We start from the raw sequence: 51,032 nt of genomic DNA, 5'->3' as shown, positions 1-51,032 counted from the left end.
GTTCCGGGTCCCGGGTCCCCGTTGGCGCGGCCCGGGGTGTTCTGGGTCCGGGGGGGGGGGGGGGCCGGGGGGGGGGGGGGGGGGGGGGGGGTGCGGGGGGGCGGTGGCCCGGGCGCCGTTCGGGCGGCGTCCGGGCCACGGTCCGTTCAGAGGCCGGCGGTGTACAGCAGGCGGTTGGGGGACGACTTGCTGACGGTGAGGGCGTCCCTGGTCGCCTGGCTGATGATCCAGTTGCCGACGTCCTGCGCGGTCGCCGTCGGGTTCACGGCCTTGTAGAGCGCCGCGACGCCCGCGACGTGCGGGCTGGCCATCGAGGTCCCGTCGAGGGCGGTGCTGCCACCGCCCAGGCGGGCCGAGATGATCGCCCGGCCGGGTGCGTAGAGGGCCAGACAGGGGCCGAAGTTGCTGAAGTCGGTCTCGATGTCGTCATGGTCGGTGGCGCCGACGGTGAGGGCCCAGTTGGCGCTGGCCGGGGAGACGTCGCAGGCGTCCTTGCCGTCGTTGCCCGCCGCGACCACCGGCAGCACGTCGTGCGTGGTGAGGTTGTTGACCGCCTGGTTGACGGCCTCGTTGCGGTCGCCTCCGAGGGAACCGTTCAGCACGGCGGGCTGCCGGGCGTTGCGGGCGACCCAGTCGAAGCCCGCGATGATCCCGGACCACTCGCCCCGCCCCGCGCAGTTGAGGACCCGTACGCTCACCAACGAGGTCTGGCGGGCCACCCCGAAGGTGGCGCCGCCGACCGTGCCCGCGACATGGGTGCCGTGTCCGTTGCAGTCGGCCCCGTTGCGGCCGTCACCGATCGCGTCGAAGCCGGGCACGGCCCGCCCACCGAACTCGGCGTGCTGGTAGTCGATGCCCGTGTCGACCACGTAGGCCGTCACCCCGGAACCGGTGCCGTGGACGTTGAACTCCTGGTTCAGCGGCAGATAGGGCTGGTCGATCCGGTCCAGGCCCCAGCTCGGCGCCGCGGCCAGCGCGGCGCGGCCGGGGATGCGGGTCGCCGTGGCGGTGCCGTCCTCGTCCACGGCGTCGACCGCGGGCAGTGCGCGCACCGCGGTGAGTTGCGCGGGGGTCAGCTTCGCGGCGAACCCGTTGAGCGCCGAGGTGTAGGTGAAGAGGGCGGTCGCTGACGGTGCCACCTTCTTCAGCACGGACGCCGGTGAGACGCCCTTCGCGACGGTGACGATGTACTGGCCCGCGACGGGCACGGGCGTGGGGCGCAGCGGCGCGGGCTCGGCACGGGTCCCGGTGAGGGCGGCGGTCGGGTCGGGGGCGGCGGTCGACGTGGCGAGGGCGGGCGCCGTCGTGGAGAGCAGGGCGGTGACGGCTGCGGCGAGTGCGAACAGCCTCGGGTGCGTGGGCATCCCGTGACCCAACCAAATCACCTCCCGCAAATCCATCACCCTGAGTAGCCGTTCGCTACTTTTCGTACACATGGGGGAGGGTGCGCGGCCGGTCGGTCGCGGGACGCGCTCAGGGCAGGAGTTGACGGACCAAGGTGTCGGTGGCCCAGCGTTCCCAGCGGGCCGGGGACCAGCCGCGGACGGTGACCAGGAGACCGTACGTCTCGGGGCCGAGGACGGTGAACGCGATGTCGGCGGCGGATTCGGCGTCGTGGCCGTCCCGGAGCGTTCCGCCCGTCTTGGCCAGTAGGGCGCGGGCGAAGTGCAGCTGGACGGTGTGGCGTTGCTCCACGCTCGTCCGCCACAGCGTGGCGAGTTCGGGATCGGAGGCCGCGGCTGCACGGACCACTTCCAGGACGGGTGTCGCCCGCTGCAACACGCCGCGCGCCCCCGCGACCTGCCGGGCGAGTTGCCGGGCGGGGTCGGGAGCGGCGAGGACGGCGCGGGCCCAGGGGCGGTCGAGGGTGGCCGCCGAGTCGGTGTCGCCGGCGATCGCGGTGTCCAGGACCTCCTTCAGCAGGGCGCGCTTGGTGCCGAAGGTGAAGTAGACGGTCTGCACGCCGACCTCGGCGGCCCGGGCGATGTCCTCGACCGTGGTGCCCGTCCAACCGCGCTCGACGAACAGCCCCGCGGCGGCGGCGAGCATCCGGTGCCGGGTGCGACGGGTCTTCTCGGCACGGGTGAGGGGTGGGGTCACGGGCGGACTCCTCAACGGGCGCGGGCTGCGGGTCTGGGTGCCGCTGGCTCCACGACCTGCTCGGGTGAAGGCCACCGACCCTTTGACTGTAGTGAGACTACAGCGTGTTTCACTGGAGTATGACTACAGCGAATTCCCCTGTCGCCGACGGCCGCATCCTGGTTCCCGGTGGCTACGGGGCCGTCGGCACGGCGGTGGCCGCGATCCTCGGGCAGTGGTTCCCCGGTCGGGTGGTGCCCGGCGGCCGGAGCGCGGATCGGGCGCGACAGCACGGCGGGGTCCGGGTGGACGTGAACGATCCGCAGGACTTCCGTACGGTCCTCGACCGACTCGGCGACGTGGGCGCCGTGGTGCTGTGCGTGGAGCCGCCGGACGAGTCGGTGGCACGTGCATGTCTGGAGCGGGGCGTCCACCTGGTCGACATCGGGGCGGACGAGCGCCTGCTCGGCGCGGTCGCCGCGCTCCATGACACGGCGCTCGACTCGGGTGCCTCGGCGGTGCTCAGCGTCGGTGTCGCGCCGGGACTGAGCAACCTGCTCGCCCGGCGCGCCCACGAGGAGGTCGGGGGCGCACAGCGGATCGACCTGACGGTGCTGCTCGGATCGGGCGAACGGCACGGCGCCGACGCGGTGCGCTGGACCGTGGCGGGGCTCGCCGCCCCCACGACGGCCCGTCCCCTGCGCGTCGAACTGCCCGGCCACGGGCTCAGAACCGCGCACCCCTTCCCGTTCTCCGACCAGCACACGCTGACCGGCACCCTCGGCGTGCCCCGGGTGACCACCCGGCTGTGTCTGGACTCACGGGCGGCCACGGCGCTGCTGTTCGGGCTGCGCCGCACCGGACTGCTACGGGCCGCCGACCGCCCGTTGCCCCGGCGGCTGCTCACCGACGCCTTGGGTCGGGTGCACCTCGGCGGGGACGCCTTCGTGGTGCGCGCCGACGCGTACCGGGACGGACTGCACGTCGCCCGGGTCGCCCGGGGACTGCGGCAGAGCCGGTTCACCGCCCTGGTGGCCGCGCACGTCGCACGACACCTGCTGACCGGCGGGCCGGCGCCCGGGGTCCGACACATCGAGGAGGTGCCCGCGCTGGCGGACCTGCCCGAGCGGCTGGCCGGTGACGGACTGACCGTGCTGCGACTGACGGACGGACCGCGGTGAGGGACGACTGGTCGGGCGGCGGGCGGAACGGGTACACGGAGGCCGGGGACGCCTGGGCGCACGCGGCGGACGACGTGGTGGCGCTGGCCCTCGCCCGGGTCGACCGGGAACGCCACGGATCGGTCCCCGAGGTGCTGGACGTGGGCACCGGGTCGGGTCCCGCGCTGCTCGCCGCGGCCCGGGCGGGTGCCCACGGGGTGGGTGTGGACCGGGCGGCCGACCTGGTGCGGGTGGCGGCGGCCCGGGCCGCCGCGGCGGGGCTCGGCGGTCGGACCCGGTTGCTCGTGGGGGACGCGGGGGCGCTGCCGTTCCCCACGGGACGCTTCGACGTGGCCCTGTCCACGTTCGGGGTGATGTTCGCGCCCGATCCGTGGCGCTCGGCCGCCGAACTCGTCCGGGTCTGTCGCCCGGGCGGGTGGCTGGCCGTCGCGTCCTGGACCCCGGACGGAGTGTTCGGCCGGATCGCCCCGACCGTCGCCCGGGTGCTCCCCCGCCCGCCGAGTTCGGTCGACGCCCCCACCCGTTGGGGCGAACCCGGTCACGTACGGCGGTGGTTCGCCCCGCTGCCGGTGACCGTGGAGACCCTGGTGTGCCAGGTCCGCGTCACGTACCCGTCTCTCGACCGGGCGGTGCGGGCCTTCACCGACAAGCCCGGTCCGTTGCGGCAGTACCGGACGGCCCTGGAGGCGGCCGGGCGCTGGGAGGTCGCACGGGACGCCCTGGGCGAGCTGTTCACGGCACACGACCGGGGCACCGGCGGAAGGCTCCAGATGGACGTTCCCTACCTCGTGGCGCTCGGCCGGGTCGATCGGGGGATCGGATAGTCCCGCCCGCGAAGGAGTCGGGCCGTGGCCCCGGGGGCGTCGGACGCCCCGCAGGGTGCTGTGGTTCCACCGAACGGTGGGGGCGCGGATCAAGCATCACGGTCGGGCCTCGGCCTTGGCCGAGGGCTACCGCCGCCGTCTGCTCACGTGACGCCCCCGCTGCCGGCCGCCGCGCGGCAGGACCGTCGCGAGCGGCATCAGGACCGGAAGTGGACGACGACGTCCGCCAGGTCGCGGCGGTGCGGCTGTGCACCGCCGGGGCGTGGTGACCACGGACTGCGGTAGTACGCGGCGGCGGCCCGGGGGTCGTCCCCCGAACCGCCGTCCGTTTCCCGGCCCTTCCCTCGGCGCGGGCGCAGACCGTCACCTCAGTTCCTTCGTCCGCTCGCCGAGGATCCGCGCCGTGGGCAACACCCGCTGGAGCGCACGGCCCTCGTCGGCGCCGTCGAACTGGGTGCGGTGCAGTTCGGCGTACCGTCCGTCACGGGCGAGCAGGGTGTCGTGGGTGCCGCGCTCGACGATCCGGCCGTCCTCCACCACCAGGATCTGGTCGGCGGCCCGGACGGTGGACAGCCGGTGGGCGATCACGACGGCGGTCCGGTCCGCCAGTGCCTCGGTGAGCGCCTCCTGCACGGCGGCCTCGGAGGTGTTGTCGAGGTGGGCGGTGGCCTCGTCCAGGATCACCACGCGTTGTCGGGCGAGCAGCAGCCGGGCGATGGTCATCCGCTGGCGCTCCCCGCCGGACAGTCGGTAGCCGCGTTCACCGACGACCGTGTCCAGGTCGTCGGGCAGGGAGCGGACCAGGCCGTCGAGGCGGGCGCGGCGCAGGGCGTCCCACAGTTCCTCTTCGGTGGCGCCGGGGCGGGCGAGCAGCAGGTTGGCGCGGACCGACTCGTGGAAGAGGTGGCCGTCCTGGGTGACCATGCCGACGGTGGCGCGCAGCGAGTCGGTCGACAGGTCGCGCACGTCGACGCCGCCCACGCTCACCGTCCCGGAGTCGGTGTCGTACAGCCGGGGCAGCAGGGAGGCGATCGTGGACTTGCCCGCCCCGGAGGATCCGACGAGGGCGACCGTCTGGCCGGGTTCGGCGCGGAACGACAAGCCCTTGAGCACGTCGCCGCCCTCGCGGGTGTCGAGTGAGGCGACCTCCTCCAGCGAGGCGAGGGAGACCCGGTCGGCCGCGGGGTAGCCGAAGCGCACATCGGTGAACTCCACGGCCACCGGGCCCTCGGGGACCTCGCGGGCGTCCGGCCGCTCGGCGATCAGCGGCTCCAGGTCCAGCACCTCGAAGACGCGCTCGAAGCTGACCAGGGCGCTCATCACCTCGACGCGGGCCCCGGCGAGTGCGGTGAGCGGGGCGTACAGCCGGGTCAGCAGGAGGGCCAGGGCGACGACGGCACCGGGCTCCAGGGTGCCGCGCAGGGCGAACCAGCCGCCGAGTCCGTACACGAGGGCGAGGGCGAGGGCGGACACCAGGGTCAGTGCGGTCATGAACGTGTACTGGGACATCGCCGTGCGCACGCCGATGTCCCGGACCCGGGTGGCGCGGACGGCGAACTCGGCGGACTCCTCGGCGGGCCGCCCGAAGAGCTTGACGAGGGTCGCCCCGGGTGCGGAGAAGCGTTCGGTCATCCGGGTGCCCATGGCGGCGTTGAGTTGCGTCGCCTCGCGTTGGAGTCCGGCCATCCGGGTGCCCATCCGGCGGGCGGGCACGACGAAGACGGGCAGCAGGGCCAGCGCGAGGAGGGTGATCTGCCAGGACAGGGTGAGCATCACGGCGAGGGTGAGCAGCAGCGTGACCACATGGCCGACGACTCCGGACAGGGTGGTGCTGAAGGCGCGTTGGGCACCGATGACGTCATTGTTGAGGCGGCTGACCAGGGCGCCGGTGCGGGTGCGGGTGAAGAAGGCGACGGGCATCTGCTGGACGTGGTCGAAGACGGCGCGCCGCAGGTCCAGGATCAGGTTCTCGCCGAGCCTGGAGGACAGGCCGCGTTCGATCAGGCCGAGTCCGGCCTCGACCACGGCGATCACGGCGATCAGCAGGGCGATCCGCACCACCGTCCCCGGTGGGCCGCCGCTCACGATGGCGTCCACCACCCGTCCGGCGAGCAGGGGGGTGGCGACGGCGAGGAGCGAGGTGACGATGCTGAGCAGGAGGAAGCGGACGATCGGCTTGCGGTGGGGGCGGGCGAAGGCGGCGATGCGGCGCAGGGTCGCGCGACGGAAGGGGCGGCGGTCCTGTTGGGCGTGGATGAGGCCGTTGAGCTGCGTCCATGCGGTGGTCTCCATGTTCATGCCGCTGACGGTAGAACCTCAATCAACCTTGAGGTCAAGTGTGCCGCGCGGTGGGTTCGCAGGAGCCGTCACGGGCAGGGGCGGGGAGCCGCCGCCTCGGCTTCTTCCCGACCACGGGAGGTTCTCAGGAGGAGGGAGGTGTGCGAGAGTCCTCGGCATCCCCGGTCAGCCGGGGAGGTGGAGGGCCGGGCATCCGGGCGGGAGTCGGTGCCGGTCCGGGCGGCCGGGGACGGGAAGGGTGCGATGAAGGTGACGGGGAAGCCGCAGCCGGTGGGCGTTGCCGGGCCGGAGCCGCGGGGGCTCGCCGTGGGACTGATCGGGGCGGGCACCATGGCCCGCGCCCATCTACCGGCCTGGCTCGCCCTCGGCGCCCGGGTCGCCGTGTGGTCCGCCGGCGGCGGTGCCGCCCGGCTGGCCGAGGAGTTCCGGGCCGAGGGGGTCACGGCGGCGCCGGACCTGGACGATCTGATCGGCCGCAGCACGGTCGTCGACATCTGCACCCCGACCCCGAGTCACCCGGCCCTCGCGCTGGCCGCGATCGCCGAGGGCCGGTCCGTGGTGTGCGAGAAGCCGTTGGCACTCACCCCGCAGGACGCGACGGAGATCGTGGAGGCCGCGGAGGCGGCCCACGTGCGGCTCTTCCCGGCGCACGTCGTGCGCTACTTCCCCGCGTACGAGGCCGCCGCCGCATCGGTCGGCCGGGGCGAACTCGGAGAGCCCACGGAGCTGCGGTTCTCCCGGGGCGGGGCCTATCCGGTGTGGTCACCGTGGTTCGCCGACCCGGCGCTGTCGGGCGGCATCCTGATGGACCTGATGATCCACGACATGGACTACGCCCGGCTGTTGGCGGGCGAGGTGGTGAGCGTCCGGGCCGAGGCGCAGACCGCTTCGAGCACCGCGCCGGGCGGCGCGCGGGCCGAGGGCAGCGCCGTGCTCACCCATGCGTCGGGCGCGGTCAGCCGGTTGTCCGCCACCTGGGGCCGGGCCGACGTGCCGTTCCGCACGACCTTCCGGGTCACGGGGACCCGCGGGGTCGTGGCGCACGACTCCACGGCTCCCACGGGCCTGCGGGATCCCTCGGGTTCCGGGGACGCGCCGGACGCGGCGCCGCCCGCTGAACCGGCGACGGAGAGTCCCTACCTCACTCAACTACGCGAGTTCGCCGCCGCGTTCGAGGGTGGACCGTCACCCAGGGTGAGCGCCTGGGACGCAGTGGCCGCGGTCCGGATCGCGGCAGCCGCCGTGCTGTCCGCCCGTACGGGAGAGGCCGTGGACCTCACCGGTGACGCGGAGTTCTGAGAACCGCTTCGCGACCCGTCCGGCGGCACGATCAGCACCCCCGCGAACCCCCATGCAGTCACCCCAGGGAGAGGAGCCCCACATGGCCGGCACGACGGACGGATCAGCCATGCCGCAACACCCCGCACACGAGACCCGGTTAACGGGCGGGCGGCACACCGGCGCGACCACCGGCCTCACCGACGGCGCCTGCGCGAGGGCCGGTGGCGACGGAGTCGAGCACGGCGTCGAGGACGGCTGGGGGCGGGTCGCCGACGTGTTCCACGCGAACTTCGAGGCGGGCTCCGGCGAGGTCGGCGCGGCCTGTAGCGTCTACGTGGGCGGACGTCCCGTCGTCAACCTGTGGGACGGCCTCGCCCATCGCGAGACGAACCGCCCGTGGCGCGCGGACACCATCGTCCAGGTCGCGTCCACCACGAAGGGCGCCACCGCGATCTGTGCGCACCTGCTGGTGCAGCGCGGCGCGTTGGACCTGGACGCCCCGGTGGTCCAGTACTGGCCGGAGTTCGGCGCCGCCGGCAAGGAGCACATCCCGGTGCGCTGGTTGCTGTCCCACCAGGCCGGGCTGCCGATCGTCGACGGACCGCTGACGTTCGCGCAGGCGTGCGCCTGGGACCCGGTGATCCGTGCGCTCGAAGCGCAGGAACCGCTGTGGCGGCCGGGCACGGAGCACGTCTACCACAGCATCACCCACGGGTTCCTGATCGGGGAGCTCGTGCGACGGATCTCCGGCAGGTCGCTCGGGACGTTCTTCGCCGAGGAGGTGGCCGCTCCGCTGGGCCTGAGCGCCTGGATCGGGCTACCGGAGGAGCAGGAGGAACGGGTGGCCTCGATCGAGTACGCCGCTCCGTTCAGCCTGGAGGAGCTGATCGCCGGGATCATCGCGACGACCGGGCTGGACGCGGACACGGTCAACGCCTGGATCAACGCGGTGTGGGGTCCGGACTCCGTCCAAGCACGCGCCGGTGGGCTAGGCGGCGCGCTGGACAACACGTCCGCCTATCACACGACGCGGGCCTGGCGCGCGGCGGAGTTCCCGGCCGCGAACATGCTCGCCGACGCGCGGTCGGTGGCCCGGATGTACGCCGCCACGGTGAGCGAAGTCGACGGCGTACGGCTCCTCGACCCCTCAACGGTCCAGCGGGCAACGGCCGTTCAGACCACAGGGACGAGGATGCACGGGCTGCCGCCGGGGCTGAACATCCCGGCGATCAGCTCCTTCAACATGTCGCTCGGGTTCTGGCGGGCCTGTCCACCGCTGCCGATGGCCGGGCCGGCGTCGTTCGGCCACCCGGGCTCCGGCGGATCGATCGGCTTCGCGGACCCCGATGCCGGTGTCGGCTTCGGCTACGTCACCAACCTCTGGAACTTCCGGCCGGACGACCCGCGGGCGGCCGACCTGGCCGCGGCCGTCCGCCGCTGCCTCGAACGCTCCCCCGCCTAGGAGGGTTCGACGGGGACCACGACGTACTGTCCTTCGGGACGGCCGACGAACCGGATGCGTCGGCCGGTGTCCGGATGACCGTCGATCCTCAGGACCAGGACGTCCGGCACGTGTGGCCTGAACCGCGTCACGCACGGGCCGCCGTCTTCGCGGGCCCCGCCGCATCGCCGGCGGCCCTCACACGAACGGCCGGGGCGGACCGGGGTGGTCGCGCACGGCCCGGCGCAGGATCAGGACGGCCACGGCGACCGTGAGCGGCCAGCACACCACGAACGCCCAGATCGCGACCGGGCTGGCGGTGACACCGCCGAGTACCAGCAGGGCGAGCGAGAGGACGGCGCACAGCGCCAGTGCGCGACCGCGGACCAGCTGGGCCGCCAGCCGCTGCCGTACCGCGAGCAGCCCCACCCGGTGACGCAGCGCACGGTCGCCGTTCAGGCGGTCCTCGATGTCCTGAAGGGTCCGTCGCTCGCGTTCGGTCAGTCGGTCGCCGGCCATAGTGCGCGCTCCAGCGCTCTGGTGGGGTGCACCGCGCGGGTCTGCGGCCCGTGTGCGCCGGGGTGCGGACGGTCACCGCCCGGTGCTGCCTGTACTGACGAGTCTACGGACGGATGCGCCGTACCGCTCCCGGTGCCCCCGAGCGCGCGGGAGGGGCCCGCCCACGGGTGGGCGCACCCCTCCCGGTCGTGCGCGGTGCGCTAGGCCCGCTGTCGGGGGCTCGGGTGGATGGTCAGCTTCTCGTGCTCGTCCTTGGGTCGTTCTCCTCGTTCGTTGGCGAGGTGGACGGTGACGGTCTCGTCCTGCGGGGTGACGGCGTAGGGGCCGCTGACCGGTTGGTCGGGCAGCACGTAACCCTCGGGGACGTCGGTCTCCCGGAGGTAGTACGCGCCGACGGCCAGGTCGTCGAAGAGGCACACGCCCGCCTCGTCGGTCGAGCAGCCGGGGCCGCGCCGGGTGTCCGCCGCGACGGAGCCGGACGCGGTGGTCTGCAAGCCGGTGACCCCGTTGGTCTCCTCCCAGAGCTCGAACACGGCGCCGGTGAGGGCCCTGCCGTTCTTCTGGTCGGTCTTGAAGACCTTGATGCTGCCCCGGGCCGGGGTGATCGGGACCGTCACGGTCACGGGGTCGCTGGGGACGGTGTTCCCGGCGGGGTCCTCGCCCGCGGCCTGGGCGCGGTTGGTCACCTCACCGGCCTCGCCGTCCGCCTCGGTGACGACGTGGCTGCCGCGGCAGACCGTGCTCGCGCCGGCGGCCAGGGAGGTGTCCTCGCAGGTGATCGAGGTGACGTGGTCGTCGACCACCCGTACCCCGGTCAGGGGTTGGCTGCCGCTGTTGGTCACCGTGTACGCGTACTCGACGGTGTCCCCGACCTGGTAGGGGCCGGGGCTCGTCACCTCCTTGCTGACGGAGATCGCGGGGCCCCCGGTGATCGGCAGGGTCGCTCGGGCCGGCGGCGAGGTGACGGTCCGGTTGGGTGCGGTGCCCGTCGCGGTGGCGGTGTTGGTGACCGAGCCGGACTCGGCGTCGGCCTCCGTCACGGTGTAGGAACCCCGGCAGGTGGTGCTGTCCCCCACCTCGCCCTCCGGCTCCAAAGTGGTCGCTTCGCACGTGATGCCGGTGACGCGGTCGTCGGTGACCGTCACCCCGGTGAGCTGCTGGCCTCCGGTGTTGCGCACCGTGTAGACGTAGTCCACCTCGGTGCCGGCGGTGTACGGCCCCTCGGTGTCGACGCTCTTCTCGATGCTGATCCCGGGCGGCCGGACGAGGGGCACCGTCTCGCTGGACGGCGGGGAGGTGACCGGGGTCCCCCCTGAGGTGCCGCCGGCGGTCGCGGTGTTGGTGACGGAGCCCGCCGCCACGTCCTGGGCCGTGACCACGTAGGTCGCCGTGCAGGTGACCGTGTCTCCCGCGGCCAGGGTGGTGACCGGACAGGTCACCGGCCCGATCTTCGGGTCGGTCACGGCCAGTTCGGTGATCGACGCGTTGCCGGAGTTGGTGACGACGAAGTCGTAGGGGACCTCTGTGCCCTCCTCGATGACGCCGGGCAGCGGCTGGTGGACCTGCTTCACCAGGTTGAGCGCCGGCAGCGGCTGGTCCGAGTGGACCGAGACGTTGCGGATCAGATGGACGTCGGTGAACAGACCGGTGGAGGCCGCGAAACCGAACTTGTACGTGTCGGGCACCGCCGTCGGTGCCGGAGTCGCGATCACCTGCTGGAAGCCCGCGCCGTCGTTGAAGTCCACCGCCACCGTGAGCACCGGGTTCGGCGCGGGGGTGAGGTGGACGTTGACCCGACGCCTGGACGGCTCCAGCGCGGCCTGTGCCTGGGCGGGCGTGGCGTCCGGCGGCAGGGAGGTCAACGGCCCCTGGAACTCTCCGGGCAGGGTGGAGGGCCATGGACCCGTGGTGGAGAAGTTGCTGGTGGTCGCCGTGAGGAAGCAGTAGCCCTCGATGCCGTCGCCCGGGCCCCGCACGGTCACCATGTCGGCTCCCGGTGCCGGGATCCTGAACTCCGTACCGGCCGGGGAACGCTGCGCACAGCCGTTGCCGCGCTGCTCCCAGTCGCCGAAGTAGTTGCCCAGGACGTCCAGCCCGACCCCGAGGTAGCCCCGGTCGACACCGGGCAGGAAGGGGTTGACGGGGTTGTCGTCCGGCAGTTTCTGCGCATATCCCAGGCTGCCGCCGAACGCTCCCGGGTGGGTGAGCGAGGTGGCGCCGTCGACGAGGAAGAACGAGATCCCGTCGGCGGGGGTCGCCGGGGTCGTGCTGCCGTACTGCCACTGGTCGAAGGTGACGTCGAGCCCCTGGCCGGCGGGGATGGCCTGGTCGTACAGGACGGCCCCCGCCTGGTCGTTGGACGCGTCGGTGAGCTGGAGGTATCCGTTGGGGGCGCCGCCCGTCGGCGGCACCGGGCCGGTCTGCGTCGTGGGGCAGCCGCCGAGGGGGTGGTTCCCCGGTCCCGGTGGCGCAGTCGCGGGGGCACCGGTGAGGCAGGCCGATCCCACCGCGGTGAAACCGGGGTCGGCGGTGGCGCCGGTGAAGGTCTCCTCGACCAAGGGGGTGGAGACGGCTCGGGGCGCTCGCGGAGCCGACGGGGGTGACGCCTGGGCGCTGCTCCCGACGGTGCCCCCCAGGAGGCCGATCACGAGTGCGGCGGCCAGGCTCGGGGTTCTTCGGCGACGGGGGCGGGCGGTCCCGCTGTCTCTGCTCATGACCACGAGGGGTACCCGCCGTGCGGGACGTCCCGGCGGGACACCCTGCGCCGGCGACGAACATCAGTCGGGTGCCCCACCGTCCTTCGCCCGGACAGCCCCCTGACGGAGCCCGACGGTCGGACCGTGCCGGGCCCGCTGGTGGGGGCGCCGGCCCCGCGCCCCACCCTGATCAGCGATTTCTTTGACATCACCGGGAGTTGGGGCACGATGAACCCCTTCGGGTACGGGACGAGCAGGGGGACACATGGGGACGCGCAGGGGATTCCTCTCGGTGGGGGCAGGGGCCGCGGCAGCGGTGGGCACGGGGTGGACGGCCGGGTCGGCGAGCGCGGCCGGCTCCGCCGGTTCCCCCTCCGGTCGGCAGAACGAAGCACCGCACGCACCGCACGCACCGCACGCACCGAGTTACGACGTTCCGTTGGGCATCGCGATGGAGGGTTACCCGAGCGCGTTTCCGGTGCGCTTCCTGCGGCTGGTCAACCAGGGCGAGACGGTCGACATGGCCTACCTCGACCTCGCTCCCGCGGGCGCCGCGTCCGGGCGCACGGTGCTGCTGCTCCACGGGAAGAACTTCGACGGCGGTTCCTGGACGCCCACCGCCCGGGCCCTGGCGGCGGCGGGCCACCGGGTCGTCGTACCGGACCAGATCGGGTTCGGTCGCTCCTCGAAGCCCGCCCTGGACTACCGCTTCGCGCTGTTGGCGCAGAACACGGTGGCGCTCCTGGACCACCTCGGCATCGCGGAGGTCGACGTCATCGGCCACTCGATGGGCGGCATGCTGGGCGTGCGCTTCGCACTGGACCACCCGACCAGGGTCCGCAAGCTGGTCCTGGCCAACCCGGTGGGGTTGGAGGACTACCGCGAGCTCGTGCCCGCGCACAGCACCGAGCGCCTGTTCGCCGACGAGTTGGCGAACACCTCGCTCACCGGGATCCGCGCCTTCTACGCGTCCTACGTGGTGACCTGGCGGCGGGCCTACGAGCGCAACGTGGAGTTGCGCTACCGGATCACGCTCAGCGCGGAGTACCCGCGCTGGGCACAGGCCTCCGCCCGTACGTACCAGATGGCCTACCACCAGCCCGTGGTGCAGAAACTGCCGCGGCTGCGGCTCCCGGTGCAGTTCATCATCGGACAGGAGGACCGGGCCGCGGTCGGCAAGTCGTACGCGACGCCGGAGAACCGTGCGAAGCTGGGGAACTTCCCGGTGCTGGGCAGGCGGGCCGCCGCGGCCGTGCCCGGTGCCCGGTTGGTGGAGCTGCCCGGTGTCGGACACCTCCCGCACCTGGAGGCCGGCCGGCGGTTCACCCGTGAGGTGCTGGCCTTCCTCGCCGCCGACGGGAACTGACGCGTCCCCGTCGGCGCCGTGTCCTGCGGTTCAGCGCGGGCAAAGGGACGTCACCCGCCAGGAGCCCCCGGCGTTCTCGTCGTCCGTCCCGAGGACGGCTCGCGCGGCGGAGGCACAGGCCAGTGCCTCGATCTTGTGGCCGGGGAACACCGCGAGCCGCAGGGGACGCGCACGGGGGACGGGGCGGGGGCCGTCGGGCCCACCAGTGAGGACCCGGCCGACGACGTGGACGGCGGAGTCGAAGGGTCCGTCGTCGCCGGGGTCGGACGCCGAGGTCACGGTCACCCACCCCGACGGGGACACCGCCAGGTCGCTGATGTGCCGCACGTGCGTCGTGGGGAACGAGACCCGGATCTCGGCGGAGCGGCGGGTGCCGAAGGTGAGGGTGCGCCAGTCGAGCGCGGCGGTGTACAGCAACGCCGGGTCGTCGTCCTGGCCGCGGTGCGCCCACACCGCGGTCAGCCGGCCGGGTGTCCCGGTGAGGTGGAACGCTTCGTGGTTGTGGCCGGAGCCGGCTTCGACGCCGGGAACGGTGAACTCCCGCAGCACCCGGACCGCGTCATCCGCCAGGCGTAGGTGGTAGCCGCGGCCGGAGCTCTCCAGGGCGACCAACTCCCCCGGCACACCGGGGACGGCACTCAGCGCCTCCAGGTCGACGGGTTCCCGCTCGCCGTCCCAGCGCAACACGTCGACCTGCGGGGCCCCACCGGGGGTGGGTCGGATGCGCGAGACCCTGGGTTGCCCGGTGCGCTTGTTGTCGTGCACCACCACCGTCTCGGTGATGACGGCCCCGTCTTGACCGGTCACGGCGATGCCGCTGATGCCCGCGGTGATGCCGGTCCCGGTCTGTGCCCAGCCGTCCTCGGCGGGTGCGGCGGTGGCGAGGGTGACCACGAAGAGTCCGCTGAGCAGGGCGGCGGCGAGAGGGCGGCGTGCGCGAGGTCGGTTCACCCGGCGCACGCTAGGACGGTCGCCCGGTCCGCCCGGAACGCGCCACCGACGGCTGCTCCGTTCGGCCCCGTGCGTTCACTCCGGGCGAGGCGCCGCCCCGGAGCCCGACGGTCCTCCCGACACCAGGAAGACGCGCAGCACCGTGAGTTGCACGGCGGTCCGCCGGAACAGGGAAGCAGGAACGGCGTGGAGTGGCAGACGGGGGCCGCGGGTTTCGCGGTGGGACTGGTGATAGCGGTCGTCACCACACCGGTGGGGGTGTCCGGTGCGGTGTTCCTGCTGCCCGTGCAGTTGAGCCTGCTCGGGGTGCCCAGCCCCGCGGTCACCCCGACGAACCTCCTCTACAACGTGGTCGCCGGCCCCGGTGCGCTGGTGCGCTACCACCAGGACGGGCTGCTGTACGGCCCGCTCACCCGATGGCTGGTCGCGGGGACCCTGCCCGGGGTGGTTTGTGGCGCCGTCATCCGGGTCTTCGCCGTGCCCGGCCCCGCCGTGTTCCGACTCCTCGTGGCCGCGCTGCTGCTGCCCCTCGGCCTGTGGCTGACCGTCCGGACGCTGCGTCCGGCACCCGCGCGCACCGCGGTGGAACCGTCTCCGCGGACCATCCGCGTGTTGGCGCTGGTGGTGGGCACGCTCGGCGGGATCTACGGCATCGGGGGCGGCTCCCTCATCGGCCCGTTCCTCGTCGGCCGCGGGATGCCCGTCGCGAGGGTCGCACCGGCCGCGCTCGCCGCCACGTTCCTCACCTCCGTGGTGGGCGCCGGCACCTTCGGGTTGTTGGCCCTCGGGGGGAGCGACGACATCGCGCCGCTGTGGTTCCTCGGACTGGCCTGCGGACTGGGCGGGCTCGCCGGCGGCTACCTCGGCGCCCGGCTCCGCCCCCGACTGCCCGAACGGGCGCTGCGCGCCCTGCTCGGCGTCCTGGTCGCCGCGGTGGGCGCCCTGTACGCGGTCCAGTCCCTGCACTGACGGGAACCCCGGGGGCGGTCCGCCCGCCGGGGGCACGGGTCACAGGGCGACTTCGGGCCCGGTGCGGCGGGTGCCCCAGCCGGTGCGGCCGCAGGTGGCGACGGCGTACCAGCGGGTCGGCCGCAGGACCACCCAGGACCACAGGAGCGCGACGGGGGTGAGGGTCCAGGTGGCGAGTTGGGAGCGGAGCGTCTGGTCGCTGCGCCGGACCGTGAGGTAGCGCAGGGTCTGGCTGGCGGCGATGAGCAGGGGAACGGCCCACAGGTACGGGGAGGGCAACCGGCCGGCGTGCAGGTGGGCGAGCGCGAGCCAGCCGAGGGCGAGGGTGTACGCGGCCTGTTGGAGCCAGCGGGCGAGTTGCGCGGCGTACGCGGGGTGGCGCACGGGGAGGTGACGGGCACGCCACAGGGAACGGATGGTGGAGCCGCGCATCCAGCGCAGGTACTGCCGCAGGTGGTGGCCGACGCGTTCGGGCATGGCGGTGAAGACGACGGCGGAGGTCTGCTGCACCACGCGGCCCCGGGTGAGGGCGTACAGGGTGAGCAGGGAGTCGTCGGAGAAGGTGACGGGCCGGCCGAGGAACGTCTCGTGGAGGTAGGAGTCGGTGTGGTCCCACAGGACGTGGGCCCGGTACGCGGCCAGTGATCCGGAGGTCACCATGACGCCGCCGAGCGCCGACAGGGCGGAACGGTCCACGAGTTGGAGGGTGACGTACCAGAGGTCGGTGAAGCGGGCGAGCAGCCCGCCGCGGTTGTTGGCGGCCAGGACGAGCCCGGCGACGGCCTGCACGCGCGCGTCGGCGAACGGGAGGAGCAACTCGTCCAGGGCGTCCGGGGCGAGCCTGGCGTCCGAATCGACGGTGACGATGACGTCGGCGTCCCGGCAGTGCGCGGCTGCGGTGCACTGGGCCCGCCGCTTGCCGTGGTTGTCGGTGCGGGTCCAGGTGGTGGTGATGCCGTGCTCGGCGGCGGCGGCCAGCCACCAGGCCCGTACGGCGGTGTAGTCCACGGTCGAACCGTCGTCGACGACGTGGACGGAGTCCGGTCGACGGGTCTGGCCGAGGAAGGTCTCCAGGCCGACGCTCAGATAGCCGGGGTCCTCCTGGTAGACGGGCACGAGGACGGCGACGTCGAGCCGTCGGAGGGCGTCGCGGGCGGTGCCTTCGGCGCGGTGCGGTCGGGCTCCGAGGAAGAGGGCCGTCTGCCCGACGAACAACAGGGCGACCGGGAGCCAGAGCCAGGCGAGGGGGTCGACGCCGGTGCCGGTCAGCCGGCCGGTGGCCCGCAGGGCGTAGGCGGTGACGGCCACGGCGCAGACCAGGACTGCTCCGGAGGCGGCGAGGACCGAGAGCGGGGCGCGCTGGGCGGCTCGGATCACGAATCGGACACCTGGCGTCCCCGGCGGAAGGTGAAGCGCAGGAGGAACGCCCCGGTGCACACCAGGAGCACCGCCAGGGCCAGCAGGTGCCAGCCTCCCAGCGCCAGTCCACCGATCGTGACGATCGCTGCGCCCGTCTGCGCCAGTTGGTTCCCGTACATACCGCCACACCCTTCCAATGTTCATACGACAAGACGATCGTCATTAGAACCAGGGCCGAAGTGCCTCCGGTGCGACACGACCGGTGTGCCGTCGAGGGTCACCCGAGTGGCGGCCCGACCGCTGCTCCTCCGCCGGTGGGGGGGCAGGGGCGACCTCTCCGCGGGAGGCCCAAGGCGCTGTCGGTGCCGGGGAATAGGGTGACGGTCGGGTACCGGACCTGTACACGGGGAGTGTTGAGCAGTGCGGATAGAACGACACCAGGTGGGCGAGAGCAGGATCTCGGCGACGCTGGACGACGCGACCGACCGCATCACCGGCCTGGTGATTTCCAGTTCGAAGGCCGACCGCATGACGACCGGGGTGTGGTCGTTCATCGCCGAGGAGTTCCTCGACTACCTGGGCGCCCTGTCCGCGGTGGAACCTGAACTGAGTTCCCCGGAGGCGCGGGCCGTGCTGGAGGCCGCCGCCGAATCCGCCGCGGGTGCCGTCCAGTTCGCCGCCTACTGGCCGCACGTCTCCTTCAGCGTCTTCCTGGACTACGTGAACTTCGGGATGAGCTACGACCCGGACGAGGGCCCGTCGGAGAGCGTGAGCGTCGGACAGTGGCTGGACGGCTTCTGCCTGGCGGTCCTCGTCGACAAGGCCGAGCGCCACAGCGAGGCCTTCCACTTCGCGCGGGAGGTTCCGCAGCAGGGCCGGGAGGGGGAACCCTCGGTCGAGTTGATGCACGGTCTGATGGTGTACGTCCTGGGTGACCTAGGCGACGAGGACGCCCCCTACCCCCCGGGTGCGGAGCACAAGCTCGCCGCCCTGGACGACGCCCTGGCCCGGGTCCGCGCCCTGGCTCCGGCGGGGGCGGCGGAGCATCCGCACACCACTGCGCTCGTCGCCCTGCGTGCCCTGACCGCCGGTGACCGGGCGGGCTTCGACGCGTGTCTGACGTCGCTGCTGGTGGCGCGGAGCGCCCGGTCCGGGTTCCACGCCGGTCCCCACACCCTGCTGCCCCTGGAGCCGTTGACGCTGGCGGCGCTCGCCTACCGGCGTGAGGGGTGGTGGCCACCGCTGTCCACGGACTACCTGCCCCGCACCCTGGTGACCGGGTTCGAGGGCACCGGGCCCCGGGTCGGCGCCTACGGTGCGGACCGCCGCCCGGACGCCGTCGCGGAACTCGCCGTGCGCTCCCTGGTGGTGGACCGGCCCGACCCCGCGGGTGAAGCCGCGTCCCACGCGCAGTACCTGCTGGACGACGTGCGGCAGCGCACCGCACAGGGATGGGCGGGGGCCGGGGACTGGCAGAGCGCGGTGGCCATCGCCCTGATCAGCGGACGGCGCGAGGAACTGGCCCCCCTGGTGGTCGGCGGCGCCGAAGCCCTGGGCCAGGACACCTCCGCCTTCGCCGCGTACCGCAGGGCCCTGTTGGACTACCTGCACGCCGCGGACCCCCGCCCCGCGGCGGACGAGGCGTTGGAGACACAGGAACGGTCCCGGGACTGGGGGTTCCGGATGCCTCCGGCGGTGCTGTTGTCGCAGCTGGTCGACGGTGACGAGGAGAGCTTCAACCTGGCCCTGGCCGACGCCCTGGAGCAGCACCGGGACCACTACCGGGTCGCGGACCGTGCCCAGCACGTCGATTCCGCGCTCGACCTCGACGTGCTGGGCCTGGCCTGCCACGCCCGCAGGCGCGGCTGGGCCATCCGGGTGAGCTCCCCCTATCTGCCGTCCCACCTGCTCGACGGGGCGCAGCCGCTGGCCGGCTGAACGACCGACGGCACCGCCCGTTCGGCATCCGGCGGGTCGCACCGGCCGGATCAGCGGGACCGCGGGGTGAGGTCGTCCCAGATGGCCTGTTCCTGCTCGGTGGCGGGGAGCCAGGGACACAGCCGTTCCGGGTGGCCCGGGGCGGGAGCGTGCCCCGGGGCGAGTGGTGTATCCGGGATGTGGACCCAGAGGTGACCGTAGGCGATCAACGCCGCCCAGAAGCGTGCGAGACAGCGCCGGACCAGGAGTGACATCCCGTCACGGTCGTACACGACGCCAAAGTGCCGCCAAAGCCGTCAGGCCACTGACCTGCTCGCCCCCTCCCCCGTCCCCGTCAACAACCATGAGATCAAGCCAATACGTCTACGTACGTACTTTCCCCGATGCGCGGACTCGACGCCGGAGATGACAGTGATGCACCACGTGAGACTCACACATGTGTTCCCTGACTGGACGAGGATGCGATGCGCTACGAACTCCTTGGGCCCCTCCGCATTCGCCACGCGGAGCAGAGCTTCTCGCTGTCCGCCCCGAAGGTGGAGACGACGCTGGCCACGCTGCTGATCGGCAACGGCCGGGTCATCACCAAGGAACACCTCGTGACGGAGCTCTGGGGCGGCCGACCACCGCGCCGGGCCTCGGCCGCGGTGCACGTGTACGTCTCGCAGTCCCGCAAGTTCCTGGCCGCGGCGGGCGGTGATCCGGGGCGCGCGATCGTCACCCGGCCCCTCGGGTACGAGCTGTGCCTCAACGGTTCGAGCTGGGACGTGGACGACTTCAAGGCCGCGATGCGGGCGGGTCGCGACCTGCGGTCGGCTGGTCGGCACGAGGAGGCGTTGGCGAGGTTCGAGGACGCCCTGTCACTGATGCGCGGTCCCGTTCTGGAAGGGGTCACCGAGGGGCCCGTACTGACCTCGTTCGCGACCTGGGCGGAGGAGGAACGCTTGCAGTGCCTGGAGTTGTCGGTGGAGTCGCGCACGGCCCTCGGACGGCACCGCGAGGTGGTCGGCCTGCTCAGCACGCTCACGGCCCAGTACCCGTTGCGGGAGTCGTTCTACCGACAGTTGATGCTGGTGCTGTACCGCTCCGAGAGACAGGCCGAAGCGCTCCAGGTGTACCGCTCGGCGCAGCGGGTGCTGCGGGCCGAGCTCGGCCTCGAACCGCACCGGTCGCTGCGGCTGTTGCACCAGGCCATCCTCACCTCCGACCGGTTGCTCGACCTGCCCACGGCGGGTTGAGGGGACCCGCGGGCCGTCCCGTCGCCGCCGTCAGGCGGCCCGGGCCAGCAGCCGCACCAGGGCGGCCCGGCTGTGCACGCCGAGCTTGCTGTAGATGCGGGTGAGGTGCACGTCGACGGTGCGTGGACTGACCAGGAGGCGTTCGGCGATGTCACGGGTCTTCAGGCCCTGGCCCGCGAGGTCGGCCACCTGCCGTTCCCGGAGGGTCAGTTCGGCGAGGCCGTCCGCGGCGGCGGCGGTCTCGCCGTTGCCGCAGGCCAGGGTGGCGATGCGGGCCAGGTCACGGGCGCGCATGCCGGCGGTGGTCTCGCCCAGTAGGGCATGTGCCTCGTGGTAGCAGTGGGCCGCGTCCGCCGGCAGGGAGCGGGCGAGGAGGACGTGGCCACGGGCGAGGAGTGCGTATCCGCGTTGCTCGGTCACCTGGGCCTCGGCGGCTGCCGTTTCGGCGCGTTCCGCCCAGCAGGTCGCGTCGACGCCGGTGACCACGGACGCGGCGGCCAGGAGTTCGTACACCCGGGCGGCGAGGATGCGGGCCGGTTGGGGCACGCGCCGGGCGTCCCGGGCGGGCAGCAGCAGGGCGAGCGCGGTGTGGCCGTCGCCCGCGGCGAGGGCCGCCTCGGCGTGCAGCAGGGCGATGACCGAGGTGCGGGGAACCTCTCCGGTCACCGCCCCGTGGCTGTCCGGGCGGGTCGGGTGCGGCCCGGCGTCCCCGAGCCACGCCCAGGCCGCGGCGGTGACGGCGTCGGCGAGGGCCACGTGGTGGTCGCTGCCCGTCGCCCGGGCGAGCGACCGTGCTTCCTGGGCGGACTCCAGCGCCTCGGACATCCGCCCGTCCTGGTAGCCGACGTAGGCCAGGACGTTCAGGAGCATGGGCAGCAGATGGGCGTCGCCGCGCAGCCGGGCCGTGGCGAGGGCGCGCTCGGCGTGCGCCTGCGCGGGACCGTACCAGCCCATCGCCGATTCGGCGCAGGCCAGCACCGCGAGGTAGCCGGCGAAGACGTCGGCGCCGCCCAGTTCCGCCGGGGTGCCGGGGCCGTGGGGCTCCAGACCGTCGAGGATCTGGGCGCAGGTGTCCAGGTCGGTCTCGGCGGCGCTCAGGTCCCCGGCGAAGACGGTGCTCAGTCCGCGCAGGGCGAGCGCGCCGGCGGCGGTGATCGGTGGGGCGGCTTCGGTGTGCCGGGCGAGGACCTCCACATCGGCGCGGGAGGGCAGTTGCCCGGCGAGCACCAGGACCAGTTGGGACTGCACCTGGAGGGCCGCCTCCGGTCTGCCCGTGCCGCGCAGGGCCGCGAGGAGCGGGGCGAGCAGCGCCCCGGCCTCGTCGGGGAGGCCCAGGGTCGCTTGGACCAGGGCGATCGTGGCGACGGCGGGGATGCGGTCGGCGGGCGGCAGGTCGGCGAGCGTCGCGAGGATCTCGCGGGTCAGGGTCCGCAGATGGGTGACGTCGCCCTCGGCAGCCAGGGCCTGGACCACGGGGAGCCACAGCTCGCAGCCCGGTGAGCAGGTGGCGTCGGGGCCGGTGGGCGGATCCGCCGCGAGCGCCGGTTCGCGGGCGGCGCGGTGCAGGCGCAGGGCGGCGGCGGTCCACTGGGCTGCGAGGGCGGTGCGTCCCGCGGGCAGTGCCTCCTTCACGGCGGCGCCGAGCACCGCCCGGTCCCGGGGGGCTGCGAGGGAACCGGAGAGGACCACGTGCGGGGCCAGGTCGAACGGGAGGGCTCCCAGGGCCGTGAGGTGGGTCAGGGCCCTGCGGTGGGCGGCGAGCCGCCAGCAGGAGTCGGCCTCGCCGTAGAGGAAGTCGCGCAGCAGGGGGTCGCGGAACGCCAGGGCGCTGCTGCGGGGTGCGGCGCGGACGAGGTCGCGGGTGCGCAGCGAGCCCAGTGCCCGGCACGCCTGGTCCTGGGCCATCTGGGCGACGATCGCGACGGATTCGACGTCGAAGGACTCGCCGAGCACGGCCGCCGCGTGTGCGGCGAGCCGTTCGTCCGGGTCGAGGGGTGCGCACTCGGTGAGCAGTCGGGTCTCCAGGCCGCGGCGCACGGCCAGGTGTCCGGGGTCGTCGGGCGGGCCCTCCTCGGCGGCCAGTGCGGTGAGGTGCAGGGGGTTGCCGCCGCTGCGTTCGTGGAGTCGGTCGAGGTCGGGGGCGTCGATGCGGACGGCGAGCAGTTCCGCGCTCTGGGCGAGGGTCAGTGGTGCCAGGTTCACCTCTTCGACGGTGCCCAGTTCGACGCCGTGGCGGACCGCCAGGCGCAGACCGACCGGGGCCTGGCGCGGCCGGTGGGCGATGACGATCCCGAGGCCGCCGCCGATGGGCCGGCGCATCAGCGCTTCCACGAGTCGCACCGAGCAGGGGTCGGCCCAGTGGAAGTCGTCGAGGACGAGCAGCAGACCGTGGGGCACGGCGGCGACGCAGTCCGCGATCATGCGGCGCAGCTCGCCGAAGTAGTGGCAGCCGCGGGTGAGTCCGCCGCCGGACGGGACGAGTGCGGTGGGGTCCCGGGGCGGGCGGGCGAGGCTGTGCACCAGGGCGGCGGTGCCGAGGGTCAACGCGGGGCCGCCGGCTCCGGTGGTTTCGAGTCCGCCGAACGCCTGGGCGAAGGGGCGCAGCGGCACCGGTTCCCGTTCGGTTGCGGTGCACAGTCCGCGTAACACCACGACGCCCTGGGCCCGGGCTTCGGCGGCGAGTGCGGCGAGCAGCGCGGTCTTGCCGGACCCCGGGTCCCCGGTGAGTTCCACGGTCGCGTCCCGGCGGGCGGTCGCCGATCGGACGAGGTCGCGGAGCGCCTCCAGTTCCGTGCGGCGGACGGCGGTGCGCGTCTTCGTCCCTGCGAGAGCGGTGACCATGTCGGCCGGTCTCCTTCCGCGGTCTGCTGCAACGGCGGTCGGGACGCCTCTCGGGTCCCGGGCACCGCTGAGGGCTCCGCCAGCATAGGAGAGCACCGAGAGAGCGGTTTATCACGCAACATAACGTTCACGGAACCGCTCGTACGCTTCGGCGGGATCCGCCGGTGGAAGCGCGGATCCCGGTCCTGGTGGAGGGTCGTCCGTCGTCGGCCGTCGTGTCGTTCCGTGAGGCGTCCCGGCCGCCGGGCGGAAGTCAGTCCTGGGCGGCGGGCTCCGGTTTGCGGGCGCCGGGGCCGTACCAGAACAACACCGCGACGGCGATGGCGAGGGCGGTGAGCGCCGAGGCCCAGACGAACACGTCGGAGATCGTGTCGGCGACGGCTCCGCCGTCGGCGGTGAAGGGGATCAGGAGGACGGCGAGGCCCACGGAACCGCCGATGGTCAGGGCGGTCTGGAGCACTCCCGCGGTGACTCCGGCGTACTCGGGCGGGGCCGTCGACAGGATGATGATGTTGAAGGGGACGATGGCCACGCCCACGCCGACGCCGATGAGCACGATCTGCGGCAGCACCCCGGTGGCGTAGGAGCTGTTCCCGTCGAGCAGGGTCAGCCAGGCCACGCCGGCCAGCACGACGACCAGTCCGCCGATGGCGCGCAGCTTGAGGTCGATCGGTGCGAGGTGCTTGGTGAGGACCTGGGTGGTGACCAGCAGGGCGAGGCCGAAGGGCAGGATGGCGAGGCCGCTCTGGAGGGCGTTGAGGTCGAGCACTCCTTGGAGGTACTGGACGAGGTAGATAAGGAAGCTGGTGAGGACGGCGGCGAGGAGCAGCAGGTTCAGGAAGGACCCGGCGCGCACCCGGTCGGCGAAGATGCGTCCCGGTAGCAGTGGTTCCGCGCTGCGGGAGTCGACGACGAAGAGGGCGGTCCACAGCACGGCGGACGCGGTCAGCGCGGCGATGGTCCAGGGGTCGTCCCAGCCCTTCTCGGCGGCGTGCACGAGGCCGTAGACGCCGGAGGTGACGGCTCCGCTGACCAGGGCCGCGCTGGGCAGGCCGAGTGAACGGGGGCGGGTGGGGCCGTCCTTGAGGCCCAGGGTCTTGGCGGCGAGGAGCAGCAGGGCCAGGCCCACGGGAACGTTGACCAACAGGCTCCAGCGCCAGTCCCCGGCCCAGGTCAGCAGGCCGCCGAGGACCATGCCCCCGGAGGCGCCGAGGCCGGCGACGGTGGAGTAGAGGCCGAAGGCGCGCTGTTGGCGTTCCCCTTCGAAGACGAGGGCGAGCAGGGCGAGGCCGGTGGGGCCGGCGATGGCGGCACCGATGCCCTGGAGGGCCCGTCCGAAGAGCAGGACCTCCAGGTTGGGGGCGAGGCCGGCGATCAGGGAGGCCACGACGACCAGGGAGATGCCGCCGAGGAAGACCTTGCGGTGGCCGAGGGCGTCGCCGAGTCGGCCGGCGAAGAGCAGCAGCCCGCCGAAGGCGAGGAGGAAGGCGTTGGGCACCCAGGAGGCCGAGGCGACGGAGGCGCCGAGGTCTTCTTGGAGGGCCGGCAGGGCCACGTTCACGATGGTGCCGTCGAGTTGGAGCATGAACTCCGCGCCCACGATCGCGGTGAGCGCCAGGGCCCAGGAGGTCTGTGGCGGCGCGGCGCCCGTCGGGAGCTCGCCGGGGGCGGTGTCTGCGGTCATGGGTCCTCCACGGTCAGCGCGGGATACTATGGTGAGACAGCCTCAGGTTAGGCGGATGCAGTTAACCTGAGGCATCCTCAGGTAGTCAAGTGGAGGTTCCGTGACAGACGCCCCGCCCTACATCGCGCAGCGCCCGAAACGGGCCGACGGCGCCCGCAACTACGACGCGATCCTCGCCGCGGCCCGCAAGGCGTTCGAGGCCGAGGGCTCCGACGCGGCCCTGGAGGACATCGCCGCCCGCGCCGGGGTGGCGATCGGCACCCTCTACCGCCACTTCCCGACCCGGGCCGCGCTGGTCGAGGCGGCCACCCGGGACGGTCTCGCCCACCTCATCGCCCGCGCCGAGGGCCTGGCCGACGAGGACGACCCGCTGGCCGCACTGACGGAGTGGATGGACTGCGCCGTCCACCACATCAGCACGTTCCGGGGGCTCGTCGGCATCCTCACCCAGAGCATGTACGACGAGGGCACGCCCTCGCACGCCGCGTGCGCCGCGATGCACAGCAGCGGGGCGGACCTGCTGCGCGCCGCCCAGCGGGCCGACCGGATCCGCCCCGACCTCACCGCCGACGAACTGTTCGACCTGCTCAGCGGGGCGGCCTGGGTCCGCGAGAACGCACGGCCGGGGCAGGACGACGGCAGCGAACGGTTCCTGCGCCTGGTGTTGGAGGGGATCGTCGTGCACGCCCCGGCGGCCGGACCGCCCGGACCCTTCGGGCCGCCCGGTCGGTGAGTCCGCGTCCTTTAGAACCGGTTGAGCGGGGCCTCCTAGCGTCTACGGGAATCGGCGCATCCCGCATCAGGAGGGCTCATCGTGGTGTTGCAGGTCCTGTACGACCGGCTGCTGCCGCTGGTCGCCACGCCCCCGAAGACCGACTCGACGGAGGTGGGCGCCCTGCGTGACACCAGCCGGTCGCTCATCCTGCGCGACCTCACCGAGAAGGTGGTCGCCTACCGGTCGAACAACCCCGACCCCACGGGGACCAGCCCCACCGAGAACGACTTCGCGACCGTGTCCCTGGAGATCTTCGGCCCGGACGGCGCACCGCTCGGGCGGACCGAGGGCGCGGGCCGGATGCTCTACCGCCAGCCGGGCGACGGCCACTTCATCGCCTACTTCGGCGAAGAGATCACCCTCCACGACGGGAACGTCATCAGGGCGGGCGGACTGGTCGACGACGCCCGGCTCACGGCGGGCGAACACGCGACCTTCCCGGCCGTCGTGGTCGGCGGACCCCTGCGCGGCGCGATCGGCTTCCGGCAGTTCCGGCCGCTGGTCAAGGAATCGCACAGCACGTACGAGTCGTCGATCGTCGTCTACAAGAAGTGAGGGGACCGACCGATGACCCGTACCGCCCCGCTGCCCACCCGCACGATCGGCTCGCTCACCGTGGGGGCCCAGGGCCTGGGCTGTCTCGGGCTGTCCGAGTTCTACGGGTCTTACGGCCCCGTGGACCCGCAGCGGGCCATCGCCACCGTCCGGCACGCCCTCGACCTGGGCGTCACGCTCCTGGACACGGCGGACGTCTACGGCCACGGAGCCAATGAGGAACTGATCGGCAAGGCGATCGCCGGGCGACGCGAACAGGCGGTGATCTCCACCAAGTTCGGGGTCGTCCGGCCGGGCCCGGGGGTCGGTACGGGCATCCGCGGGGACGCGGCCCACGTCCGGGCGAGCTGCGAGGCCTCGCTCAGACGCCTCGGGGTCGACCACATCGACCTGTTCACCCTCACCCGGATCGACCGGAACGTGCCCGTGGAGGAGACCGTCGGGGCACTCGCGCAACTCCGGACGGCGGGGAAGATCCGCGAGTTCGGACTGAGCGAGGTCGGGCCGAAGACGCTGGCCCGGGCCCATGCGGTCGCCCCGGTGGCCGCCCTCCAGACCGAATGGTCCCTGTGGTCGCGGGACATCGAGCAGGAGCTGGTGGCGACGTGCCGACGCCTCGGCGTGGCGATCGTCCCGTACGCGCCGCTCGGCCGGGGGTTCCTCGCCGGCGCCGTCCGCTCGGTGGACCAGCTGGCCGAGGGCGACTTCCGCCGGTTCGGCCTCCCCCGCTTCGCCCCGGAGCACCTCGCCGCGAACCTGCCCCTGGTCGACCGTCTCGCCGCCGTCGCCGACCGCCTCGGCGCGTCACCGGCCCAACTGTCGCTGGCCTGGCTCCACCAGCGCGGTCCCGATGTCGTCCCCATCCCGGGCACCGGTGACGTGGCGCACCTGGAGGAGAACGCGGCGGCGGTGCGACTCGCCCTGGGCGCGGAGGACCTCGCCGCCGTCACCGCCGCGGTTCCTCCGGCGGAGGTCCGGGGCGCCCGCTGGAACGAGCAGAGCATGGCCTACATCGGCCTCTGAGCGCCCGGCGGGGCGCACCGATGGGGGCGGGGGACGGGGGCTCGGCCCGCGTCCCCCGCCCCCGCGTCACTCCGTGGCCAGCGACAACGCCCGGGACGGGCACAGGTCCACCGCCCGTTCGATCTCCTCGCGGACGTCCTCGTCGGGCTTGGGGTCGAGGACCACGACCAGCCCGTCGTCCCCGTGGTCGAAGACCGCGGGGACCGTGACCGCGCAGTGGCCCGCGGCCATGCACCGCTCCCGGTCGGCGTTCACCCTCATCGGCGTGCCTCCCCCGACCAGGTGACGGGCAGTCGGTGCACGCCCTGCATGGTGCCGCCGGTGCGTACCGGCAGTTCGTCGACGGGCACCGCGAGCCGCAGATCCGGAATCCGCTCGAAGAGCGTCGAGAACGCCACCTCCAGCTCCATCCGGGCCAGGTTCTGGCCGAGGCACTGGTGGATGCCGAAGCCGAAGGTGAGGTGCTGGCGACCGGACGGCACGCCCCCGCGGCCCGCACCGCGGTGGACGTCGAAGACGTACGGGTCGTCGTAGACCCCGGGGTCCCGGTTGGTCATCGAGGAGGAGACGAGCACGCCCTCCCCGGCCCGGATGACGACCCCCTCGACCGCGATGTCCGAGGTGGCGACCCGTACCCCCGACACATCGGTGACGGACACGATCCGCAGCAGTTCGTCGACGGCCGCGGGCAGCTCCTCGGGCGACGCCCCGCGCAGCGCGGCCAGCTGGTCCGGGTGTTCCAGCAGGGTGACCACACCGAGCGCGATCATCTGGGAGGTCGTGTCGTGGCCGCCGATCAGCAGGGCCAGGGCGATCCGCAACAGGTCGTCGCGGGTGAGGTCCCGGTCGTCCACCTGGCGGGCCAGCCGGGCCAACACCCCCTCCCCCGGGTCGGATTGGGCCTCCGTCGCGGTGATGAGGTCGTCCAGGTAGTCCCACAGGGCGCGGCCGGCCGCCTCGGCGCCCTCCGCGTCCTTCGCCTGGAGCAGGTTCATCGTCTTGGTCTCGAAGAACTCGTGGTCCTCGTAGGGGACGCCCAGCAGTTCGGAGATCACCATGGACGGGATCGGCAGCGCGAAGTCCTGCACCAGGTCGGCGGACGGCCCCGCGCGCAGCATGTCGTCGACGAGGCGACCCGCCAGTTCCTCGACCTCGCCCCGTAGGTCCCGCACCCGTTTGAGGCTGAAGTGCGGGGCCAACATCCTGCGGTGCACGTCGTGGACCGGCGGATCGAACCCGATGAGGGCGAGGGGTTTGAAGATGGGCGCCTCGAAACGGGGCAGCACCACCGGGAAGTCGTCCCGGGAACGGTCCGCGGAGAGCCGTGGATCAGCGAGGAGCCTGCGTGCGGTGGCGTGTCCGGTGACCATCCAGATCGCCCGGCCGTCCCACAACGCCACCTGGCGCAGCGGTCCGCTCCGCCCGATGTCCTGGTATCCGGGGGACGGTTGGTAGGGACAGGTCCGGTCCTGCGGGTAGGAGAACAAGGGGCACGTTCCTTTCCGTGGTTCGGGTCAGTCGGAGAGGGCGGGTGCCGACGGCGCCTCCCGTACGTCCGGGCGGTGTTCGGCGGGGGCGGGCGTGTCCCGGGACCGACCCAGGCGGCGCATCCCCGGGTCCTCGACGAACCGGTGCAGCGCCCAGGCCAGCAGCGTCGTCACGGCGAACAGCGCGGCGAGCAGCCCCGTCGCCGGCAGCACGTCCCAGGTGCGCCCCGCGCCGAGCAGCCGGTGCGCGGCGATCAGCACGAGGTAGTGCACCAGGTAGGAGGCGTAGGACACCGTGCCCAACCAGGTGGCGACCCGACCGCGCAGCGCCGAACGGCCTCCGGACACATCGGCCGCGGCGATCGCCGGGACGAGCAGGGCGATCGGCACCACGATCGGTGCCGTCAGGCTGTACACACCGGGGAACTGCCATATCTGTGCCGCGAAGCCGACGGAGAGGAGGGCGAACGCGGCCAACGGACCGAGACGGATCCACCGGCCCTCACGGACGATGCGCGCCATGATCATGCCGAGTACGAAGTCCAGCATCCGGACCGGGGGGAACGACACCAGGAACCAGTTCTGGACGAGCGACATGTCCTGGCCCGGCAGCCGCGGGGCACCGGTCAGCCAGGCGGAGGCCAGTGCGGGCAACACCATCACCGCTGCGGCGACCGCCCCGGCCGCCGCCCACAGACCGCGGGCGGGGATGCGCCGGACGACGGCGTACAGCAGGGGGAAGGCGAGGTAGAAGAACAGGTCGCAGGCGAGCGACCAGGTGACCACGTTGACCGAGAGGATGACGTCGAGCTGCGGGTACCAGGTGTGCACCAGGAACAGCCCCGGCAGCGCCTTCAGCACGTCCAGGTCCTGCCCCCACCAGAGCGCGACCCCCACCGCGGCGGCGAAGGCCACGAGGTGGTTCGGGTAGACCTTCGCCAACCGGCGGCGCCAGAACCGGCGCGCCGGCTGCCCCGCCCGCACCGACCAGGTGAGGACGAACCCGCTCAGGACGAAGAAGAACTCCACCCCGAGCCAGCCGATCGCGAAGGCGAAGGGCCGCAGCGCGCGCTCGGTCTCCGGGTGGAAGTAGCCGAGCACGAAGGCGTGGCAGAGGAAGACCAGGAACGCCGCGACGAACCGGGTTCCGGTGAGTGACGGGAGTCTGGACGGCTCGTCGGCGGGGCGGACGTCCGGCGTCCGGGGGTGGGGTGGCATGTTCGGTCTCGCTTCTCTCTTCCGCTCGCGACGCTCGCGTCCGGGCGGTGCTTCAGTTCGCGGACGGACCCTCGGTCACGTCGATGGCCCGCGCCGGGCACAGGTAGGCGGCCTTCCGGGTCCTGGCGTGGTGCTCCGGCGCGGGGCGGGAGGTGAGCACCACGACGAGGCCCTCCTCGTCCTGGTCGAACACCTCGGGGAGGGTGGCCATGCAACGGCCGCCGCTGATGCAGGACTCGCGGTCCGCGTACACCCGCACGGCGCCGTCACCACTCCACCGGGAGGGACAGCACCCGCTGCACCGTGCCCGCGCCGAGGATGGGCAGTTCGGCCACGTCGACGGCGAGCCGGATGCCCGGGATGCGGGTGAACAGTTCCCGGAACGCCACTTCGAGTTCGAGGCGGGCGAGGTTCTGTCCCAGGCACTGGTGGATGCCGAACCCGAACGTCACGTGGTGGGTGTCCGCGCGCAGCACGTCGAACTCGTCGGGGCGCTCGTGGGCCTCCTCGTCCCGGTTGGCGAGGGTGCCGGACACCAGGACGCCCTCGCCCGCCCGGATGAGGTGACCCCCGATCTCGATGTCGCCCTTGGCGATCCGGGTGGCGACCAGGTCGGTGGTGGCGATGAAGCGCAGCAGTTCCTCGACGGCTCCGGGCAGCCGGTCGCCGTCCTCCAGCACCTTGGCCAACTGCTCCGGGTGTTCGAGCAGGGTGATGACGCCGAGCGCCAGCGAGGAGGAGGTCGTCTCGTGCGCGGCGATGAGCAGGACGAGGGCGATGGAGACCAGTTCGTCGTGCCCGATGTCCCCGGTGAGGACGCGCTCGGTGACGAGTTGCCCGAGCAGGCCCTCCGTCGGCGACTTGATCTGTTCGGTCACCAGTGCGTCGATGTAGTCGACGAGGTTCTGGGCCGCGGTCGCCGACTCCTCCTCCGTGCCGAGCATCACCTTGCCGCTGGCGTCCTGGAAGAACTCGTGGTCCGCGTACGGCACCCCGAGGTGGCGGCAGATCACCAGGGACGGCAGCGGCACCGCGAGCAGCGGGATCAGGTCGGCCGGCGGGCCCTGGTCGACGATGCGGTCGACGAATCCGGAGACGATCTGCTCGATCTCCGGCTTCATGCGGCGCACCTGCTTGAGGCTGAAGTGCGGGTTCAGATAGCGCCGGTAGGTGTCGTGCACCGGCGGGTCCATCGCGATCAGCGCGAGACTGCGGGCGATCTGGGAGCGGAACCGCGGGGCGACGATGGGGAAGTCGGGGTGGGTGCGCAGCGAGGAGAGGTTCGGGTGGGTGAGGATGTCACGGGATTCCTTGTACCCGGTGATCATCCATGCCTCGCGGCCGTCGAAGAGGGTCACCTTGAGGACCGGTCCCGCCGCACCGATCTCGCGGTATCCGGCGGGCGGCTGGTAGGGGCAGGTGCGCGGCTGGGGGTACGGCGGGGATGCGGTCATGGGGCTACGTCCTTCACACAGGAGGCGAACATCGGAGAACGCAGGGAAGAAGGGCGGGGCGGGGAAGACGGCGAGCGCAGGGCACTCAGGGAACGCAGGTCGTTCGGGAATCGCGGAGAGCGCCCAAGCCTGCGGAGACTCGACGCTATGCAGCCCGGGCACCATGGGCAAGAGCGGTTAAGCGGGGCTTCAGAACCGCTTTCGTCCGGTCGCGCCCAGCCGGGGGACGGCCGCGAGCAGGGCTTTGGTGTAGGGGTCCCGCGGGCCGCCGAACACGTCCCGGGCGGAGCCGGTCTCCACGACCCGGCCGTCCTTCATCACCGCGACCCGGTGGCTGAGCCTGCGGACCACCCCCAGGTCGTGCGAGATGAACACGTAGGCCACGCCGAGGCGTTGCTGCACCCGTACCAGGACGTCGAGGACCTGGGCCTGGACGGAGGCGTCGAGGGCCGACACCGGTTCGTCGCAGACGACGACGTCGGGGTCCGGGGCGAGTGCCCGGGCGATGGCGACCCGTTGGCGCTGTCCTCCGGACAGGTCGCGGGCCCGGCGGTCGAGCACCGTCTCGGGCAGGTCGACGTACGTCAGGAGTTCCGCCACCCGCGCCGCGCGGGCACCGCGCGCGGTGCGCACCGCCTTCAGCGGTTCCTCCAGCAGCTGCCGGGTGGTGTAGCGCGGGTCGAAGGAGCCCAGTGGGTACTGGTGGATCATCTGGACGCGTCGGCGGTCCGTGCGGCGTTCGACGGCGGAGCGTTCGGTCCAGGAGCGGCCGTCGAGGGTGATCCGGCCGCTGTCGGGCGGCACGAGTCCCAGCAGCATCCGGCCCACGGTCGTCTTCCCGGAGCCCGATTCGCCCACGATGCCGAGGGTTTCGCCGGCCCGCACGGTCAGCGACACCCCGTCGACTGCGGTGAGCGCGGGCCCGTGCGGCGACCGGTACCGCTTGACGACGTCCTCGGCGCGCAGCAGCACCGGGCCGGGCTCGGCGGGAGCGGCCTGGGTGTCGCCCCCCGGGACCGCGGCCAGCAGGGCGCGGGTGTAGGGGTGGCGGGGGTCGGTGAGGACCTGCCGGGCGGGCCCCTCCTCGACGAAGACGCCGTCCTTCATGACGTGGATGTGGTCGGCGAGTTCCCCGACGACGCCGAGGTCGTGGCTGATGAGCAGGACGGCCGTGCCGGCGCGGGCGTGCTCGCGCAGCAGGTGCAGGATCTGTTGCTGCACCGTGGCGTCCAGGGCCGTGGTGGGTTCGTCGGCGATCAGCAGATCGGGGCGGGCGGCGAGTGCGGAGGCGATCAGGGCGCGCTGGCGCAGCCCGCCGGAGAGTTGGTGCGGGTACTGGGCGGCTCTGATCCGGGGTCGGGGCACTCCGGCGGCGGCGAGCAGCCGTTCGACCTCGGCGGGGATCTTGGCGGTGGGCACGGTGTGGTGTTCCCGCAGGGGTTCGGCCACCTCGGCGCCGACGCGGCGCAGCGGGTCGAGGGAACCCAGCGCGTCCTGGAGGACGAAGCCGACCCGGCGGCCCCGTAGGGCGCGCCAGCGGCGGGGGTCGAGGCGGCGCAGGTCGATGCCGTCGAAGGTGAGGGCCCGGGCGTCGACGGCGGCACCGTCGCCGGCCAGGCCGACCAGGCTGCGGGCGGTGACGCTCTTGCCCGAGCCGGACTCGCCGACCACGGCGACGACCTGTCCGCGCCGGATGCTCAGCGACACCCCGCGGACGGCGTCCACCCGACGGCGACCGCGGCCGAAGCTCACCTTGAGGTCCTCCACCCGGACGAGTTCGGCGCCGCCCGCGGTGTGCACGGGGGATTCCGTGGTGGTCGCCTCGGTCATCGGTGTCTCCCGTCGAGGGTGTGTTGGAGGTGCCGGCCGAGCACGGTGACGGCGAGGACGGCGAGGGTGATGGCCGCGCCGGGGAAGGCGGCGGGCCACCAGGCGACAGCGAGGAACTCCCGGCTGTCGGCGAGCATCGCCCCCCATTCGGCGGTGGGGGGTCGTGGGCCGAGGCCGACGAAGCTGAGGCTGGAGCTGGCGACGACCATGGCGCCCAGGGAGACGGTGGCCAGGGCCAGGACGGGTCCGGCGGCGTTGGGCAGGACGTGCCGGAGGACCACCTGGGTGCGGGTCCAGCCGAAGCCGTGGGCGGCTTCGACGTACGCCTTCGAGCGGAGTCCGATCACCTCGGCGCGGGCGACCCGGGCGAAGCCGGGCAGGGACACCACGGCGAGCCCCACGGTGGCCGTGGTGGCGCCCGGCCCGAGCACCGCGACCACCAGGAAGACCAGGAGCAGCCCGGGCACGGACAGGACGACGTCCAGCAGTCGGCTGATGACCTGGTCGGCGATCCGGCCGAGTTGCGCGGCGGCGACCCCGACGAGCGTGCCGCCGACGAGGGCGAGACCGACCGCGCCGGCACCGATGAGCAGGGAGGGCCGGGCTCCGTACACGATCCGCGCGTACAGGTCGCGCCCGCTCTGGTCGGTGCCGAGCAGATGACCGTTGCCGGGGGGTTGCAGGAGGGCGTTCACGTCGGTGGCGTTGGGATCGGTGCCGGTGAAGAGCGCGGGGGCGGCGGCCATGGCGGCCAGGGCGAGGAGTACCGCCACGCCCAGCCAGAGCCCGATGCGGGGGCGGTTCACGTCGGCCTCCCCGTGTCGCGGGTGCGCGGGTCGATCAGCCATTGCAGGGCGTCGACGGCGATGTTGACGAGGACGAAGACGGTGGCGGCCAGCAGGACCACGGCGATGACGACGGGCAGGTCCTTGTTCTGCACGGCGGAGAGCATCAGCCGTCCCACCCCCTGCCGGGAGAACACGATCTCGATGATGACGGCACCACCGATGAGGGAGCCGGCGATCCAGCCCATCAGGGTGGTGGCGGGCAGCAGGGCGTGGCGCAGCACGTGCCGGAACCGCAGGGCCAGTTCGCCGATGCCACGGGCCCGGGCGGTCACCGCGAAGGGTTCCTCCAGGGCCCGTAGCAGTCCTTCCCGCAGGACCTGGGCGACCACGGCGGTGGGCGCGGCGGCGAGGGCGACAGTGGGCAGGACCAGTCCGCTGACCCCGGTCGTGCCGACGGTGGGGAACCAGGGGAGGGTGAACGAGAAGACGGTGAGCAGGAGCAGCCCGAGGAAGAACGGGGGCAGGGCCACCACCAGGGATTCCACGGCGGCGAACAGGGCCGGGACCCAGCCGCGGCGGTGGGCTCCGAGCACGGCGAGCAGGACGGAGCCCACCGCGGTGACGAGCAGGGTGGACAGGATCAGCAGCAGGGTGTCGGGCAGTTGGGAGCCGATGGCGTCCCAGACGGGTTGGCGCAGTACGTACGAGTCGCCGAAGTCGCCGCGGACGATCCGGCCGAGGTAGGTGGCGTACTGGATCAGCAGCGGGTCGTCGAGACGGTACTGGGCGATGATCTCGGCACGGATCTGCGGGCTGACGCTGGAGCGGGCGAGCAGCACGTCGGCGGTGCTGCCGGGCATGATCTGGATGAGGAGGAAGGTCAGGGTCACGGCGCCCCACAGGACGCCGACGGAGCCGGCGGCGCGGACCAGGACGAGCCGGAGGAGGCGGGCCCGGCGGGCCCGCTCCGGGGCGGTGTCTCCCGGAGCGGGCCCGACGGTCAGGAGGTCAGCCATGCGGCGTAGAGGTCGGCGGAGCCGTCGGCGGTGAAGCCGGTGCCGCGTACGGCGTCGCGGGCGGCGAGGGTGGAGACGGGCGAGTAGATCGGGAGCACGGCCGCGTCCTCGGTGATCTTCCGCTGCACCTCGCCGTAGATCCGGAACTGTTCCGCCTGGTCCTCGGCGCGTTGGGCGGCGAGGAAGAGCCGTTCCACCTCCGGGTCGTCGTAGCGGGCCATGTTGTTGCTGATGCCGCGCTCGGGGGTGGGGATGTTCTCCTTGCCGAACAGGACGCGCAGGACGTCGGGGCCCGGTGAGGAGAAGCTGGTGTCGATGATGTCGTAGTCGGCGGCGAGCAGTCGTTTGACGAAGGTGCCGCCGTCGACGTTCTCCTCGACGAACTGGACGCCCAGCTTCTTGGCCGCGGCCTGCACCTGTACGGCGAGGTTGGTGATCGACGGGTCGGACCACAGGTGGCGGACCTTCAGGCGCTTGCCGTTCTTGGTGCGGTAGCCGTCCTTGTCGCGGCCGGTCCAGCCGGCGCGGTCCAGGAGGCGGCCGGCCTCGGCCGGGTCGTGGGCGTGGGCGGCGCCCTGGGCGGCGCGGCCGGGGGTGCTGGCGGACAGCGGGCCGTCCGCGGCGGGGTACTGGCCGAAGTACACCTTCCGCGCGAGGGTGGCCCAGTCGATGCCGGCGCGCAGGGCCTTGCGGACGGCGACGTCGGCGAGCGGGCCGTTCGCGGTGTTGGGCCAGTAGCTGTAGTTGGCGCCGGGGAAGTCCTTGGTGTGGAGGGTGAAGCCGGGCGTCTTGCGCAGGCTCCGGGTGCTGGTGGGGTCGAGCCCGGTGGCCGCGTCGATCTGTCCGCTGGTGAGCGCGCCGTTGCGGGAGGCGTTGTCGGGCACGACCTGGATGGCGATGCCGTCGAGGTGGGCGGGCCCGGAGTGTTCCGCGGACTTCGGGGCCCACCGGTAGTCGGGGTTCTTGACGAGGTCGATGCCCTTCTGGGCGACGAGTCCGGTCTTGGTGCGGAAGGGGCCGGTGCCGACGATCTTCTTGCAGAGGGTGGCGGGCGAGCCCTTGAGGGTGGCCGGGGACTCGATGCCGAGGTTGGGCAGGGCGAGGGCGCCGAGCAGGCCGGAGTCGGGCCGCTTGAGGGTGATCTCCGCCGTGTGGGCATTGACAGCGCGGGAGGACTTGTACGCCGAGATCAGGCTGGAGGCGAGCAGGGACTTGGTGTCCGGGTCGGCCACGTGGTCCAGGTTGGCGACCACGGCGGCGGCGTCGAACGCGGCGCCGTCGGTGAAGGTGACGTCGTCGCGCAGGACGAAGGTGTAGGTCAGCCCGTCGGGCGAGACCTTCCAGCTCTTGGCGAGCCAGGGCTCGAAGGTGCCCTTGGCGGTCTGGTGCACCAGTGAGTCGACGATCGGGCGGGTCAGCAGTCGGGCCGCCTCGGTGGGGCTCTGGTGCGGGTCCAGGCACTCGGGTTCCTTGGCGATGGCCAGGCGCAGGGTGCCGCCCTCGCGAGGCGGGCCGCCGGCCTTGCCGCCCCCTCCCCCGGTGTCCGCCGAGCACGCGGTCACCAGCGCCAGCAACAGCGCGGTGGCGCCCGCCCCGGTGGCGGGTCTGTGTGTACGTATCCGTGTGCCCGAGTGCATCGGTGTCCTCATCGCTTGGTTCATGACGATTGGTCGCCACGGTGCACGGCCGGGCTAAAGCCGCTCTGAAAGCGTGAGGCGCGGGGGCGGGAGGGGCGGCCGGGGTGCTCAGAGGGAGCTGGCGATCTTCGCGAGGTGTTCGTACGAGCGGATGCGGGCCTCGTGGTCGGGCACCTGGGTCAGGACGAACAGTTCGTCGGCGCGGGTGCGGGCGACCAGGTCGGCCAGGCGGGGGGCGATCCGATCGGGGGAACCGACGAACTGCGGGTCGATGCGGGAGCGCAGGAACTGGCGCTCGGTGGGGGTGAAGCGGTGGGCGGCGGTCTCCTCCTCGGTCGGCAGGACGCCTTCGGGGTCGACGGTGCGCATCAGGATCTGGCCGTACACGAAGGCTTCGGCGAGCCGCGCGGCGCGGTCGTCGCTGTCCGCGGCGACCGCTATCACGGCGACGCTGGCGTGCGGCTCCGGTTGTGCGGGGGTGCTGCGGAACGCCTGGCGGTAGGCGTGCAGCGCCTCGGGGGCGCCGCCGCCGACGATGGCGTGGGCGTACACGTAGGGCAGTGAGGCCCGGCCCGCGTGGACGGCGCTGTTGACGCTGGACCCGACGAGCCAGAAGCGGGGCGGGGTCTCGGGCTCCGGCACGGCCCGCACCCCCGACTGCCCCTCACTGAAGTACCCCTGGAGTTCCTGGAGTTGGGCGTCGAAGCCAAGGCCACGGGGGTCGCCGAGCCGGGCCGTGGAGGCCGGTGAGCCGCCGGTCGCCCGGCCGAGCCCGAGATCGACCCGCCCGGGGTAGAGGCTGGCGAGCACCCCGAACTGCTCGGCGACGGCGAGGGCGGAGTGGTTGGGCAGCAGGACCGCCCCGGAGCCGACGGTGAGGGTGCGGGTGGCCGCGAGGAGCGGGCCGGCCAGGACCGCGGGGCTGGAGGTGGCCAGGGCGGGGGTGCCGTGGTGCTCGGCCACCCAGTAGCGCCGGTAGCCGAAGCCCTCGACCGCTCGGGCGAGGTCGACGGTGCGGCGCAGCGCGTCACCGGGCGTGTCGCCCCGCCAGACGGGCACCGTGTCGTGCACCGAGATCGCGATTCCTTCGGCCAACGGGCTCTCCTCCTACCGTTCGGGTCGCCGCCGCACACCGTGCGAAGTGATCCTGAGGCGACCTCATGTTGTCTGCGCCCCAGTTAAGTTGAGGGCTCCTCAGGTTGTCAATGCGGAGACCCGTCGCGCCCGGGCGACCGGTCCGGGACGGGGAGCAGGCCCTCGGCGGCGTCGAGGGTGAGGTGCCCGGGCACCTCGACGGGCTTGACCAGCGCGTGCCGGAACTCCCGGCGCTCGGGCCCGTCCCGCACGACCTCGAACCCGTAGTGCACGTAGAAGTCCGCGACCTTCGCGTTCTTCGCGGTCGGCCGGTAGCTGCCGCACACGGCCGTGAAACCGGCCGCGCGGGCCCGGTCGAGCAGTACGGCCAGACCCGCCTGTTCGATGCCGCGGGCGAAGACCCGGCAGCTCAGCAGGATGTTCTCGATGTGCAGGACGTCGTCGTCGGAGCGCAGGAACACCGCCCCCACCAGGCCGTTGCCACCGAACCGGTCACCGGAGGCGAGCGTCAGGACCCGGGTGCCGGGACCGGCCGCGGCCTGCCGCACCTCATCGACCGTGAGGCGACGGGTGGTGAGGTTGAACTGATTCGTGCGCAGGGTGAGTTGGCTGACGCGTGCGAGCTCCGACGGGAGCACGGGCGCCAACGCGACCCGTACGTCGAGCCCGGCGAGGAAGTCCGCCGCGCCGCCCGCCGCCGCGAGGAAGTCCGAGCGGGCCGCCTCCTGCCGGTAGCGGTGGGTGCGGACCCGGTCCTCGGACGTGACCGCCGTCGTCGTGAACCAGCCGTCGGCCAGCAACCGCCGCACGTGCAGCGCCGGGTCACCGTCCAGGGCGACCACCACCGTCTCCGGCAGCTCCGCCGTGACCGCCGCGCACTCGCGGACGTTGTCGTCCGCGAACACCACGCTGTCGCCGCCGAGGTTCAGTCCCGCGGTGAGCTCGCGCAGGGACACCGGCTTGGGCTGCCAGCCGGCCAACACCCGCACGAAGTCCTCCTCCCGCACCCGCAGGTCCGGGTGGTCACGCAGCGCCGACCGCACCGTGTCCGGATCGTTCTTGCTGACGGCGGCCAACAGCACCCCCTGGGACTGGAGTTGCTTGACGACGCCCTGGAACCGGTGGAACGCGTCCCCCCGACGGCCGTGGGCCACCTCGATGCCCTCCACCCCGTCGTCGCCCAGGACGCCGCCCCACAGCGTCTCGTCCAGGTCCACGGCGAGCACCTTCTTCGACCGGCCGGTCAGTGCGCGGACGAGATGGCCCAGTTCACGGGCGTACGCGCCGAGCAGGTGGTCGGAGAATCGGGCTCCCGCGTACACCTCGAAGCGCGGGTCGGCCAAGGGGATCGGATCGCCCAGGAGCGGGTCGACGTCGACCACGAGGGTCCGTCCGGTCGCCGCACCGAGACCGAGGAGTTCCGCATTGGCCGCCCGCCAGGCCGCGCCCAGCCGGGCCCGGGCCGGGTAGTCGAGCAGCTGGGCCTGCCAGTTCCCGGGCAACGGGAGGGTGTTGAGGACGAGGGTGCCCGGGGTCCGTGCGGTGTATCCGGTGGCCAGGTCGCGCCAGAGCGCGACCTTGGCCGCCAGGGTCGCGGTGACGTCCTCGGCCGTGAACGGTACGGACACCTCGTCGAACACCGTGGCGTGGTCGAGTACGCACACGGTCACGTCCACCGGCTGGGCGTGCAGGGAACTCGTGGGGTCACCGAGCTCCCTGACGTACGAGCCGAAGTCGGTGAGCCGTACCGACGGGACGAACCCGTGGCGGGCGAGTTCACCGACGAGCGCCGTGCGCAGGCCGTCCAGGGTGCCGCCGCCGGTGAGGCCCACCGTCACGGACGGCAGGTCGGGGTGATGGGCCGGGACGGGCGTCAGATCGGCCCGGGCGAGCAGCCGGGCCGCCCGGTCGAGGTCTGCGCGCTCCATCGCCCGCAGCAGCGGGGCGACCCGGTCGAAGCGCCGCCCGAGTTCGCCGTCGCGGTGCAGGGCGCGCAGCTGGTCGAGCGGGGTCGTGCCGTCGGTGGGCGTGGTCATCGGACGGTCTCCTGGGGGCGGGGGGCGAGCGAGTCGACCAGGTGCACGGCCAGGGTGTGCGCGGTGCGGTGCTCCAGCACCACGCCGGGACGCACCTCCACCCCGGTGTCCCGGGTCAGCCGGGTGGCGATCTCCAGCGAACCGAAGGACGTGATGCCGAGGTCGGTGAGGTCATCGTCGGGGTCCACCTCCCCGGGAGCGTGACCGAGGGCCGCGGCGACCGCGGCGAGCACCCGCTCGACCACCACGGCGAACCGTTCCTCCTCGGGGACCTCCCCGAGCGGTGGCACGCCCGGCACCTCCTCGTCGGGTGCCGGCGGGGGGACGGAGGGCAGCCGGAGGTCCGGCGCGCCGCCCGGGTGCGGTGCCGGGCGGGCGAGCCAGAACGCCCGGTGCTGGAACGGGTAGACGGGGACCGCGGCGGGGTCGGCGAGGGGCCCCGCACCGAGCAGCCCGGTCCAGTCGACCGGCACGCCGTGGCAGTGGGCCTCGGCGACGGCCCCCACCACGGAACGGGCCTCCGCGGACGGCCGCCGGACCAACGGGATCGTCGCCACCACGTCCCGCCGGTCGGCGAGGCAGTCCGCGAGCAGCCCGGTGACCGTCGGATCGGGACCGATCTCGACGAAGGTGTCGATGCCCAGGGCGTACAGGGATTCCACCCCGTCGTGGAAGCGGACCGTCCCGCGCGCCTGCGCCGACCAGTGGTCGGGCGCGGCCAGCCCGGCCCGGTCGACGGGGGCCCCGGTGCGGTCGGTGATGAGCGGCACCCGCGGCTCGGACACCGTGATCCGGGCGGCCACCGCGTCGATCTCGGGCAGCGCCGGGTCCATGTGCGCCGAGTGGAACGCATGGCTCACCCGCAGGGCCTTGGTGCGCACCCCACGGGCGCGCCAGGCCGCGGCGAGGGCCCGCACCGCACCGGCGTCCCCGGAGACCACCGTGGAGCGGGGCCCGTTGACGGCGGCCACGGACACCGCTTCCCCGAACTCGGCGAGTGAGGCGAGGACGTCCGCTTCGGGAGCCCGGATCGCCACCATGCTCCCGCCGCCGGGCGCGGCCTGCATCGCCCGGGCCCGGGCCACGACCAGCGCTGCCGCGTCCGTCAGCTCCAGGGCGCCGCCGACGTACGCCGCCGTGAGCTCGCCGATGGAGTGGCCGAACAGCGCCGCCGGGAGGATGCCGAAGGACTCGGCGAGCCGGGCGAGCGCGGCCTGGGTGGCGAACAGCGCGGGTTGGGTGAACTCGGTGCGCTCCAGCAGCGCCGCCCGCGGCCCGCCGGGGGCGGCGAGGACGAGATCGCGCAGGGCGGGCCCGTCGGCCGACGGGTCGCGCGCCGCGTCCAGGGCGGCGCACACGGTGTCGAAGGTCCGCGCGTACACCGGGAAGCGGGCGTGGAGTTCGGCGCCCATGCCAGGCCGCTGGGTGCCCTGGCCGCTGAACACGAAGCCGACCCGCCGACCGGGCTTGGCGGTGGTGACCGTGCTCGACGGGCCTGCCAGGGCGTCGAGTTGACGTTCCAGTTCGCTCGCGTCGGCCCCGGTGACGGCGGCCCGGTGGCGGAACGTGGTGCGCCGGGTGGCCAGGGTGCGCGCGACGGCGGCCAGGTCGTGGTCCGGCCGCTGCCGCAGCAGTTCCCGTAGCCGTTCCGCTTGGGCGCGCACCGCCCCGGGCGCCTTGCCGGACAGGACCCAGACGACCTCGGTGTCGGGTGCTCCGGGGAGTTCGTCGGGCGGGGCGGCCGGTGCCGCGCCGGCCCCTGGGGGCGCGGTGACGTCCGGCTGGTGTTCCGCCACGATCAGATGGGCGTTGGTGCCGCTGATGCCGAAGGACGAGACGCCGGCCCGACGCGGTCGGCCGGGCTCGGCGGGCCAGGGACGGGGGGTGCTGAGGACCCGTACGCGGTCGGCGGGCCAGTCGACGAACTCCGACCACTCGTCGGCGTGCAGGGTCGCCGGCAGCACCCCGTGCCGCAGTGCCTGCACCGTCTTGATCACTCCGGCCACGCCCGCGGCGGCCTGGGTGTGGCCCAGGTTGGACTTCACCGAACCCAGGTGCAGCGGCCGGTCCCGCCCCGGTGCCCCGCCGTAGGCGGCGATCAACGCACCCGCCTCGATCGGATCGCCGAGGGCCGTGCCGGTTCCGTGGGCCTCCACCGCGTCGACGGCGTCGGCCGGGATGCCGGCGGCCCGCAGGGCGGCTTCGATCACCTTGCGCTGGGCGGCTCCGCTGGGCGCGGTCAGTCCGTTGCTGGCGCCGTCGGAGTTGATCGCGGAGCCGGGCAGCAGCGCCAGCACGGGGTGAGCGGCGCGGACGGCGTCCGAGAGTCGTTCCAGGACGAGCAGGCCCGCGCCCTCCCCGAAGCCGGTGCCGTCGGCCCCCTTGCCGAACGCCTTGCACCGGCCGTCGGCGGCGAGGCCGCCCTGGGCCGCGAAGTCCGTGAAGACCCGGGGCGTCGCCATCACCGTCACCCCGCCGGCGAGCGCCAGATCGCATTCGGACCTGCGCAGGGACTCCACGGCCAGGTGCACCGCGACCAGGGACGAGGAGCAGGCGGTGTCCACGGTCAGGGCGGGGCCCTCGAAGCCGAAGGTGTGGGCGAGCCGGCCGGACACGATGCTGGCGGCGTTGCCGGTCATCAGGTGCCCCTCGATGTCGGCGGGGACGGTGCCGGCGGGCGGTGCGTACTCCTGCTGGATGGCACCGGCGAAGACCCCGGTGCGGCTGCCCCGCAGCTCGGCGGGGAGCAGCCCGGCGCGTTCCAGGGCCTCCCAGGACAGTTCGAGGAGCTGACGGTGTTGCGGGTCCATGGCCAGGGCCTCCTTCGGCCCGATGCCGAAGAAGGCGGGGTCGAAGCCGGCCGCGTCGTCGAGGAAGCCGCCGGTGTGGGCGTGGCGCAGCGCGTCGGGCGCCCAGCCGCGGTCCCCCGGTGGTCCGCCGACGGTGTCGACGCCCTGGTCGACCACCCTCCACAGGTCCTCCGGCGAACGCACTCCTCCGGGATAGCGGCAGGCCATGGCGACGATGGCCACCGGTTCGGCACGCGCCTGCGCCAGGGCTTCATGGCGCGCCAACTCCTCTTTGGTGCGGGCGAGTTCTGAGGTCGTCCACTGGAGGTACTCGACCAGTTTCGCTTCGTCGGCCATGGGGCGGCCACCTCTCGGGCTCGGATCAGGAACGGAATTCTGCGTCGATGAACCGGAAGAGTTCCTCGGCGGTGGAGGGCGCCGGCACCGGTCCCGCCCCGGAGCCGCTGCCGTTCCCGGAGTCCGCCGGCTGCCCGTCCGGGTGTGCGTCAGGCCGTGCGGACGGGTGGGCGGACGGTTCGGGAGCCAGCCGGTCCAGCAGGTGGTCGGCGAGCGCGGTGGGGGTCGGGTGGTCGAAGACGAGGGTCGCGGGGAGCCGGAGCCCGGTCGCCCGGCCCAGTCGGTTGCGCAGTTCGACCGCGGTCAACGAGTCGAAGCCGAGCTCCTTGAAGCTCCGGCCGTCGGTACCGGCCTCGTCGCCCGGCGGGCGCCCCAGCACGGCGGTGATGTACTGGAACACGGTGTCCGCCACGAGTTCCCGTCGCCGCGGCGGATCGACCGCGGCGATCCGCTCGGCGAGGCCGCCCTGAGCGGGGACGGGCCCCTGCGCGCCGGCCCCGGGCCGCCCTCGTACCAGGGACCGCAGGACGGGGGCGAGGTCCGGGGTGTCGGCGAGGCGACCGGCGTCGATCCGTACGGCGACCGGTGCCGGGTCGCCCGCGGACAGGGCCGCGTCCAACAGGGCCAGAGCGCGATCCGGGGTCAGGGGGAGGAGTCCCCCGCGGACCAGGCGTGCCCGGTCCGTGCCGGACAGCGAGCCCGTCATGGCGCTGTCGGAGTGCCACAGCCCCCAGGCCACCGAGGTCGCCGGCAGACCGGCCCGGACCCGGGCGACGGCCAGGGCGTCCAACTGGACGTTCGCCGCGGCGTACGCGCCCTGACCGGCGCTGCCGACCAGGCCGGCGGCGGAGGAGAACAGGACGAACGCGGCGAGGTCGGCACCTCGGGTCAGCCGGTGCAGGTTCCGGGCGCCGTCGGTCTTGGGGCGGAGCACCGCATCGAGCCGCTGCGGGGTGAGGTTGGCGAGCGTGGCGTCGTCGAGGACGCCGGCAGCGTGCACCACGGCGGTGAGGGGGTGGCGCGGGGACACCGCGGCGAGGAGCCCGGCGACCGCGTCCGCGTCCGCGACGTCCACGGCGGCGGAGGTCACCTCGGCGCCCAGGGCTGCGAGCTCCCGGTGCAGTTGCCGGTCGGCTTCGGTGTGGGCGCCCCGGCGTCCGACGAGCAGCAGGTGGCGCGCGCCATGCCGGTCGACGAGGTGGCGGGCGACGAGGCGCCCGAGGCCGCCGTACGCCCCGGTGACGAGGACGGTGCCGTCCGGGTCCGGCGCCCGGGGGACGGTCAGGGCGACCTTGCCGGTGTGCCGGGCGAGGCTGAGGTGTCGGAGGGCCTCGGGGGCCCGGGCGACGTCCCAGGCGGTGACCGGCAGCGGGGTGAGGACACCGGTCCGCAGGAGCTCGACGATCTCCGTGAGCATCTCCTGGATCCGGTCGGGACCGGCGTCCAGCAGGTCGAAGGACTGGTAGCCGACGCCGTGTTCGGCCCGGACCCGGAAGGCGCTGCGCAGGTCCGTCTTGCCCATCTCGACGAACTGCCCGTCGGGGACGAGCAGGGCGAGTGAGGCGTCCACGAACTCGCCGGCGAGGGAGTTCAGCACGATGTCCACGCCCCGGCCGTCGGTGGCCGCGCGGACCGCGGGGACGAACGACAGGTCACGGGAGTTCGCGAGGCGTTCCGGCGGGAGGCCCGCCTCGGCCACGGCGCCCCATTTGCCGGGGCTCGCGGTGCCGAACACGTGCAGCCCCCAGTGGTGGGCGAGTTGGATCGCGGCGCCGCCGACGCCGCCGGCGGCCGAGTGCACCAGCAGCCATTGGCCGGGCCGGGCGTCGGCGAGGTCGCGCAGGGCGTAGTAGGCGGTGAGGAAGACGGCGGGCACGGTGGCGGCCTGCGCGAAGTCCAGCCCCTCGGGGACGGGCGCGAGCAGCCGCCGGTCGGTGACGGCGACCGGTCCGATGCCGCCGGGGACGAGCCCCGTCACCCGGTCGCCGGGGCGTAGGTCGGCCACCGATTCGCCGGTGGCGAGCACGACGCCGGCCGCCTCGGTGCCGAGCTCGGCCTCGCCCGGGTACATGCCGAGGGCGAGCATGGCGTCACGGAAGTTGAGTCCGGCCGCCCGAACGGCGATCCGCACCTCGCCGGGCCCGAGGGGTTGCGGTGCCAGCGGACGGTGGACGAGGTCGTCGGCGACGCCGCTGCCGCCGGGGGCCAGCCGCCAGGGCCCGGCGGGGGCGGCGCCGAGTTCCGGACGGTAGGGGCGCAGCCGGGGCACCAGGACCTCGCCCTCGCGCAGGGCCAGCTGGGTTTCACCGGTGGCCAGGGCCGCGGAGAGTTCGCTGGTGGAGGGATCGCCGTCGAGCAGCACGACCCGTCCGGGTTCCTCCGCCTGCACGCTGCGGACCAGGCCCCACACCGCACCGCCGGCCGTGGCGGCCACCCCTTCCCCGGGGACCGCCTCGACGGCGTGTCGGGTCCGCACCACCAGGCGGGTGCCGTCCAGGCGGGGTTCGGCGAGGAGGGCGCGCAGGGTCTCGATCACTTCGCCGAGCGTGGCGCGCAGGCCCGCCGGGTCGTCGTCGGTGCCAGCCACGGGCACCACCAGCGCCGGCGGGGACGGGTGCCCGTCGTCGAGTGCCGTGCGGACGGCGGTCAGGTCCGGGTGGGCCGCGGAGCCCAGCTCCCAGTGGACCGCTGGGTCCGTGGGGCGGGCGTCGGGGTGCCCTTCCGGGGCCGGGCGCTCCCAGCGGACGGTGTGCAGCGGGTCCGCCCGCAAGGGCTCGGCGGTGCGGAACACCACCGCGTCGACGTCCGCGACGGGCCTGCCGTCGACGGTCCGCAGGGACACCGACACGGTGTCGTCGCCCCCGTGCCGCAGGAGGGCCCGTACCGTTTCCCCGTCTCCCACCGGGTGGTGGCGTCGGAAGCCGCGCCAGGTGAACGGGAGCCGCACCGCACCGTCGTCGGGGAACAGTCCGGCGACGGAGGCCGTGTGGAGGGCGGCGTCCAGCAGGGTCGGCGGGGTCCGGAAGCCGGGGCGCCCACCGGTGGGCAGCGGATCGAGGGAGAGTTCGGCGTGCACCTCGGTGCCGGACCGCCGGGCGGCCCGCACCCCGCGGAACGCCGGCCCGTACTGGTAGCCGCGCAGGGCGAGGCCGTCGTACAACTCCGTGACGTCGACGGGGGAGCCGTCGGCCACCGCCGGCCAGGGGGCGCCGGCCGGCTGCGGCTGCCCTAGGGCGGTGGTCAGGGTGCCGGCGGCGTGCGGGGTCCAGGCGGCGCCGAGCGGGTCGTCGTCCGCGGGGACCGGGCGGGCGTGGACGGTGAGGGCGCGTGCTCCGTCGCGCTCCGGAGGTCCGACGCCCACCTGGATCTCCACGGCGCCGTCGTCGCCGGCCCGGGTGTCCGGGGACAGCGTCAGGGGCTGTTGCAGGACCAGCTCCTCCAGCGTGGTCGCGCCGACCAATTCCCCCGCGAAGAGCGCGAGTTCCGCGAGCACCGCACCGGGCACGAGGACGGTGCCGTCCACGGTGTGGTCGGCGAGCCAGTGCTGTTCGTCCGTGGCGAGCCGGCCGAGCAGCAGCACGGTGTCGGTGTCCGCGGCCCGGACGGCGCCGGTCAGCAGGGGGTGCCCCACCGGGCGGGCGCCGTCGCCGGGCACCGCCGGGGCCGCGGGCACGACCGGGTCGAGCCAGTGCCGTTGGCGGTCGAAGGCGTAGGTGGGCAGCGGTGCCAGGCCCAGGCTGCGGGGGCCGGTGTGCGCGGTCCAGTCGACCGGGACGCCGTGCACCCACGCCTCGGCGACGGAGTGCAGCACCCGGTCGGGGCCGCCCTCGTCACGGCGCAGGGTGCCGAGCACCGCCGGGGTGCCGCCGCTCCCGGGCGCGGCGTCGAGCACGTCCTGGACGCCGACGCCGACCACCGGGTGCGGGCTGATCTCGATGAACACCTCGTGTCCGGCCTCCACGGCGCTCTCGACGGCGGTGCGCAGCCGCACGGTCTCTCGGAGGTTGCGGTACCAGTACGCGGGCTGCCCGAAGTCCGGTGCGCCCGGCGGCACGGCGGCACCGGTGACCGTCGAGTAGATGTCCGCGGCGAAGCCGTCGGGTGGTGTCACCTCGGGGAGCACGGAGAGGAGTTCGGCCTCCAGGCGCTCCACCTGCGCGGAGTGCGAGGCGTAGTCCACGTCGATCACTCGTACGCGTACGTCCAGGTCCACGAAGGCCCGCCGCACCTGTTCGACGGCCGCGACCTCGCCGGCCACGACGGTGGACCGGGGTCCGTTGACGGCGGCGACGCCCGCTGCCGCGCCGGACGCGACGAGCACGTCCCGTACGGTCGTTTCGTCGGCGGCGACCGACAGCATGGCTCCGCCGCCCGCCAGGGCGCGCAGGGACCGGCTCCGCAGTGCGGCGACCGCGGCCGATTCGGCCAGCGAGAGGGCGCCGGCGGCGCAGGCCGCCGCGATCTCGCCCTGGGAGTGTCCGATGACGCCGGCCGGTCGCACGCCGAAGGACTCCCACACCGCGGTGAGTCCGGTCATGGTGGCCCACAGCAGGGGTTGGACGACGTCCACCCGGCCGAGGTCGGCGTCGCCGGAGAGTGCCGTCACGAGGGACCAGCCGGTCAACGGGTCGAGGACTTCGGCGGCTTCGGCGATCCGGGCGGCGAACGCCGGTGACCGGTGCAGCAGTTCCCGGGCCATGCCCGGCCACTGGGCGCCCTGACCCGGATAGAGGAAGACGGGTGCCCTGGTCACGGGTGCGTGGCCGGACACCACGGACGGTGCCGGGGCGTCCTCGGCGACGGCGGTGAGTCCCACCAGGGCCTGTGCGTGGTCCTCGGCGATGACGACCGCGCGGTGGGGGAACACGGATCGGGTGTGGGCGAGTTCGGCGGCCACGTCCGGGAGTGCGGCGGCCGGCAGCCCCTCCAGGTGGGCCCGCAACCGGCGGGCCCCACCCCGGAGGGCAGCCGCCGACTTCGCGGACAGGACCAGGACGACCGGGTCGTGCCCGGTCGGGGTGACGGGCGTCCGCCGGGGCTCGGGGGCCGGCTCCGGCTCGGTGGTTTCCTCGGGCCGGTGGGTCGCCGGGGGTTCCTCGATGATGACGTGGGCGTTGGTGCCGCTCATGCCGAACGCCGACACCCCGAAGCGGCGCGGGCGTTCGCCGGGCGGCCAGGGGGTGTTCTCGGTGAGCAGGGCGAGCCCTCCGCGCTCCCAGTCCACGTGTCGGGTGGGTGCGTCGAGGTGCAGGGTGCGGGGCAGGGTGTGCCGCTCCAGTGCCTGGACCATCTTGATGATGCCGCCGACACCGGCCGCGGCCTGGGTGTGCCCGATGTTCGACTTCAAGGAGCCGAGCCACAGGGGCGGCCGGTCGGAGCGGCCCGCGCCGTAGGTGTCGAGGAGGGCCCCGGCCTCCACCGGATCGCCGAGGGTGGTGCCCGTGCCGTGGGCCTCCACCGCGTCGACGTCGGCGGGCGCCAACCGGGCGTTGTCCAAGGCCGCCTCGATCACCCGCTGCTGGGCGAGGCCGTTGGGGGCGGTCAGTCCGTTGCTGGCGCCGTCCTGGTTGGTCGCCGAGCCCCGCACCACGGCGAGCACGGGGTGGCCGTGGCGGCGCGCGTCGGACAGGCGCTCCACCAGGAGCAGCCCCACGCCCTCGCTGAATCCGGTGCCGTCCGCCGCGTCGGCGAAGGCACGGCAGCGACCGTCCGGGGAGAGTCCGCGCTGTCGGCTGAACTCGACGAAGGTGGCGGGCGTGGCCATCAGGGTGGCACCGCCCACCAGCGCGAGGTCGCACTCCCCGGCGCGCAGTGCGCCGGCCGCGAGGTGCAGCGCGACCAGGGAGGAGGAGCAGGCGGTGTCCACGGTGACGGCCGGGCCCTCCAGGCCGTAGGTGTAGGCGATCCGGCCGGAGGCGACACTGCCGGCGCTGCCGGTGCCGAGGTAGCCGCCGTGCTCCCGGGGGTCGGCCTGGACCCGTCCGCCGTACTCGGTGTAGATCAGGCCCACGTAGACGCCGGTGCGGGAGCCGCGCAGCGAGGTGGGGTCGATGCCGGCCCGTTGGAACGCCTCCCAGGAGGTTTCCAGGAGCAGCCGTTGTTGCGGGTCGGTGGCCCGGGCCTCCCGGGGGCTCAGCTCGAAGAAGTCGGCGTCGAAGTCGGCCGCGTCGTGGAGGAAGCCGCCGTGTCGGGCGTACGAGGTGCCGGGGTGGTCGGGGTCGTCGTGGAAGAGGCCGTCGAGGGCCCAGCCCCGGTCGTCGGGGAAGGTGCCGATGGCGTCGCCGCCGTCCTCCAGCAGCTGCCACAGCTGCTCGGGCGTGCTGACTCCGCCGGGGTAGCGGCAGCTCATCGAGACGATGACGACCGGGTCGTCCTCGGTGCCGCCGGCGGTGGTCGCCGGGGACGCGGTGCGGCGCCCGGTGGTCGGGCTGTCGGCGGCGAGGTGGCGGGCGACGGCACGCGGCGTGGGGTGGTCGAAGACCAGGGTGGTGGGGAGCCGGCGTCCCGTCACCTTGGCGAGGTGGTCGCGCAGTTGCACGGCCGTCATCGAGTCGAGGCCGAGGTCGCGGAAGGGCCGGTCGGGGTCGACGTCCCGGGGCGAGTCGTACGCCAGGATGCCGGCGACGGCCCGGGTGACCGTCTTCAGCAGGTCCTCGGGGTCGAGGGCCGTCGCGGGCGCCGCCTCGGCGGGTGGGGCGACGATCAGCCGCCGGGCCGAGGTGGCGGGGGTGGTCGCGGGCTCCGGGAGGGGGCCGTCCAGGGTACGGAGGCGGATCTCGCCCACGGTGAGCACGACACGTCCTTCGGCGTCGGTGGCGGTGACCGACAGGGCGGCGGGTCCGTGCCGGGTGACGCGCACCTCGGTCACCGGCACGCCCGGCAGATGGGCCCGGACGTCCGTCCAGACGAAGGGCAGGGTGACGGTGTCCGGCTCGGTGGTGGGGCCGGCCAGGAACGCCGCTTGGAGCGCCGCGTCCAGCTCCGCCGGGTGGACGGCGTACCCCGGTTCGCCGTCCGCGGTGGTCCCCGCCGTGGACGCGCGGGGTCGCGGTCCGGGGGCGACCTCGGCGAGGACGGTGGTGCCGTCGCTGCGGACCGTGCGCACGGAGCGCAGTACGGGTGCGTAGTGCACGCCCCGGGCCTCCAGGGCGTCGTATCCCGCGGCCGCGTCGAGGAGTGCGCCGTCGTCGGGTCCGTCCCCTTCGGGCTCGGGGGCGGGGGGTCCGTCCGCGGTCAACCGTCCGGTGGCGTGCAGCAGCCAGGGGTCCCCGTCGTCCCGCCGGGAGTGCACGGTGACGGTCGCCTCGTCGTCGTCCTGCGCCTGGACCGCCACCTGGAGCCGGACGGGCCCGTCGGTGGGGACGTCGACGGGGGCGAGCAGGGTCAGCTCCCGTACGTGGGGCAGGCCGACCCGCTGTCCGGCCGCGAGCGCGAGTTCGGCGAGTGCGCTGGCCACCAGGAGGGTGCGGTCGCCGAGTCGATGGGCGCGGGCCCAGTGCGCGGCGCCGGCGGGAACCTCCCCGGAGAACAACACCCCCTGTCCGTCGGCTCGTTCGACGGCGACGCCGAGCAGCGGATGCCTGCCGACCACGGGGGCGGTCGGGGTGCCTCCCACGGTTCGGGTGTCGAGCCAGTAGCGCCGCTCCTGGAACGCATACGTCGGCAGGGCCACGGTGCGGGCACCGGGGGGTTCCGGCCACCGGACGGCGACCCCGCTCGCGTACGCCTGGGCCGCGGCGGTGAGGAGTTGGTCCGCTCCCCCCTGGTCACGGCGGAGGGTCGCGGTGGCGTGCGCCTCGACGTCCGCGTCCTCGAAGGTGTCCTGGAGGGCGGTGACCAACACCGGGTGGGCGCTGACCTCCAGGAAGTGACGGTGTCCCGCGTCCAGCAGGCCGCGCACGGTGTCGGCGAGCAGGACCGGTTCGCGCAGGTTCGCGTACCAGTAGGCGGCGTCCAGGGTCGTGGTGTCGCTCGCCGAGGTCGCGGCGGTCACCGTGGAGTGGAAGGGCACCGTGGCGGGGCGGGGGCGCAGCGCGGCGAACTCGGTGAGCAGCGCGGGCCGCAGGGACTCGACCGCGGGCGAGTGGGAGGCGTAGTCGACGGGAATGCGGCGCGCCCGCAGCCCTTGGGCCCGCACGGCGGAGACGAACGCGGCGACGGCCTCGTCAGCGCCGGAGACGACGGTGCTGCGGGGGCCGTTGACGGCGGCGACCTTGAGGTCCGGGCGGCCACCGAGGCGCTGCTCCACCTCGTCGGCGGGCAGCTCGACGGAGGCCATCGTCCCGGTCCCGGCGAGGGCCAGCAGCG

Annotated in this window: 34 protein-coding genes and 1 pseudogene (1 of these 35 only partly in view); 11 read left to right on the top strand and 24 right to left on the bottom strand. The window is 73.7% G+C overall.

Features of this window, described 5'->3' with window-relative positions; all coding sequences use genetic code 11:
* Positions 1–146: 146 nt before the first annotated feature.
* Both ACFV88_RS18735 and ACFV88_RS18730 read right to left on the bottom strand, forming a co-directional pair.
* A complete protein-coding gene (locus ACFV88_RS18735) occupies positions 147–1,364 on the bottom strand; it encodes a S8 family peptidase (RefSeq protein WP_385492525.1) in 1,218 nt (405 codons plus the stop codon).
* 109 nt (positions 1,365–1,473) lie between these two features.
* Entirely contained in the window at positions 1,474–2,100 is a 627-nt protein-coding gene (locus ACFV88_RS18730; RefSeq protein WP_385492522.1) for a TetR/AcrR family transcriptional regulator, read from the bottom strand.
* Between the two features lie 119 nt (positions 2,101–2,219).
* Here ACFV88_RS18730 and ACFV88_RS18725 point away from each other — a divergent pair, with 119 nt between their 5' ends.
* Both ACFV88_RS18725 and ACFV88_RS18720 read left to right on the top strand, forming a co-directional pair.
* The gene (locus ACFV88_RS18725) at positions 2,220–3,260 is read left to right on the top strand and encodes a saccharopine dehydrogenase family protein (RefSeq protein WP_385492520.1); all 1,041 of its coding nucleotides are present in this window, start codon (positions 2,220–2,222) and stop codon (positions 3,258–3,260) included.
* Positions 3,257–4,084, top strand: coding sequence for a class I SAM-dependent methyltransferase (locus tag ACFV88_RS18720; RefSeq protein WP_385492517.1), 828 nt, complete (start codon positions 3,257–3,259; stop codon positions 4,082–4,084). Before ACFV88_RS18725 ends, ACFV88_RS18720 begins: the two co-directional genes overlap by 4 nt.
* A 363-nt stretch (positions 4,085–4,447) precedes the next feature.
* Here the strand turns inward: ACFV88_RS18720 and ACFV88_RS18715 are convergent, their stop codons facing one another.
* Complete coding sequence (locus tag ACFV88_RS18715) at positions 4,448–6,382, bottom strand: ABC transporter ATP-binding protein (RefSeq protein ID WP_385492514.1); 1,935 nt, start codon at positions 6,380–6,382, stop codon at positions 4,448–4,450.
* 243 nt (positions 6,383–6,625) lie between these two features.
* On the opposite strand from ACFV88_RS18715, the gene ACFV88_RS18710 reads away from it, so the two are divergent.
* Both ACFV88_RS18710 and ACFV88_RS18705 read left to right on the top strand, forming a co-directional pair.
* Complete coding sequence (locus ACFV88_RS18710; RefSeq protein ID WP_385492512.1) at positions 6,626–7,681, top strand: Gfo/Idh/MocA family protein; 1,056 nt, start codon at positions 6,626–6,628, stop codon at positions 7,679–7,681.
* 82 nt (positions 7,682–7,763) lie between these two features.
* The gene (locus tag ACFV88_RS18705) at positions 7,764–9,125 is read left to right on the top strand and encodes a serine hydrolase domain-containing protein (RefSeq protein WP_385492509.1); all 1,362 of its coding nucleotides are present in this window, start codon (positions 7,764–7,766) and stop codon (positions 9,123–9,125) included.
* A gap of 177 nt (positions 9,126–9,302) precedes the next feature.
* On the opposite strand, the gene ACFV88_RS18700 is transcribed toward ACFV88_RS18705, so the two are convergent.
* Complete coding sequence (locus ACFV88_RS18700) at positions 9,303–9,623, bottom strand: DUF3040 domain-containing protein (protein WP_385492506.1); 321 nt, start codon at positions 9,621–9,623, stop codon at positions 9,303–9,305.
* A gap of 200 nt (positions 9,624–9,823) precedes the next feature.
* Positions 9,824–12,337: a SpaA isopeptide-forming pilin-related protein gene (locus ACFV88_RS18695; protein WP_385492504.1), complete on the bottom strand. Its 2,514-nt coding sequence runs from the start codon at positions 12,335–12,337 to the stop codon at positions 9,824–9,826.
* Positions 12,338–12,584: 247 nt separating this feature from the next.
* Here ACFV88_RS18695 and ACFV88_RS18690 point away from each other — a divergent pair, with 247 nt between their 5' ends.
* On the top strand, positions 12,585–13,685 hold the full coding sequence (locus ACFV88_RS18690; RefSeq protein WP_385492502.1) for an alpha/beta fold hydrolase: 1,101 nt from the start codon (positions 12,585–12,587) through the stop codon (positions 13,683–13,685).
* Between the two features lie 30 nt (positions 13,686–13,715).
* Here the strand turns inward: ACFV88_RS18690 and ACFV88_RS18685 are convergent, their stop codons facing one another.
* Positions 13,716–14,636, bottom strand: a complete 921-nt coding sequence (locus ACFV88_RS18685) for a hypothetical protein (protein ID WP_385492499.1) — start codon at positions 14,634–14,636, stop codon at positions 13,716–13,718.
* A gap of 186 nt (positions 14,637–14,822) precedes the next feature.
* On the opposite strand from ACFV88_RS18685, the gene ACFV88_RS18680 reads away from it, so the two are divergent.
* Positions 14,823–15,605: a TSUP family transporter gene (locus tag ACFV88_RS18680; protein WP_385492496.1), complete on the top strand. Its 783-nt coding sequence runs from the start codon at positions 14,823–14,825 to the stop codon at positions 15,603–15,605.
* Positions 15,606–15,644: 39 nt separating this feature from the next.
* Here the strand turns inward: ACFV88_RS18680 and ACFV88_RS18675 are convergent, their stop codons facing one another.
* Complete coding sequence (locus ACFV88_RS18675; protein ID WP_385492493.1) at positions 15,645–16,982, bottom strand: glycosyltransferase; 1,338 nt, start codon at positions 16,980–16,982, stop codon at positions 15,645–15,647.
* Positions 16,979–17,143, bottom strand: coding sequence for a hypothetical protein (locus ACFV88_RS18670; RefSeq protein WP_385492491.1), 165 nt, complete (start codon positions 17,141–17,143; stop codon positions 16,979–16,981). Before ACFV88_RS18670 ends, ACFV88_RS18675 begins: the two co-directional genes overlap by 4 nt.
* Positions 17,144–17,384: 241 nt before the next feature.
* Between ACFV88_RS18670 and ACFV88_RS18665 the strand changes: the two genes are divergently transcribed.
* Positions 17,385–18,902, top strand: a complete 1,518-nt coding sequence (locus tag ACFV88_RS18665; RefSeq protein ID WP_385492489.1) for an Imm49 family immunity protein — start codon at positions 17,385–17,387, stop codon at positions 18,900–18,902.
* Between the two features lie 50 nt (positions 18,903–18,952).
* On the opposite strand, the gene ACFV88_RS18660 is transcribed toward ACFV88_RS18665, so the two are convergent.
* Positions 18,953–19,156 (bottom strand): DUF6059 family protein, encoded by a 204-nt coding sequence (locus ACFV88_RS18660; RefSeq protein WP_385492487.1) that lies wholly within the window; start codon positions 19,154–19,156, stop codon positions 18,953–18,955.
* Between the two features lie 210 nt (positions 19,157–19,366).
* Here ACFV88_RS18660 and ACFV88_RS18655 point away from each other — a divergent pair, with 210 nt between their 5' ends.
* Positions 19,367–20,140 (top strand): BTAD domain-containing putative transcriptional regulator, encoded by a 774-nt coding sequence (locus ACFV88_RS18655; protein WP_385492484.1) that lies wholly within the window; start codon positions 19,367–19,369, stop codon positions 20,138–20,140.
* 30 nt (positions 20,141–20,170) lie between these two features.
* On the opposite strand, the gene ACFV88_RS18650 is transcribed toward ACFV88_RS18655, so the two are convergent.
* Both ACFV88_RS18650 and ACFV88_RS18645 read right to left on the bottom strand, forming a co-directional pair.
* Entirely contained in the window at positions 20,171–22,981 is a 2,811-nt protein-coding gene (locus ACFV88_RS18650; RefSeq protein WP_385492482.1) for an AAA family ATPase, read from the bottom strand.
* 253 nt (positions 22,982–23,234) lie between these two features.
* Positions 23,235–24,665 (bottom strand): MFS transporter, encoded by a 1,431-nt coding sequence (locus ACFV88_RS18645; RefSeq protein WP_385492479.1) that lies wholly within the window; start codon positions 24,663–24,665, stop codon positions 23,235–23,237.
* A gap of 100 nt (positions 24,666–24,765) precedes the next feature.
* Here ACFV88_RS18645 and ACFV88_RS18640 point away from each other — a divergent pair, with 100 nt between their 5' ends.
* From ACFV88_RS18640 to ACFV88_RS18630, 3 genes are all read left to right on the top strand, one after another.
* The gene (locus ACFV88_RS18640; protein WP_385492476.1) at positions 24,766–25,398 is read left to right on the top strand and encodes a TetR/AcrR family transcriptional regulator; all 633 of its coding nucleotides are present in this window, start codon (positions 24,766–24,768) and stop codon (positions 25,396–25,398) included.
* Between the two features lie 81 nt (positions 25,399–25,479).
* Positions 25,480–25,995: a hypothetical protein gene (locus ACFV88_RS18635; protein WP_385492474.1), complete on the top strand. Its 516-nt coding sequence runs from the start codon at positions 25,480–25,482 to the stop codon at positions 25,993–25,995.
* A gap of 12 nt (positions 25,996–26,007) precedes the next feature.
* Positions 26,008–27,018, top strand: a complete 1,011-nt coding sequence (locus ACFV88_RS18630; RefSeq protein WP_385492471.1) for an aldo/keto reductase — start codon at positions 26,008–26,010, stop codon at positions 27,016–27,018.
* Positions 27,019–27,084: 66 nt separating this feature from the next.
* Here ACFV88_RS18630 and ACFV88_RS18625 read toward each other — a convergent pair whose 3' ends face one another.
* From ACFV88_RS18625 to ACFV88_RS18565, 13 genes and pseudogenes are all read right to left on the bottom strand, one after another.
* Positions 27,085–27,279, bottom strand: coding sequence for a ferredoxin (locus ACFV88_RS18625; RefSeq protein ID WP_385492468.1), 195 nt, complete (start codon positions 27,277–27,279; stop codon positions 27,085–27,087).
* Entirely contained in the window at positions 27,276–28,505 is a 1,230-nt protein-coding gene (locus tag ACFV88_RS18620; protein ID WP_385492465.1) for a cytochrome P450, read from the bottom strand. Before ACFV88_RS18620 ends, ACFV88_RS18625 begins: the two co-directional genes overlap by 4 nt.
* A 27-nt stretch (positions 28,506–28,532) precedes the next feature.
* A complete protein-coding gene (locus ACFV88_RS18615) occupies positions 28,533–29,723 on the bottom strand; it encodes an acyltransferase family protein (protein WP_385492462.1) in 1,191 nt (396 codons plus the stop codon).
* A gap of 52 nt (positions 29,724–29,775) precedes the next feature.
* Complete coding sequence (locus ACFV88_RS18610) at positions 29,776–29,982, bottom strand: ferredoxin (RefSeq protein WP_385492460.1); 207 nt, start codon at positions 29,980–29,982, stop codon at positions 29,776–29,778.
* 7 nt (positions 29,983–29,989) lie between these two features.
* Complete coding sequence (locus ACFV88_RS18605; RefSeq protein WP_385492457.1) at positions 29,990–31,177, bottom strand: cytochrome P450; 1,188 nt, start codon at positions 31,175–31,177, stop codon at positions 29,990–29,992.
* A 189-nt stretch (positions 31,178–31,366) separates the two neighbouring features.
* A complete protein-coding gene (locus ACFV88_RS18600) occupies positions 31,367–33,007 on the bottom strand; it encodes a dipeptide ABC transporter ATP-binding protein (RefSeq protein ID WP_385492454.1) in 1,641 nt (546 codons plus the stop codon).
* Positions 33,004–33,813, bottom strand: a complete 810-nt coding sequence (locus tag ACFV88_RS18595; protein ID WP_385492452.1) for an ABC transporter permease — start codon at positions 33,811–33,813, stop codon at positions 33,004–33,006. Before ACFV88_RS18595 ends, ACFV88_RS18600 begins: the two co-directional genes overlap by 4 nt.
* Positions 33,810–34,811: an ABC transporter permease gene (locus ACFV88_RS18590; RefSeq protein ID WP_385492449.1), complete on the bottom strand. Its 1,002-nt coding sequence runs from the start codon at positions 34,809–34,811 to the stop codon at positions 33,810–33,812. Before ACFV88_RS18590 ends, ACFV88_RS18595 begins: the two co-directional genes overlap by 4 nt.
* Positions 34,796–36,448, bottom strand: coding sequence for an ABC transporter substrate-binding protein (locus ACFV88_RS18585; protein WP_385492447.1), 1,653 nt, complete (start codon positions 36,446–36,448; stop codon positions 34,796–34,798). The genes ACFV88_RS18590 and ACFV88_RS18585 overlap by 16 nt, the downstream gene beginning before the upstream one ends.
* A 108-nt stretch (positions 36,449–36,556) precedes the next feature.
* Positions 36,557–37,543, bottom strand: coding sequence for an LLM class flavin-dependent oxidoreductase (locus tag ACFV88_RS18580; protein ID WP_385492445.1), 987 nt, complete (start codon positions 37,541–37,543; stop codon positions 36,557–36,559).
* A 107-nt stretch (positions 37,544–37,650) separates the two neighbouring features.
* On the bottom strand, positions 37,651–39,579 hold the full coding sequence (locus ACFV88_RS18575) for an HAD-IIIC family phosphatase (RefSeq protein WP_385492443.1): 1,929 nt from the start codon (positions 39,577–39,579) through the stop codon (positions 37,651–37,653).
* Positions 39,576–42,725 (bottom strand): type I polyketide synthase, encoded by a 3,150-nt coding sequence (locus tag ACFV88_RS18570; RefSeq protein WP_385492441.1) that lies wholly within the window; start codon positions 42,723–42,725, stop codon positions 39,576–39,578. The genes ACFV88_RS18575 and ACFV88_RS18570 overlap by 4 nt, the downstream gene beginning before the upstream one ends.
* A gap of 25 nt (positions 42,726–42,750) precedes the next feature.
* A pseudogene (locus ACFV88_RS18565) lies at positions 42,751–51,032 on the bottom strand (type I polyketide synthase) (its annotated part continues 2,026 nt past the right edge of the window); the annotation flags it as partial.

This window comes from Streptomyces sp. NPDC059816, from assembly GCF_042732055.1.
Classification (GTDB): domain Bacteria; phylum Actinomycetota; class Actinomycetes; order Streptomycetales; family Streptomycetaceae; genus Streptomyces.
Note: the sequence above shows the minus strand (reverse complement) of the source record. Positions and strands in the feature narration are given on the sequence as shown.

What these genes read in the sequence shown, in the direction of transcription:
- ACFV88_RS18735 (WP_385492525.1), bottom strand. Translation starts at nt 1,364, where the DNA reads ATGCCCACGCACCCGAGGCTGTTCGCACTCGCCGCAGCCGTCACCGCC.
- ACFV88_RS18725 (WP_385492520.1), top strand. Translation starts at nt 2,220, where the DNA reads ATGACTACAGCGAATTCCCCTGTCGCCGACGGCCGCATCCTGGTTCCC.
- ACFV88_RS18715 (WP_385492514.1), bottom strand. Translation starts at nt 6,382, where the DNA reads ATGAACATGGAGACCACCGCATGGACGCAGCTCAACGGCCTCATCCAC.
- ACFV88_RS18710 (WP_385492512.1), top strand. Translation starts at nt 6,626, where the DNA reads ATGAAGGTGACGGGGAAGCCGCAGCCGGTGGGCGTTGCCGGGCCGGAG.
- ACFV88_RS18705 (WP_385492509.1), top strand. Translation starts at nt 7,764, where the DNA reads ATGGCCGGCACGACGGACGGATCAGCCATGCCGCAACACCCCGCACAC.
- ACFV88_RS18700 (WP_385492506.1), bottom strand. Translation starts at nt 9,623, where the DNA reads ATGGCCGGCGACCGACTGACCGAACGCGAGCGACGGACCCTTCAGGAC.
- ACFV88_RS18695 (WP_385492504.1), bottom strand. Translation starts at nt 12,337, where the DNA reads ATGAGCAGAGACAGCGGGACCGCCCGCCCCCGTCGCCGAAGAACCCCG.
- ACFV88_RS18690 (WP_385492502.1), top strand. Translation starts at nt 12,585, where the DNA reads ATGGGGACGCGCAGGGGATTCCTCTCGGTGGGGGCAGGGGCCGCGGCA.
- ACFV88_RS18670 (WP_385492491.1), bottom strand. Translation starts at nt 17,143, where the DNA reads ATGTACGGGAACCAACTGGCGCAGACGGGCGCAGCGATCGTCACGATC.
- ACFV88_RS18660 (WP_385492487.1), bottom strand. Translation starts at nt 19,156, where the DNA reads ATGTCACTCCTGGTCCGGCGCTGTCTCGCACGCTTCTGGGCGGCGTTG.
- ACFV88_RS18655 (WP_385492484.1), top strand. Translation starts at nt 19,367, where the DNA reads ATGCGCTACGAACTCCTTGGGCCCCTCCGCATTCGCCACGCGGAGCAG.
- ACFV88_RS18650 (WP_385492482.1), bottom strand. Translation starts at nt 22,981, where the DNA reads ATGGTCACCGCTCTCGCAGGGACGAAGACGCGCACCGCCGTCCGCCGC.
- ACFV88_RS18645 (WP_385492479.1), bottom strand. Translation starts at nt 24,665, where the DNA reads ATGACCGCAGACACCGCCCCCGGCGAGCTCCCGACGGGCGCCGCGCCG.
- ACFV88_RS18630 (WP_385492471.1), top strand. Translation starts at nt 26,008, where the DNA reads ATGACCCGTACCGCCCCGCTGCCCACCCGCACGATCGGCTCGCTCACC.
- ACFV88_RS18625 (WP_385492468.1), bottom strand. Translation starts at nt 27,279, where the DNA reads ATGAGGGTGAACGCCGACCGGGAGCGGTGCATGGCCGCGGGCCACTGC.
- ACFV88_RS18615 (WP_385492462.1), bottom strand. Translation starts at nt 29,723, where the DNA reads ATGCCACCCCACCCCCGGACGCCGGACGTCCGCCCCGCCGACGAGCCG.
- ACFV88_RS18605 (WP_385492457.1), bottom strand. Translation starts at nt 31,177, where the DNA reads ATGACCGCATCCCCGCCGTACCCCCAGCCGCGCACCTGCCCCTACCAG.
- ACFV88_RS18600 (WP_385492454.1), bottom strand. Translation starts at nt 33,007, where the DNA reads ATGACCGAGGCGACCACCACGGAATCCCCCGTGCACACCGCGGGCGGC.
- ACFV88_RS18590 (WP_385492449.1), bottom strand. Translation starts at nt 34,811, where the DNA reads ATGGCTGACCTCCTGACCGTCGGGCCCGCTCCGGGAGACACCGCCCCG.
- ACFV88_RS18585 (WP_385492447.1), bottom strand. Translation starts at nt 36,448, where the DNA reads ATGCACTCGGGCACACGGATACGTACACACAGACCCGCCACCGGGGCG.
- ACFV88_RS18575 (WP_385492443.1), bottom strand. Translation starts at nt 39,579, where the DNA reads ATGACCACGCCCACCGACGGCACGACCCCGCTCGACCAGCTGCGCGCC.
- ACFV88_RS18570 (WP_385492441.1), bottom strand. Translation starts at nt 42,725, where the DNA reads ATGGCCGACGAAGCGAAACTGGTCGAGTACCTCCAGTGGACGACCTCA.